56 protein-coding genes, 1 tRNA gene and 1 pseudogene are annotated in these 55292 nt (G+C 60.5%); 33 read left to right on the top strand and 25 right to left on the bottom strand.

Annotated features, from left to right (window positions below):
- Nucleotides 1-242: 242 nt before the first annotated feature.
- From ACFE70_RS05845 to ACFE70_RS05830, 4 genes are all read left to right on the top strand, one after another.
- A complete protein-coding gene (locus ACFE70_RS05845; protein WP_375416785.1) occupies nucleotides 243-1307 on the top strand; it encodes a DNA-methyltransferase in 1065 nt (354 codons plus the stop codon).
- A complete protein-coding gene (locus ACFE70_RS05840) occupies nucleotides 1308-2381 on the top strand; it encodes a hypothetical protein (protein ID WP_375416784.1) in 1074 nt (357 codons plus the stop codon).
- Between the two features lie 50 nt (nucleotides 2382-2431).
- Entirely contained in the window at nucleotides 2432-2851 is a 420-nt protein-coding gene (locus ACFE70_RS05835) for a hypothetical protein (protein WP_375416783.1), read from the top strand.
- A 176-nt stretch (nucleotides 2852-3027) separates the two neighbouring features.
- Nucleotides 3028-3522: a hypothetical protein gene (locus tag ACFE70_RS05830; protein ID WP_375416782.1), complete on the top strand. Its 495-nt coding sequence runs from the start codon at nucleotides 3028-3030 to the stop codon at nucleotides 3520-3522.
- Nucleotides 3523-3852: 330 nt separating this feature from the next.
- On the opposite strand, the gene ACFE70_RS05825 is transcribed toward ACFE70_RS05830, so the two are convergent.
- Complete coding sequence (locus tag ACFE70_RS05825) at nucleotides 3853-4347, bottom strand: M15 family metallopeptidase (protein ID WP_375416781.1); 495 nt, start codon at nucleotides 4345-4347, stop codon at nucleotides 3853-3855.
- On the bottom strand, nucleotides 4334-4624 hold the full coding sequence (locus tag ACFE70_RS05820) for a hypothetical protein (protein WP_375416780.1): 291 nt from the start codon (nucleotides 4622-4624) through the stop codon (nucleotides 4334-4336). The genes ACFE70_RS05825 and ACFE70_RS05820 overlap by 14 nt, the downstream gene beginning before the upstream one ends.
- Before the next feature lie 1295 nt (nucleotides 4625-5919).
- Between ACFE70_RS05820 and ACFE70_RS05815 the strand changes: the two genes are divergently transcribed.
- The 11 genes from ACFE70_RS05815 (at nucleotide 5920) to ACFE70_RS05765 (ending at nucleotide 13878) form a co-directional block, all read left to right on the top strand.
- Nucleotides 5920-6240 carry a hypothetical protein gene (locus ACFE70_RS05815; protein WP_375416779.1) on the top strand — a complete coding sequence of 107 codons (321 nt, stop codon included), beginning with the start codon at nucleotides 5920-5922 and terminating at the stop codon, nucleotides 6238-6240.
- On the top strand, nucleotides 6233-6622 hold the full coding sequence (locus ACFE70_RS05810) for a hypothetical protein (RefSeq protein WP_375416778.1): 390 nt from the start codon (nucleotides 6233-6235) through the stop codon (nucleotides 6620-6622). The genes ACFE70_RS05815 and ACFE70_RS05810 overlap by 8 nt, the downstream gene beginning before the upstream one ends.
- Before the next feature lie 48 nt (nucleotides 6623-6670).
- Nucleotides 6671-6877 (top strand): hypothetical protein, encoded by a 207-nt coding sequence (locus ACFE70_RS05805; RefSeq protein ID WP_375416777.1) that lies wholly within the window; start codon nucleotides 6671-6673, stop codon nucleotides 6875-6877.
- Between the two features lie 56 nt (nucleotides 6878-6933).
- Entirely contained in the window at nucleotides 6934-7248 is a 315-nt protein-coding gene (locus tag ACFE70_RS05800) for a hypothetical protein (RefSeq protein WP_375416776.1), read from the top strand.
- Between the two features lie 44 nt (nucleotides 7249-7292).
- On the top strand, nucleotides 7293-7487 hold the full coding sequence (locus tag ACFE70_RS05795; protein WP_375416775.1) for a hypothetical protein: 195 nt from the start codon (nucleotides 7293-7295) through the stop codon (nucleotides 7485-7487).
- Between the two features lie 67 nt (nucleotides 7488-7554).
- A complete protein-coding gene (locus tag ACFE70_RS05790) occupies nucleotides 7555-8274 on the top strand; it encodes a hypothetical protein (protein WP_375416774.1) in 720 nt (239 codons plus the stop codon).
- Nucleotides 8275-8374: 100 nt separating this feature from the next.
- A complete protein-coding gene (locus ACFE70_RS05785; RefSeq protein ID WP_375416773.1) occupies nucleotides 8375-9061 on the top strand; it encodes a PD-(D/E)XK nuclease-like domain-containing protein in 687 nt (228 codons plus the stop codon).
- A gap of 316 nt (nucleotides 9062-9377) precedes the next feature.
- Nucleotides 9378-10511 carry a DNA cytosine methyltransferase gene (locus tag ACFE70_RS05780; protein ID WP_375416772.1) on the top strand — a complete coding sequence of 378 codons (1134 nt, stop codon included), beginning with the start codon at nucleotides 9378-9380 and terminating at the stop codon, nucleotides 10509-10511.
- Nucleotides 10483-12594 carry a sensor histidine kinase gene (locus tag ACFE70_RS05775; protein ID WP_375416771.1) on the top strand — a complete coding sequence of 704 codons (2112 nt, stop codon included), beginning with the start codon at nucleotides 10483-10485 and terminating at the stop codon, nucleotides 12592-12594. Before ACFE70_RS05780 ends, ACFE70_RS05775 begins: the two co-directional genes overlap by 29 nt.
- 2 nt (nucleotides 12595-12596) lie before the next feature.
- Complete coding sequence (locus tag ACFE70_RS05770) at nucleotides 12597-13223, top strand: hypothetical protein (RefSeq protein ID WP_375416770.1); 627 nt, start codon at nucleotides 12597-12599, stop codon at nucleotides 13221-13223.
- A 4-nt stretch (nucleotides 13224-13227) separates the two neighbouring features.
- Nucleotides 13228-13878 (top strand): hypothetical protein, encoded by a 651-nt coding sequence (locus ACFE70_RS05765; protein WP_375416769.1) that lies wholly within the window; start codon nucleotides 13228-13230, stop codon nucleotides 13876-13878.
- Between the two features lie 186 nt (nucleotides 13879-14064).
- On the opposite strand, the gene ACFE70_RS05760 is transcribed toward ACFE70_RS05765, so the two are convergent.
- The 4 genes from ACFE70_RS05760 to ACFE70_RS05745 all read right to left on the bottom strand — a co-directional run bounded on the left by ACFE70_RS05760 (nucleotide 14065) and on the right by ACFE70_RS05745 (nucleotide 16743).
- Complete coding sequence (locus tag ACFE70_RS05760; protein ID WP_375416768.1) at nucleotides 14065-14502, bottom strand: very short patch repair endonuclease; 438 nt, start codon at nucleotides 14500-14502, stop codon at nucleotides 14065-14067.
- Nucleotides 14503-14835: 333 nt separating this feature from the next.
- Nucleotides 14836-15255 (bottom strand): hypothetical protein, encoded by a 420-nt coding sequence (locus tag ACFE70_RS05755; RefSeq protein ID WP_375416767.1) that lies wholly within the window; start codon nucleotides 15253-15255, stop codon nucleotides 14836-14838.
- Nucleotides 15256-15364: 109 nt separating this feature from the next.
- On the bottom strand, nucleotides 15365-16111 hold the full coding sequence (locus ACFE70_RS05750; RefSeq protein ID WP_375416766.1) for a hypothetical protein: 747 nt from the start codon (nucleotides 16109-16111) through the stop codon (nucleotides 15365-15367).
- Between the two features lie 68 nt (nucleotides 16112-16179).
- Nucleotides 16180-16743, bottom strand: a complete 564-nt coding sequence (locus tag ACFE70_RS05745; protein WP_375416765.1) for a thermonuclease family protein — start codon at nucleotides 16741-16743, stop codon at nucleotides 16180-16182.
- Between the two features lie 109 nt (nucleotides 16744-16852).
- On the opposite strand from ACFE70_RS05745, the gene ACFE70_RS05740 reads away from it, so the two are divergent.
- Nucleotides 16853-17047, top strand: a complete 195-nt coding sequence (locus tag ACFE70_RS05740) for a hypothetical protein (RefSeq protein WP_375416764.1) — start codon at nucleotides 16853-16855, stop codon at nucleotides 17045-17047.
- Between the two features lie 166 nt (nucleotides 17048-17213).
- Nucleotides 17214-17735, top strand: a complete 522-nt coding sequence (locus ACFE70_RS05735; protein ID WP_375416763.1) for a hypothetical protein — start codon at nucleotides 17214-17216, stop codon at nucleotides 17733-17735.
- Between the two features lie 13 nt (nucleotides 17736-17748).
- On the opposite strand, the gene ACFE70_RS05730 is transcribed toward ACFE70_RS05735, so the two are convergent.
- From ACFE70_RS05730 to ACFE70_RS05685, 10 genes are all read right to left on the bottom strand, one after another.
- Nucleotides 17749-19113, bottom strand: a complete 1365-nt coding sequence (locus tag ACFE70_RS05730; RefSeq protein WP_375416762.1) for a hypothetical protein — start codon at nucleotides 19111-19113, stop codon at nucleotides 17749-17751.
- 154 nt (nucleotides 19114-19267) lie between these two features.
- Nucleotides 19268-19341 (bottom strand) — tRNA-Asn (locus tag ACFE70_RS05725).
- A gap of 94 nt (nucleotides 19342-19435) precedes the next feature.
- Nucleotides 19436-19888 carry a hypothetical protein gene (locus tag ACFE70_RS05720; RefSeq protein ID WP_375416761.1) on the bottom strand — a complete coding sequence of 151 codons (453 nt, stop codon included), beginning with the start codon at nucleotides 19886-19888 and terminating at the stop codon, nucleotides 19436-19438.
- 41 nt (nucleotides 19889-19929) lie between these two features.
- Nucleotides 19930-20829: a 3-hydroxyacyl-CoA dehydrogenase NAD-binding domain-containing protein gene (locus tag ACFE70_RS05715; RefSeq protein WP_375416760.1), complete on the bottom strand. Its 900-nt coding sequence runs from the start codon at nucleotides 20827-20829 to the stop codon at nucleotides 19930-19932.
- A gap of 63 nt (nucleotides 20830-20892) precedes the next feature.
- Complete coding sequence (gene ftsY, locus ACFE70_RS05710) at nucleotides 20893-21864, bottom strand: signal recognition particle-docking protein FtsY (RefSeq protein ID WP_375416759.1); 972 nt, start codon at nucleotides 21862-21864, stop codon at nucleotides 20893-20895.
- 190 nt (nucleotides 21865-22054) lie between these two features.
- Nucleotides 22055-22216, bottom strand: coding sequence for a DUF4295 domain-containing protein (locus tag ACFE70_RS05705; protein WP_375416758.1), 162 nt, complete (start codon nucleotides 22214-22216; stop codon nucleotides 22055-22057).
- Nucleotides 22217-22266: 50 nt separating this feature from the next.
- Nucleotides 22267-22449, bottom strand: coding sequence for a 50S ribosomal protein L33 (gene rpmG, locus ACFE70_RS05700; protein WP_068227398.1), 183 nt, complete (start codon nucleotides 22447-22449; stop codon nucleotides 22267-22269).
- 206 nt (nucleotides 22450-22655) lie between these two features.
- Entirely contained in the window at nucleotides 22656-23000 is a 345-nt protein-coding gene (locus ACFE70_RS05695) for a hypothetical protein (RefSeq protein ID WP_375416757.1), read from the bottom strand.
- 310 nt (nucleotides 23001-23310) lie between these two features.
- Nucleotides 23311-24513 (bottom strand): S1C family serine protease, encoded by a 1203-nt coding sequence (locus ACFE70_RS05690; protein WP_375416756.1) that lies wholly within the window; start codon nucleotides 24511-24513, stop codon nucleotides 23311-23313.
- Between the two features lie 47 nt (nucleotides 24514-24560).
- A complete protein-coding gene (locus tag ACFE70_RS05685; protein ID WP_375416755.1) occupies nucleotides 24561-25187 on the bottom strand; it encodes an RNA polymerase sigma factor in 627 nt (208 codons plus the stop codon).
- Between the two features lie 136 nt (nucleotides 25188-25323).
- Between ACFE70_RS05685 and ACFE70_RS05680 the strand changes: the two genes are divergently transcribed.
- The 5 genes from ACFE70_RS05680 (at nucleotide 25324) to ACFE70_RS05660 (ending at nucleotide 30557) form a co-directional block, all read left to right on the top strand.
- Nucleotides 25324-25596 carry a hypothetical protein gene (locus ACFE70_RS05680; protein WP_375416754.1) on the top strand — a complete coding sequence of 91 codons (273 nt, stop codon included), beginning with the start codon at nucleotides 25324-25326 and terminating at the stop codon, nucleotides 25594-25596.
- A gap of 167 nt (nucleotides 25597-25763) precedes the next feature.
- Nucleotides 25764-27164 carry a sensor histidine kinase gene (locus ACFE70_RS05675; protein ID WP_375416753.1) on the top strand — a complete coding sequence of 467 codons (1401 nt, stop codon included), beginning with the start codon at nucleotides 25764-25766 and terminating at the stop codon, nucleotides 27162-27164.
- A gap of 181 nt (nucleotides 27165-27345) precedes the next feature.
- On the top strand, nucleotides 27346-29007 hold the full coding sequence (locus ACFE70_RS05670) for an FAD-dependent oxidoreductase (RefSeq protein WP_375416752.1): 1662 nt from the start codon (nucleotides 27346-27348) through the stop codon (nucleotides 29005-29007).
- Nucleotides 29008-29073: 66 nt separating this feature from the next.
- The gene (locus ACFE70_RS05665; RefSeq protein ID WP_375416751.1) at nucleotides 29074-29916 is read left to right on the top strand and encodes a metallophosphoesterase family protein; all 843 of its coding nucleotides are present in this window, start codon (nucleotides 29074-29076) and stop codon (nucleotides 29914-29916) included.
- The gene (locus ACFE70_RS05660; RefSeq protein ID WP_375416750.1) at nucleotides 29916-30557 is read left to right on the top strand and encodes a hypothetical protein; all 642 of its coding nucleotides are present in this window, start codon (nucleotides 29916-29918) and stop codon (nucleotides 30555-30557) included. Before ACFE70_RS05665 ends, ACFE70_RS05660 begins: the two co-directional genes overlap by 1 nt.
- Nucleotides 30558-30618: 61 nt before the next feature.
- Here ACFE70_RS05660 and ACFE70_RS05655 read toward each other — a convergent pair whose 3' ends face one another.
- On the bottom strand, nucleotides 30619-31983 hold the full coding sequence (locus ACFE70_RS05655) for a lysophospholipid acyltransferase family protein (RefSeq protein WP_375416749.1): 1365 nt from the start codon (nucleotides 31981-31983) through the stop codon (nucleotides 30619-30621).
- A 196-nt stretch (nucleotides 31984-32179) separates the two neighbouring features.
- On the opposite strand from ACFE70_RS05655, the gene ACFE70_RS05650 reads away from it, so the two are divergent.
- Nucleotides 32180-32998 (top strand): porin family protein, encoded by an 819-nt coding sequence (locus tag ACFE70_RS05650; protein ID WP_375416748.1) that lies wholly within the window; start codon nucleotides 32180-32182, stop codon nucleotides 32996-32998.
- A gap of 129 nt (nucleotides 32999-33127) precedes the next feature.
- On the opposite strand, the gene ACFE70_RS05645 is transcribed toward ACFE70_RS05650, so the two are convergent.
- Nucleotides 33128-33313: a hypothetical protein gene (locus ACFE70_RS05645; protein WP_375416747.1), complete on the bottom strand. Its 186-nt coding sequence runs from the start codon at nucleotides 33311-33313 to the stop codon at nucleotides 33128-33130.
- Nucleotides 33314-33466: 153 nt separating this feature from the next.
- Between ACFE70_RS05645 and fumC the strand changes: the two genes are divergently transcribed.
- The 3 genes from fumC (at nucleotide 33467) to ACFE70_RS05630 (ending at nucleotide 35793) form a co-directional block, all read left to right on the top strand.
- On the top strand, nucleotides 33467-34861 hold the full coding sequence (gene fumC / locus ACFE70_RS05640; RefSeq protein ID WP_375416746.1) for a class II fumarate hydratase: 1395 nt from the start codon (nucleotides 33467-33469) through the stop codon (nucleotides 34859-34861).
- A gap of 241 nt (nucleotides 34862-35102) precedes the next feature.
- Nucleotides 35103-35633: a hypothetical protein gene (locus tag ACFE70_RS05635; RefSeq protein WP_375416745.1), complete on the top strand. Its 531-nt coding sequence runs from the start codon at nucleotides 35103-35105 to the stop codon at nucleotides 35631-35633.
- Entirely contained in the window at nucleotides 35605-35793 is a 189-nt protein-coding gene (locus ACFE70_RS05630; protein WP_375416744.1) for a hypothetical protein, read from the top strand. Before ACFE70_RS05635 ends, ACFE70_RS05630 begins: the two co-directional genes overlap by 29 nt.
- An 85-nt stretch (nucleotides 35794-35878) precedes the next feature.
- Here the strand turns inward: ACFE70_RS05630 and ACFE70_RS05625 are convergent, their stop codons facing one another.
- Nucleotides 35879-36910: a hypothetical protein gene (locus tag ACFE70_RS05625; RefSeq protein ID WP_375416743.1), complete on the bottom strand. Its 1032-nt coding sequence runs from the start codon at nucleotides 36908-36910 to the stop codon at nucleotides 35879-35881.
- A 160-nt stretch (nucleotides 36911-37070) separates the two neighbouring features.
- Here ACFE70_RS05625 and ACFE70_RS05620 point away from each other — a divergent pair, with 160 nt between their 5' ends.
- Nucleotides 37071-38171, top strand: a complete 1101-nt coding sequence (locus ACFE70_RS05620; protein WP_375416742.1) for a sensor histidine kinase — start codon at nucleotides 37071-37073, stop codon at nucleotides 38169-38171.
- Nucleotides 38172-38443: 272 nt separating this feature from the next.
- Here ACFE70_RS05620 and ACFE70_RS05615 read toward each other — a convergent pair whose 3' ends face one another.
- A complete protein-coding gene (locus ACFE70_RS05615; protein WP_375416741.1) occupies nucleotides 38444-38734 on the bottom strand; it encodes a hypothetical protein in 291 nt (96 codons plus the stop codon).
- A gap of 199 nt (nucleotides 38735-38933) precedes the next feature.
- On the opposite strand from ACFE70_RS05615, the gene treF reads away from it, so the two are divergent.
- Entirely contained in the window at nucleotides 38934-40619 is a 1686-nt protein-coding gene (gene treF, locus ACFE70_RS05610; RefSeq protein ID WP_375416740.1) for an alpha,alpha-trehalase TreF, read from the top strand.
- 105 nt (nucleotides 40620-40724) lie between these two features.
- Here the strand turns inward: treF and ACFE70_RS05605 are convergent, their stop codons facing one another.
- The 3 genes from ACFE70_RS05605 to ACFE70_RS05595 form a co-directional block, all read right to left on the bottom strand.
- Nucleotides 40725-41957: a sensor histidine kinase gene (locus ACFE70_RS05605; RefSeq protein WP_375416739.1), complete on the bottom strand. Its 1233-nt coding sequence runs from the start codon at nucleotides 41955-41957 to the stop codon at nucleotides 40725-40727.
- A gap of 144 nt (nucleotides 41958-42101) precedes the next feature.
- Nucleotides 42102-42767: an SOS response-associated peptidase gene (locus ACFE70_RS05600; RefSeq protein ID WP_375416738.1), complete on the bottom strand. Its 666-nt coding sequence runs from the start codon at nucleotides 42765-42767 to the stop codon at nucleotides 42102-42104.
- Between the two features lie 175 nt (nucleotides 42768-42942).
- Entirely contained in the window at nucleotides 42943-43356 is a 414-nt protein-coding gene (locus ACFE70_RS05595) for a hypothetical protein (RefSeq protein WP_375416737.1), read from the bottom strand.
- A gap of 681 nt (nucleotides 43357-44037) precedes the next feature.
- On the opposite strand from ACFE70_RS05595, the gene ACFE70_RS05590 reads away from it, so the two are divergent.
- From ACFE70_RS05590 to ACFE70_RS05570, 5 genes are all read left to right on the top strand, one after another.
- Complete coding sequence (locus tag ACFE70_RS05590) at nucleotides 44038-47232, top strand: SusC/RagA family TonB-linked outer membrane protein (RefSeq protein WP_375416736.1); 3195 nt, start codon at nucleotides 44038-44040, stop codon at nucleotides 47230-47232.
- Nucleotides 47233-47256: 24 nt separating this feature from the next.
- Nucleotides 47257-48921: a RagB/SusD family nutrient uptake outer membrane protein gene (locus ACFE70_RS05585; protein WP_375416735.1), complete on the top strand. Its 1665-nt coding sequence runs from the start codon at nucleotides 47257-47259 to the stop codon at nucleotides 48919-48921.
- A gap of 114 nt (nucleotides 48922-49035) precedes the next feature.
- Nucleotides 49036-50175 carry a glycan-binding surface protein gene (locus ACFE70_RS05580; RefSeq protein ID WP_375416734.1) on the top strand — a complete coding sequence of 380 codons (1140 nt, stop codon included), beginning with the start codon at nucleotides 49036-49038 and terminating at the stop codon, nucleotides 50173-50175.
- 137 nt (nucleotides 50176-50312) lie between these two features.
- Nucleotides 50313-51548 carry a glycoside hydrolase family 27 protein gene (locus ACFE70_RS05575; RefSeq protein WP_375416733.1) on the top strand — a complete coding sequence of 412 codons (1236 nt, stop codon included), beginning with the start codon at nucleotides 50313-50315 and terminating at the stop codon, nucleotides 51546-51548.
- 114 nt (nucleotides 51549-51662) lie between these two features.
- On the top strand, nucleotides 51663-52487 hold the full coding sequence (locus tag ACFE70_RS05570; RefSeq protein WP_375416732.1) for a polysaccharide deacetylase family protein: 825 nt from the start codon (nucleotides 51663-51665) through the stop codon (nucleotides 52485-52487).
- A 323-nt stretch (nucleotides 52488-52810) separates the two neighbouring features.
- On the opposite strand, the gene ACFE70_RS05565 is transcribed toward ACFE70_RS05570, so the two are convergent.
- Entirely contained in the window at nucleotides 52811-54802 is a 1992-nt protein-coding gene (locus ACFE70_RS05565; protein ID WP_375416731.1) for a hypothetical protein, read from the bottom strand.
- 71 nt (nucleotides 54803-54873) lie between these two features.
- Nucleotides 54874-55292: pseudogene (locus tag ACFE70_RS05560) on the bottom strand (sugar MFS transporter); the annotation flags it as partial.

Raw genomic sequence — 55292 nt, 5'->3', positions numbered from 1 at the left:
CCTTGCTACCTTCCGTCACGCACCAGTAACGGTCGCCGCGAAGAACGGCCGATGGAAAAAAGTTAGCTAACCGGGTTGGCACCCCGGAGGAAGGCTGAACCCATTACTTATGCTCTCGCCGTCAGCGGCTACTTACCGCCTGCTACATCGTACGCCCTGACCGCGTTTCTCGTACTTTTGAATCACCAGCAGAACCGAGCCAACCTGCCATTTTTAGCAACGGGCAGACAACTAGCATCTAAGTGGAGAAACTAATCAGCACCGTGGCCGACAGCCCGCTACAATCCCTGCACATGGACGCCCTGTCAGGCTTGCGGACTCTGCCCGACAAGTCGGCCCAGGTCGCCCTCACTTCACCACCATTTTATTTGTTGCGCCGCTACGGCACGCCCACTACCTGGCCCGACGGCTGGGAGGGGGAACTAGGCCACGAAGCCCACCCCAACGATTTCGTCAAGCACCTGCTCAACGTCTTTGACGAAGCATACCGCGTGCTAAAAGACGATGGCTGCTTGTGGGTAAATCTGGCCGATACGTACAACAACCGTCAGGGTAAGAAAGGCACTACGAACGCTCCCAACGGCTCCGACGGCCGGTTTGCGGCCGGCGGCCGAGGCTACGCCGATTCGCTGCGCGCGCAGCCCGAGTTCTTCAAGCACAACGTGCCCAGCATCGGCCACAAGTCCGAAATGGGCGTGCCGTACCGCTTTCATCTAGCCATGACCGACCCTGATTTCCGGCGCTTCGTGGGCGCCGAGCCAGGGCCGCAGTGGATTTGCCGGCGCACCATCATTTGGGCCAAATCCCTGGTGCGGGTCGAAAGTCAGGAATCCGAAGGCAACGCCATGCCCGAACCCACGAAGGACCGCCCGTCGCGCAACTACGAGTTTCTATTCCTTTTCTCCAAGCGCCCTACCTACCGCTTCGACCGCACGGCCATCGACGTAGCGGCCCGTTCTAGCAGCCGCCAGGGCGATAAAACCAATCCCGGCTCGGTGTGGGAAACCCAATGCGAAATTCTTTCCGATAGCTCGGAAGACATGGACGGCCTGTGGCGCGTCAACTCCGAGGCATCGCCGTACCGGCACGTGGCCATGTGGCCGCGGGCGTTGGTGCGCCAGATGCTCCTACCCACTACCCGCCCCGGCGATACCATCGTAGACCCTTTCGCCGGCAGCGGCACCACCGGCGAAGTGGCTCACGAGTTGGGCCTGAACGCCATTTTGATTGAACCGTCGTCGGTTGCCCGCGAGGCCAGCAAAAGCCGCCTGAATTCCCTTAACGGCCAGCTTTTCACCCACTCCTAGATGTTGCCGTTGTTTCCCGAACAAAGCGGAGCTGAGTTTGCCCCCGCTACCGTTACCCGCGCTTTTGGTGAAGAAAACCGGGCCCGCCTGCTGAAAAAATACTTCGCCGAAGTCGGCCCCGTTACGGCGGCCACGGCGTGGGAGCATGTGTACCGGCTGCTGCTGTGGATTGACCGCACTACGGCGCTGGCTCACTGCTACGAATCCGACAAGTGCCAGCCCGGCCGACCCTGGTACGCCCGCTCGCTGGCCTTCCACGCCTGGGTGTCTAAGGCGCTTGCCGTGACGCCGGCCACGCTGGGCGAGCACATCGACTGGCTGTTTCGGGAAGCTGTGAAGGATTTGGCCAGCCAGGCATTCGCCGGCCGTTCGGCCGCCTATCTTCAGCAACGCAAGCCCTACGAAGGGCAGCACTTCCCCGAGCCCGGCGAGGACCCCGAGCTAGTCGCCATCATCAAGGAAATGCTCGCTGCTCATTTCCAGAGTGAGCCGACCGAAACCGAATACCGAACCCTGGCCAGTCGCATCTATGCGCACGTCACCCAGGAAAATAAGCGCAAGAATCTCGTCGGAGAGGGCTTTGAGGATGTGCTGGGAGCCGTGGTCCGGCAGTTGCACCCGCAGGGCCTCGATGTGCGCAACCGCCCCATGCTCCATTCGGTGCCCGGCTTCTACCCGCCCAAAGGCAACGATAAAATTCGCAAAGTGGACTTGGTTCTCATTAAAGAGAGCCTGCGGACCCTCGTAAGTGCCAAGTGGAGTGTCCGCGCCGACCGTGAGGAGCAATTCCACAGTGATTTTGAGACGTACAACGCGCTGGAATCCAAAGGTGAAAGCTTCAATTATACGCTCATCACCAACGAGTTTGACGCCGCCCGCTTAAAAGCAGCTTGCGAGCGCCGCCGCCAAAATGCCCCGCTCTTTACCCATGTGGTTCATATCAACCCCGCCGGAGTATTGGCCGCCTATGGCGACACCAGTAACGAATCCATCACGGCCGTGCGCGCTCACGTGGCGTCTGGTCGCCTGAAAAGTTTGCAGCAGTGGCTGGAGACCGTGGGCGCTGCCTCTTAAAAAATAGCTCGATGAATTATCGAGAATTGAACTAACGTAGTTGTTGAAATATGACGCTACTGCACGTCAGGGATATGAATGTTTATCAGATGTACCGTCATAACGACTTGCGATATGGCTTCTGGATAGTACGGGACTCATGGGGCAATACCTTAGCAAGAATAACGGAGATAGAAGGCGTTTCGGAAGGGAGTAAAATTAAAGGGCGTTACCCCTACTATGGGAACCCTAAAGTGTGGGCCGATTTCTACGACTTGCGCACCTTGCAGCTCGTCAACCAACGTTGCGAAGTAAGCTGCCCCGGTACGTATGCCTACCAAATGGTCCGTCTTTCACGTGAGTTGGCCCTTGCTTTGGGTTTTACTCCCGAAGAAGCTGGCTGCTTACAAGAGCCGGTGCCGAGCGTGGCGGCACCCGATGAGCAACCGATTCACTACCTTTTACCAAGCTGCTTCACCGAGTGGAGTTGAACGAGCTGTCAGTTGCGGAGGCACTGACCCAGCTGCGCCGGTTGCCGTCGCACGAAGATTTGCAGAAGTGGAGGACTAGCCAGATAATGTCCGGTGAGTCCTGCGAAGGCTGTGGGGGCGCCGATGAAGCACATGCCTTAGTGCCGCATCCTGCCCCAAGAACGCATCAAAGGAACATGGATGCCATTCGTAGTGCCGTTGAGCAGTTGCTTCAATCGACGATAGCCAATGACATCACGGAAGACGAAGCTCTGGCTGCTGCCCAAGGGGAGGAGCGGGCTGCTTGTCCCGTCTGCTTGAGCGTTGCCATCAGGGAGCGAAAAACCATGAGCCCCCGGTTTCTCTGCTCCAAGATTCATGGATTCGAGCAGCCTACGCAGGTAGTATATTATCCGCACGTCAGGTCAACGGATAAGAACCTAGCCGTGGATGCCGCCAAGGATTTTCTTGCAGCGCGCAATGTGCAGGTTCACGTCAAGCGCTGGTATGACGAGATGTCCCGGCAGGCGTTGCTTGAGACGCTGCGTCAATCCATAGCGTTTATAGAGGGAAAGCCTTATCGGCATCTCTGCGCCGATTGTCTATGGCAAGCCGCAGATGCGCCGCTCACTCAGGAAACCTTGGATTTGGTAATTGGATGGTGTTCGAGTGCTCAGCTGACGGCACGTTAAATACGAGACTTGATTCCAAAGGCAGCTTCTTATCACGTTTTAGTGTGGTAGAGCAGTCAAGCCACCGTGGCTTACGCGCACTGAATCCCGCTACGGCTTGTGGGCTGGGCGAGGGAAAAAACAAGGGCCAGCCCACCAGGTACTTGACCCGGCCGACTGGCCCCGTTGGCATTTGCAGTGCTGCCCGCTACGGCTTTTCTACCGGCGGCCGGCGCTTCTTATCGATAAAGTGGGTGATGACTGCAATAGCCGCCTGCGCGAGGATTTGCCAGATTTTCATGGGGTAGGGAATGAGTAAAGGTTTGAGGGAAAAGAAATGAGGCGGACGGCTCAGCTCGGCAGCTCGAAATGCGGCATGTCCAGAAACTTCTCGTCGTCGCTGCGTCCGTCCCCGTCCCAGTCGCCGCCCCAGCGCACGCGCTTGTCGGCGTACCTCATCAGCCGCGCAAACTTGCTCAGCAGCAGCCCCGACCACGATACCGAACCGTCTTCCAGCTGAAAGGCCACGTCAATAGCCGGCGTCGGCCGCCGGTTGTGGTTCGACTCGCCCCCGCGCTTGTAAGTCACGATGGCCCCCGGCGTGCTGCGCCCCTGCGCGTACAGTTCATCCTGCCGCTCCGGGCTCCGATAGCACTCCGTGATGATGGGTACCCCCAGCAGCCGCAGCACCGGGTCGCCCAGCCAGCGCCCCAGCGCCTGCGCGTAGGCCGAGGCCAGCGCTGGCACCGCCTGCCCCAGGCGCGTCGCCTGCACCTGTAGCTGCGCCGAGGTCAGCTGCGGCCCAAACCGCACCCGCTTCAGAGAATTTCTATCAACGACCAGCATCGGCTTCCGAGTTAGCAGGTGAACTCGCTACTGGTGTGCCGGCCGGCGCTACGACGACTGCCGAAACCGGCGCCTTGACCACCGTTTCCGGCTTTTGCAGCGCCTTTCTGACCGTCGCCCAGATGGTCACGATGGCCACGAGCGCCTGAATGACGAGGTGCCCGTACTGCTCGATTTTGTCGGGGTCCGGCGGCACCAGCTCGTTGCCGGCCACCTGCCCGAGGAAGGCAGTTGCGAAGATGTGGGCGAAGTGCCCTGCTTTTGTGCTGCTGAACATGGCGTTGCTTTTTGTTACAATGTTTGAAATTCTTCGGCAAACATACGTAGCAAATTGCAACACAGTTCGTTGTTAAGTCAAACACAGTTTGTACTATTCTGGGCGCTCCCTTCGGGCCGGGCTGTCCGCCACTCCGCTTCGCTTCGGCCCTGCGGGCAGCTCCCGCTGGTCGCTTGGCTCCCATCCCTAGCGCATCACGGCCCGCAGCTTAGTGATTCCGCCGACCCGAACCGCCTACGGTCGGGCCGCGCCGGAAAGGGGCGCCGCCCCTCCCTGCCGCACCGCCTCACGTCTCGGGCCGGCCCTGAAACGGCCCCGCCCTCGTGTCCCCCAAAACCAGCGTTACGAGCCGCTACGAACCGCCTACGGGCCAGGCCGCGCCTGAAAAAAGCGCCGCCCGTCCCTACCCCAGCCGATACGCCGGGGCCGTGCGTCGCTCCGGTCAGGATGCCACGCTGCGCTCCGTTCCTGCGCTCGTTCGCTCTCTGCGCTTGCAGGCATCCTTCCCTGCACGCCACACCGCCCCCGATACTGCCGCGGCTCCCGCTAATCGTCCCACGCCCGGCCCTGCCTTCCGTTGGTCGGCCAGGCCGGGCTACCCAGGCCGATACGCCGGGGCGGCGTGTCTGAAAAAGCCACGCCGCCCCCGATACGGCAGATTCAGCGGCTACTCACCACAGCAGCCACAGCGGGTTTCAGAGTCGTGCGGGCTTCGTTCGCCGGCCGAGCCGCCGCTCCCGCTGGTCGCTCTGGCTCGGCCTTCCGCCCCGGACCCGCCCCGGACGCCAGCCCCAGCTACGGAAGCCTCGCCCGCCACGAGGGCCGGCCGCTGCGGCGGCAGCTCCCGGCACCAGTCCCTACCCCCGTCGCGCCGGCCAGAACAAGGCGCCCTTCGGGCAGTGTCCATTGGGGAGGCCCCCAAACCCCCGTAGTGTGCTCCGCTTCGCTCTACACTGCCTCGGGTTCCGCAGCCTGAAAACGGCCGCTCCACCCTCATAAGGCCCGCTCCGCGGAGAGTGGCGGGCTGCGCGCCGCCGAAAAAGGCTTTTAAAGTGCCGTCAGGTCGGCCGCGCCCGGTTGGCGGCCAGGCCAGGGGGTAGGGCTGCTGGAAATTGCACTTTGCAGGTCCAGGCAGACTACAAAATTCCCTTCCAGACGCCTAACATTTGGTTGCATAATGTTTGATTTACAAACATATTGTTTGTATCTTTGGGTAGCAAGTCGGGAAAGGCCCGGCTGCCCGCCCTACCCGGAGGCCTACGGCGCGGGGCATCCCACGGCTAACCCATACAGCCATGCAACCCAATCAGCTTTTGCAGCTTGCTGCTGCCGCCTGGAAAGGCCCCGCCTTCTGCTCGTTCGCGGGCATCTACGTTTCGCAGTCTGCCGCCACCTACGATAAGGGCGGCAGCAGCTGGTACATCAGCCTGCGGCTGGCCCAGGCGCCCGCCAACGGCACCCAGCAGGAGTTTAAAGGCTCCGCTCCCTGCCCGTTTCATGCGCTGCGCGAGGCGTTCCGCGCCCTGCGCGCCGCCTACCCCGGCTATGCGTTCGGGGCCGTGTGGGCGGTGATGAAGGCCGAAGACGAGTTTGCGGGCGTCCCGGCTCATGCCTAGCGCCGCTCCTGTCGCAGCCGTGCCCGCGCCGGGCGCGGCTGCCTGCCGGCTGGCGGCCCTTCGCGCCGGTATTGCCCGCCTGGAGGCCCTGTTTCCGGTCCGGCCCCCGGCAGCCCCCCGGCCCGCGCCGTGCACGGCGGGCGCCGTGGCCGCCACCGCCGCGCTGGCCCGCGCTCAGTCCGCCCTATTTGAGGCCCGCGCCGCCAGGTATGCGCTGCGCGATGAGCCCGGCCCCCGGCCCGGCCGCTTCGCCCGGCTTCGCGCCGCCATCATCCGCTGCCGCGAGGCCCAGGCTGCCTACGCCGCGGCTGCCGCCGCTTACCACGCCAGCCCGGCCGGCGCCGCCTTGCAGGACATCCGCGCCCGCTACCCCCTCTTCTAGCCACTAGGCCCGCGCCGCCCCGGCGCGAGCCATCAAGCCCCGCCATTCATGGATTACGAACCAACCGAGGCCGAGCTGAACGGCCTGAGCGGCGACGAAACCGCCGCCGACCAGGCCGCCGCTGCCTGGTACGAGCAGCAGGAGGCCGCCCGCGCCGAGTGGGAGCGCCAGGCCCACTACCACCACGAGCAGGAGCAAGCCGTGTGGGAAGAAGGCGAATACGAGCAGATGATTGCCGAGGTCGAAGGCTACTAACCAATTCACTCACCAGGGGCCGCCCGCGCTGGGCGGTCCTCTTATCCCGCCTACCCATGCCTGAAACCGCCACCACCTACCAGCCGCACCTGCTCGACCCGCACAGCGCCGACCCGCAGCCGGTCAGCCCCAAAAACGGCCGCAGCTTCAAGCTGGCCGAGCTGTACGCTTTGCTCGATTGCCAGCGCGTGGACGTGGTACGCCTGAGCAAGGAGCTGATTCTGATAATCGACGACGAGGGCAAGTTCCGCAGCCCCTGCTACCTCAATCTGCTGGCTACCTACCTCTGGCACAAGCATGTGCCCGAAGCCCGCGGCGTCGATTGCATCGCCGGCCGCGCCGTGCTCTGCCACGACAACCAATTCAAATAGCCACCAGGGGCCGGCGCTGGCCGGCCCCGCATTTCCTACCCCCCATGAGCAAAAGACCCGCGCCCGTCTGCCGCATCATTCAGCGCCCCGTCCCCGGCAGCCCCCTGGGGCCGGGCACCTACCTGACCCTGATGCAACGCCCCGGCGACCCTTACGCCGAACTGCTGCTCGGCGACCGCCGCGAAGGCCTGCGCGCCGCCATCGGTGCCGCCGAGCGCCGCAGCCGCGGCCTCAACTAACCCATACCGGCGACGGGGCCGGCCGCTAACACGCCCCGCTTTTTCATTTCCCAATTCCCTACCCCCCATGTCAGCCCAAGTAAAAGCCCAGCCGAAAAAAGGCGCCACCCAGCTTGGCGCCGCCACCCAGGCCGCCCCTGCTCCCACCGCCGCCCTGACCGTAGCCGGGCCGGCCTACCTCATCGACAAGCTGGACGAGGCCACCGGCGAGCTGGCCCAGGTGCCGCGCTTCCGCTACCTGCCCGGCCACCCGCGCCAAATTCGCTTCGACGCCAAAGCCGGAAAGTTCAACATCGGCGGCACCACGGAGCTTGGCAGCTCCCTATCCTTTATTCCGCTGGCCTGGCGCGTGTTCCAGGACGACATTCTGAACATGGGCCGCAAGCTCTGGGCCGAGCTGTTCTATGCCGACGAGAAGGGCGCGGTCTGCGCCGTACTCTTTCACGGCTACAGCGTCGAAAACCTGTATCGGCTTATTGAGCCGCTATTCTACGACGACCTCACGCTGGCCGACGTGCTGGTGAAGGTCACGGCCGAGAAGAAGCAGACCACGAAGGAGGGCAAGACCGCCACCTACTACATCGCGCAGTTCAGCTACGAGGCTGCCGACCCGGCCGAGGTTGCCGCCCGCCGCGACTTCGCCCGTGATTTCCCTATCTGGCGCGCCGAAACCCACACCGGCAAAGCCGATATGCGCATTCAGCACGCCTACGCCGTGCCTGCCGCGCCGGAGCAGTCCGAGCCGGCGCCGGCCGCCGGGACGCTGGCGCTGCCCGTCGCTGCCTGACGGCCGCCGGCCGCCCGTCCCGCTCCGGGGCGGGCGGCCCTTGCGGCCCGCCCCGCTTTGCCCGTCAATTCCCTACCCCCCGTCCCAACTCCAAGCCCCCATGTTTCACGACCTTACTTCCTACCCTGGCCTGACCCAGGAGCAGCACCGCGCCCTACCCCACGTCTCCAACACCGACCTCTCGGACCTCAAAGCCCAGGTGCTCGGCCAGCTGCGCCGGCCTAACCCGCAGGCCCTGGCCTTCGGCTCCCACTTCCACGCCGCTACTCTGGAGCCCGCCACCTACGCCCGCACCGACGAGCGCGGCATCAAGTGGGCCGACTTGGAAATGCTGGCCCGCCAGGTGCGCCGTCAACGCTACTGCCGCGACCTGCTTTACCGCGGCGCCGCCGAGCTGACCCACACGGCCACGCACACCGCCACCGGCGTGCAGGTCAAAATCCGCCCCGACCTGCTGGTGAGAAGCCCCGCCGGCCGTCGCACCACCCTGATTGACTTCAAAACCACCAGTTGCCCCGACCTGCCGCACTTCCTGGCCAGCGCTGAGCAGTACGACTACGACCGCCAAGCCGCCCTCTACCTTGACACGCTGGGCGCCACCCGCTTCCTTATCATCGGCGTGCAGAAGAAAGACCCGCACCAGCTATGGGTAGTCGATGCCACAGCTGCCCCCGGCTTCATTGAGCAGGGCCGCAAGAAGTACGCGGCGCTGCTGCGCCGCCACGCCAAATGCGCGACATCTTCATTTTTGTCTGCTACACAAGCTATACCCGCTGATAAAACGTAGTTTGCTGTGACTTGATTTTGTACAATAAAAATCCCTGTTTGCTTTCCGGTTGAGGCCAATAGCGCAGTAACGCTGGTTCACTTATATTTGCCCAGTGCAACTAGCGTCCCTGTGCCCAGATTAAGCCTATGCGTGAAGCTGCTCAACTTCAGCGAAGCTCCAACTCAAGTAATCGACTTGCCCACTGGCCCTAGCAACGATGATTTTTCAATTCTGAAACCCTACCGCTTGGATTAAATTAAGTTGGTAGTTTGTACAAGAAAAGTATTCGTTACTAGCTTTTGTGCAGTGGTGCATGGGGACCTTACATTAAATCATGAATCAATCCGACGCCGTTCTGCTCGCAAAAATCACTAAAGCAAAGCAGCCTGTAGCGGTTGACGTCTTCTGTGGAGTAGGGGGGCTGACTTATGGATTGCAAACTGCTGGACTGCGGGTAGTGGCCGGCATTGACTTTGACGAGAGCTGCAGATTCGCTTACGAGGAGAACAATAGAGCCAGATTTCTTCACCAAGACATCACCAAGGTTTCAGCCGCTGAAGTAGCTGCTCTTTACCCCCCTGATGCCTTAAGAATTTTGGTCGGCTGTGCACCTTGTCAACCTTTCTCACGAGTGCCAGGTGAGCGAGTGGATAAAGACGAAAAATGGAAGCTTCTTTACTCGTTCGGCGACCTGATTGAGAAGGTTGCCCCCGAAGTAGTTTCTATGGAAAACGTAACCCTACTAGCCGGGTACGAGAAAGGAAAAGTTCTTAATGATTTTATTTGTAAGTTGGAAGGACTAGGTTACTATGTATCCAAGTTCGTAGTCAACGCCGCTAACTACGGCGTGCCCCAGCGCAGGTACCGTTTGATTCTCTTTGCCTCAAAATTTGGCAAGATTAGGCTGGTTACCAAAACTCACGTCGGTAGTCAACTGCCCAGTGTCGCCGATGCTATAAAAGGCTTGCCTGCCCTCGAAGCGGGGCAGGCGGACGCGACCGACCCACTGCACCGCGCCCGCAGCCTAAGTTCAATTAACATGCGGCGCATCCAAGCTACCCCCGAGGGCGGCGATTGGACCGCCTGGCCCGAGGAGCTTGCGGCTGACCTCACATGCCGCAAAAGTATTGTGGGCAAAAGCTTCACCAGCGCCTACGGACGCATGAGCTGGAAAGAGCCGGCCCCAACGCTCACTACGCACTGCACAGGTTTGAGTAACGGGCGTTATGGTCACCCGGAGCAACACCGCGCCATCTCCCTGCGCGAGGCCGCGCTGCTGCAATCTTTTCCGAGCGACTACCATTTCATTAAGAAGGACGAGCAGGGAATAATCTCTACACTCGCCCGCCACATCGGTAACGCGGTTCCGCCCAAACTCGGAGAGGCTATAGCTCACAGTATCTTGCAGCACCTGGCCAACCCCACCACAGCAAACAACAATGGCCGGCAAGTTAAAATGGCGTTTTGACGCAAGTACCTTCAAGCTGCTTGGCCGCGGCCTCATCACTGACCGCATAACAGCCATTTACGAGCTGGTCAAGAATTGCTACGATGCCAACGCCACCATAGTGGAAGTTGAGTTTTCCCATGCCCAAAAGCGTGGCCCCCGCAGCAGAATCATCATCCGTGATAATGGCGTGGGTATGAGCTTATCCGATATTCGGGATAAATGGCTCGTGGTCGGCACCTCTAGTAAACGTAAGAGCGCCTTCTCACCGGCCCCATTTAACCGCCGCTACATCGGAGAAAAAGGCGTGGGTCGTTTCGCCACTGACAAGCTTGGAGAACACCTGCGTATCAAAACCCGACGCCAGGGTGACGACAAGACCCTCTCAGTGACAATCAACTGGGGAGACTACGAAAAGAAAGCCATTGGAGACGAGCAGTTAGTGCTATTCACCGAGTTGGAAAACGAATACGCTTTTCTGGAGCGAGACAAAACATTCAAAAAAGGCCACGGTACCGAGCTAACCATCACCATGTTACACGAGGCATGGGACCGTGATATGCTGCTTCGGCTCGACAACCAGCTTGGGCGTATTCTGCCCCCGGTTCCTGACCCGACTCTCGACTTCAACATCTTTCTCAACGCCCCTGAACTTGATTATCCAGAACAACCCGTCAAAGCTAAGCCTATAGAGAAGTTAGCTACCGTACATGCTGCTGTACCTTACGACAAAAAACGTAAGAAGCAAGGTGTGCTGCGCTTTGATAAGAACACTGAGGAGTTTGACATTGAGTACGTTGATACAAAGGAGTTCGGGCCAGTAACAATAGACCTTTACTTTTTTGATGTTGAGGCTCAAAAGCAATTTAAAAGCACTTATAAAAACACTGAAAATTACGTCGAGGGCTTCAAAATCTACCGTGATGGCGTGATCTGTACGCCGTTTGCAGAGTATGAAACAGTGCTTGACAAACGCCGCGATATACTGGGCGTAGACAAACGTCGCTACGGTGCTGCCTTCGATAAACTTAACACACGTGAGTTTATCGGAATTGTAAACATTACTAAGGACGGTAACCCGGAAATAACCGATGCAACCAACCGTCAAGACTTTGTAGACAACCAGGAATACAGGCTGTTTAAAGAGTTTCTAATTGACCAATTAGACGAATTTGGGCAATACCGACTAGCCAAGCGTGAGGACCGGAAAGAGCGCGTGCAAAATAACCTTCGGCGTGCCACCGCGGATGTTAAAGACATTAGCCGGACACTGAGTCAGATTGTACGGCAACGGCCTGAGTTGAAGATGGTGTTAGGTCCGACCATCGAGAAGGCCAAGCAGGTCACAGATAAGGTAAATGAAGGCGTAAAGGTTACTCAGGAATCAGAACGGGAATATCAGCGCCGAGAGGCGTTGTACCTAAGCCTTATGTCCATGCAGGATTTCGCAAGCGAATTGGCTCACGGAATCCGTTTCGCTATCGCTCCTATTAAACACGCGGCTGAATATATTATAGAGTTTTACCCAAATCCCGCTTACGAAAAAAAAGTGCTGCATTATGCTCATTTGATTTATAAGCAGACAGAAAAAGTAAGCTCTTTAGTAAATTTCATGCTCAGTTACGCCCAAGCGGACTTGCAAGACAGCGAGTTCTTCGTTGAAGAAATGCTTGATAGCGTACTAGGCGGTCCTTATTCATTAACATTTGAGCGTGAAGGCGTCAAAACCGAATTGAGTATAAGGGATAATATCCAGCTCACAGGCAAGCGAAAATTTCTAGAGGACGTGATTTCTAATCTTGTCTCGAACTCCATCAAAGCGCTTAAAAAAGAGGCGGATAAGAAGATTATATGCGAGAGTTACGCCGAAGCAGATAAACTCCACATTATTTTTTCGGACAATGGCTCCGGCGTTGACCCTAAAATTGCTGATAAGATGTTCGAGATGTTTAAGACTACGACGGCTGAGGAAGGCGGCGCAGGACTTGGCCTTTTCATCGCTAAATCACGCATGACTGCTTTGAGCGGAACAATTGAGTTAGTTCCAAGCGTGTTTGCTCCTAAAGGGGCTAGCTTTCGATTGTCACTACCTCTCAAAAAATAGTTATGACTGCTGTTAACAAACCATACATCGTAATCATTGACGATGATGTTCACAAGGGCGACTACCCATTAATTGATTTTCTCGAGGGGGCTTATGGAGAAGAGCGAGTCAAAGTATTCGAAGAGCCGAGCGAAGGTATTGAGTTTATCAAATCTCACCTGGCTGAGCGCATAATTGTTTTGCTCGACATTATGTTTGACGGCAAGGCAGTCGGCTTCGGCGTGTTCGAGCAGATAACCGAGGAGAGCGTACTAGTATGCGTCATTGTGATGACCGGTAGCCTTGAATACACTGAGCGCACTGATTTAAAAAAGCTGATTAATGGACACGCATGGTACTTAGTTACCCGTGATGAACCAGCTAAGGAGATTTTGAAAGTGGTCAAGAAAGCGGAAGACCATTTGTCTATGCGAGTGGACGGCGCTTTGGAAGAGTGGATACTTCGACAGAAGCCTGAAGACCTACAGAAACAATTTATAAAAACCCGTGGCGGCAAGTCTTATACCCTACTTGACATATTGCGAGCCATTCGTACTGGCGATGACCCAATAGGTCAAGAAATGGTTAATGATACCCTTTCACTGGCAATTACGATGCTCGTTGAGGACGAATCTAGAATCGGAGATTGAGCCTATGTTTAATATTATCGTCGTCGCCGACGACCATGACAACATCATAGGGAGCAATTGCCAACGCTCTTATAGCTACCTGAGTAGCCAAATTGATGTTACATCTTATAATATGCATTTGTTAACCGGCGAAGCGTGCCAAGCAGCAAATGTGCAAGAAGCAATTTCCTCATTTCAAAAGCAGAAATTCATACTTGTGGCCTATTCGCATGGGCAGAGCCACGCTTTGGTGTCAACGTATGCTACAGACGGTTATGTAACACTAGGAATGGCTCCTCATTTCAAAACCAGCTTGGTCTACACAAATAGCTGTTTAACAGGACTTGAGTTAATGCGCGCATTGGTATCGAATGACTGTCATGGCTATGTGGGGTACACAGGTCTGGTTCGGTTGCCAGCGCGAGAAGAAGACGAGATGGTTTTTATTACTTGCGAAAATAAAGGGCTAATAAACTTTTTAACTACAGACGATACTCTAACCCAGTCTATAGAAGTGATGAAAAAGTTTTATGCTGAGAAGGTGAAAGAATTTGCTCGAAAGAAGATGTACGTCACTGCTGGTCGTTTACAACGAAATTTGAATCACTTAGTGCACTACGATTACAACGCAATTAAACGAGGTGATTTCATCACCGATTTGCAAGCAACATCGTAACCCACAGTCGCCACCGCTTAGGCACCGGCTTTCTCCATGCATGGCCTGCTACTTTAGACCCGGTTACCAGTCGGTCGGTTGCAAGGCTCATCTTCGCGCTCATCACGTCGGCAATCAGTAGCCATCCAGCAGGGAAGTCAATAGTAGCAGAAGAGGCCTAAATACACGGATTGGTTTTGGATGCAGTTACTCCCAGCTATGGGGCATCTCATCAACCAACAGCTTAGACGTCAGCCAGGCAAGAGTAGCGCCGCGAGCCGCTTGCTTCAACTCGCACTCCCAAACCACTATTACCCGCCAGCCCAGCTCCTGTAGAGATTTTTGGGCCTCTACGTCGCGGCTTACGTTACGCTGAAGCTTGGCCGTCCAATAAGTCGTGTTATGGGCCGGCGTGATGTTTTTGCCACAGTTGTGTTGATGCCAAAAGCAGCCGTGCACGAAGATTACAGCACCGTATTTTGGTAGCACCAAATCTGGCTTGCCTGGAAGGTCAGCTCGGTAAAGCCGGTATCTGAAGCCTTGTCCATGAAGATACTGCCGGACCAGCATTTCCGGTTTAGTGTCTTTACTGCGAACCTTGGACATTATGGCGCGACGTGCGCTTGGAGCGAGCTTACGAGTCACAAGACTGTTGTAGTATTAGTTTCGCCGCGTGAGGTACCTAGAAACCTCTCCGCACATGAAGGCCATAGATAATACATCGGTCTTAAGGTATCAAACGCATTACGAAAGAGGCAAGATTCCAATACCCCCAAAGGTCTAAACAGCGCGTTACCGTTCTGGCTTACCAGCGTAGAAGACCAGACATTTTTGAGACAACTTCGTGCCAACACAAAAAAGCCCGCTGCAACATGCCAGCGGGCTTTCCAAGCTTCGTGAAATTCAGGTTAAAACGATACTCGCTAACTGGCTCATTGAGGACAGGAGCTGCCAACCTGCCGTCCCTGTTGGTATTTCTTACAGAAGCGCCTTTTCAGGTGCTACAATCCTTGCTGCCTGCGTGGGCGGAATGATTGGCGTACCCGCCACCAACTCCCCGAAAAGCGGGTTGCCAGGCAGTTCCTGCCCGCCGTTGCCATCCGGTACCTGATTGAACAGAACCACTTCCTCGCCGGGCGCGCTTTGCGCTAGGCGGTCCTCTAATACTTCCTGGCCGCTATTGGCGTGCAGGGATTGGGTGAGCAGGGTGTAGGTGCTCACGTCCACATTGTAGAGCTGATTCAGCGCGTTTATCTGCGTGGCCGCGTCCTCGGCCGCGCCGATGGCATCCGAGAGCAGCTGGGTGTAGCGCCGGGCTTTGCGGTCGGCTGCGGCCCGCAGGCGGATGGCGCGCTTCATGCGCCGCTTGAATTGGGCCTGGTAAGGGGTGAGTGCCATTGTGTTGGGGGAGGGGGAGTAAGGATGAAAAAAGAGCGGCCGGCCGCTGCTGGCCGGCCGCCTCAGGTTCCGCTTCCCAATCGGGAAGGGGGGTAGGGAATGGGCCGGCTTAAGCCACGTACTCAATCGCCAGCGGGTTCGTGCTGTTGTTGTTGAGGGCGTAGAACTTGCCGTTAAGCTGCTGGTAGAAGTTGATGCCCACCACGCCCACGACCAGCGCCGCAGCCGACGGAGCCGCCGGGAACGTGGCGACTACCGACTGGTTGAGCAGCGCCGCGCTGCTGATGGGCAGAATGCCCAGCGGGGCCGCCACCTCGGCGTTGGTGAAGGTCAGCGCTTCCATGTCCAGCGACGAGGCAGCAAACACCACCTCGAAGTGCGTGGCGCCCTGCGGCGCGGCGATGTCGCTGCCCGGCCGCAGCGCCGGAATGCGCATCGTCACGCTGGCTTCTTCGCCCGTCACCTCGTAGGGGAAGTACATGGTCTGGCCGATGCCGGCCGCAGCGTTGAAGTTGAAGCCCAGCAGCGGCGCCGAGTTGCCGGCGTCGAACACCCGCTGCCCCCGGTCGTTCGTCTCGTCGAGGCCGATAACCTCGCGCATCACCTTGGTGAGCCGCGCGGCCAGCTGGCTGTCGCTGGCCGAGGCGATGGCCACGCGCAGCGAGTCGCGCAGCAGCTTGCTGTACTTGGCGGCCAGGCCAAACTCCGCCGCGTTTTCGCGGGTACGCGCCCGGCTCGGGGCGTTGGCAAAAGCCGCTTTGTCGCTGGCGGGCTTCTGCGAGATGTTGCCGTTTTTGCTGAACACCAGGCCGCCTACGGTGCCCTGAATGCCGATAATACCTGTCTGACGTGCCATGTTGGTAAGTTGTTGTTAGAAGTGAGAAAATCGTTTTGTCGCTGGCTGCTTGCGCTTATGCGGCCTTGCTACCAGGTGCAGCCCACCCCGTAGCGCCGCTTGTTTTTGTAGTTAAGCTTGCGCCACTGGCCCGGCGTGAGCACGCCTACCCCCCCGCATTTCCACAAGCCCCGCCGGGCGGCCACCGCCGCGGCCTGCTGCGCGGCGCGTCCCGCCACCCGGTGCCTGGGGTCGACGGCCCACGCCCAGCCGCGCACTACCAGCAGCGAATCCAGCGCCAGGGCCGGCTTGCCGCCGCCGACCGGCAGCCGCACCGTACCCAGCGTCCGCCCGTACAGGTCTGTTCCCCGCCGGGTAAGCAACACCTGCCGCCCCCGTCCCAGCAGCCGCGCCACCGAGTCGGCCGCCTGATATCCGAACGGCTGGTCCGGCTCCGGCGCATCCACGCCCAGCAGCCGCACCCGGTACACCACGCCCCCGGCCAGCACATCGTAGGTGTCACCGTCCACGACCCGCGCCACGCGGCCCGTCTCTTCCTTCGGCGCCGGGCTTTCAACCGCCGGGCTTTTCACCGCCGAGGCGTACAGGCCCAGAACGGCCCCTTCGCCTAGCGCGAAACCAGTTGCAACCATTAGCAACCACCCCTTGACATACAGTGCGTTAGCTTTCATGTCCCGAACCTACAGCCGGCTTTCAGCCGTTGTATATTCGCCCGTCCAACTTGCCCCAAGTCGCCCTCAGATGCCCCAGGTTTGCCTATATCCCAAAGACGTTGCCCAGCTCACCGGCACCGGCTACGACGCCGGCAAGCGCCTGCTTCAGCGCATCCGCACCCAGCTGCGCAAGCCCGCCCGCGCCTACGTTTCAGTAGCCGAGTTCTGCCAGTATACAAGCCTGCCCGAGGCCGAAGTGGCCGCCGCGCTTAACCGAGGTTGAAGGCACCCCGAAGGCAGTCTGCACTCAGTGTACTGCTAAGTGGTGTGACGGCGGCGCAAGTGCCAGCGCTACGCGAGATATTCCGTTACTTTCGCTTAGCTCCGGTTTGTCAGTTCAGTCATACCCTACCTCACACGTCGCTTTGTCTAAAAATCTTATTCGATTCATGTCTTATCCCCAAACTGAGCCACCGGCTCCATTTGTGGAGAAGATAGTTTCAGTGTTCCGTCAGCATTTAGACGCCATCGGTACAATCGAACTGAAGAAAGGACTATCCAGTGACGCCGTACTTGCTCTTCTGCGCAATGATTTACTGCTTTTGGGCTTCGTTGCTGAGGCAGGCAAACGTGCTGCAGAAAAAATTGCGCGTCCTGTGTTTTTCGGTGAAAACGGTGTGCCCAGCCTGCGATATGAAATTGATGCGTTTCACAGCGAATGGCGGTGCGGCTTGGAAATTGAAGCTGGTCGGGCATGGATGGGCAATGCCGTTTATCGCGACCTGATTCAAGCATTAGTGATGGTCGAGGTAGACACACTTGTACTGGCGGTACCTAACACTTACCGCTATGTCACTAAAGAAAAGAATGTTATAAGTAAGGATTACGAAAATACAGTCTCGATTGCGAATGCGCTTTATGGTCACTCCCGGATGCGCCTGCCTTATAATCTAGTAGTCATTGGCTATTAGTAAGCCATACATACTACAGCGCTGGCTCCCCGTCGTACCACTCACCCAGTATCTTCTGCCACGCATCGAGCACGGCCGGCGCCAGCAGCCGCGCCTTATCCTTGGCGTAGCGGTCCGTCACGTCCTCGTCGGCGTGCCCCAGCACGAGCTTAGCCAGCGCCTTGTTGCCGTTGCTGACCTGCTTGAGCAGCGTGCCGGCCGTGTGCCGCGCCGTGTGGGTGCTGATGACTTGCCAGATGGGCCGCCAGTTGTGCACCACCTTGCCGCCCGTAATCAGCCGGTCGTCCCACTCCCGCGTCAGGCCTGCGCCCTGTGCGATTTCCTTAATCCAGTCGCCGCGCTGCTGCCAGTTGCGGGCCGGAAACTGCCAGCCCCACCGGTCGCCGATTTTCAGGGCGATGGGGGGTAGGGGCACGGCCGCATCGTTGCCCGTCTTGCCCTGCGCGTGAACCAGGGCCGGCACTTGGCTGCCGTCTTCCAGCGTGAGCGTAACCCGCTCGCGCTTGTCGAACTTCTCCAGGTCCTCGTACCGCCGCCCACTGAACAGCTGGAACAGCCAACGGTCCCGCTCTTCAGCCAAGTGCTCGCCCGTCGGTCGCCAGCGAATCAGCTTGCGCACTTCCTCAATCTCCAAATCCAGCTGCGGCGCATTCTTGGCCGAGTATTGCAGCCACGCCATATCCGCCGGCAGCCCCAGTTGCTCCAGGCACTTGCGAATACCGCCGAAGTGCACCTTCACCGTCGCGTCCGATTTCTGCAAATCCAGCAGGTGCTGCTGATACTCTTTCGCCACCTTCTGCGTCACTTGGTCGGGCCGCAGCTCCGGCCGCCAGGTCTCCATCATCGTAGCCAGCTGGTCGTACTTGCGCAGCGAGTCCTTGGCCAGGTTGCGGTTTTCCGCTTTCCACTCATCCAGCACCTGCCGGAACGTGCGGCTCACCACCGGCGCGGCCACCGGCACCGGCCTGGCATCGGCCGGAAACAGCTCCCCGGCCAGCGCCGCCTTGGTCACCTTCTCAAACGGGGCCCTGTCGAAAAGCCGGTTGAACGTGTCAGTTACGTCCTTCTCCAACGCCCCGAGCCGGGCGTTGATGTTCGTGGCCGTGTCCGGGTGCGTTGGTACGCCGGCTTCCTCTTCCTTCGGCGTCAGGCGCCGCCCGCTCAGAGCCCGCTGACTTTTGAGGTCCCACATGGCTTCTACCTCGCCACTCTTGCCCAGCCGCTCCGGCAGCACAATCTCGCCGCTGTCAACCTGCAACTCCTCGCCGTGCCACCGCGCAGTGAGGCGGACCGGGCAGCACCCGTCCCGATTCTTCGCCGTCAGTCGCAAGTAAAATCGCACGCTGATGGCGCGCTTGAAGGCAGAGGGGCGTATCATTGGCTCAGGCTATGTCCCGGTTCGTGTCCCGGTCTATGTCCCGGTTCATAGCCAAAGATAACCGATGATGGCCGCAGTGCCAAACGCAAAAGTGCCCTGAAATGAGTAAAAACGAAGAATGCCCGCCGGTCAGGGCGGGCATTCTCGGTAGTAGCGCTCCCTCCTGGGCTCGAACCAGGGACCCTCTGATTAACAGTCAGATGCTCTAACCGGCTGAGCTAAGGAAGCAATTTCGTCCGAAACCGGCGTTTTCGGACTGCAAACTTACGAAAACTGCGGAAGCACCACAAGCTTTCGATGGAGATTTTTCAGCTGAAAGACATTAATTGGTGATGTTGAGCTGATTACCGCTTAGGCTAGTGCTGTATTGCAGCAAGGCCCGGGGCGCCGGGCCGCCCGTTACCTGCCCTTGCAGGCTGAACTGAGAGCCGCAGCACGAGTCGCGCAGAAACGGTGCCGGGCTCGTGTCGAAGCCCACGCGGGCGCATTCATCGGTGGGGCGGTAGGGGCAGTTACGCTCGAAGGCCAGGTAGGACGAGGCATTCTGGCGCACTATCAGCACTCCCCTCACCCCGCCGGTGCCGGCTGGCCCTCGCGCGGGCAGCGCTACCACGCCGTTGTCGAAGCGCAGAGCGCGGTACTGCTGGTTGGTGAGGTCAAGGGCCAGATTGACTGGCGCATACGGGATGCGCGGCTGGGCGCTATTATCGGAGTTGCAGCCGCTGAAGGCAGTGAGCAGTGAGCAGTGAGCAGTGAGTAGTAGGTGGCGACGCATAAAATACTTAACAGAATTGCTCATTGATAATTGCTCACTGTTCACTGATAATTGTAAAATCCGCGGCCTGATTTGCGGCCGTGATGGCCGGCGTCTACTTTTTGCTGCTGCACCCGGCTCGGCCGAAACTTGGCCTCCTGATGGAATGACTCGAACATGGCCGAAGTGACGGCGAAGTTGGTGTCCACGCCAATCAAATCCATGAGCCGGAACGGGCCCATTCGGAAGCCGCTGGCTTCGAGCAGCTCATCGACGACGGCGAAATCCGCGACCTGCTCCTCCACGATTTTCAGGCTCTCGACGTAGAAGTGCCGCGCCACGCGGTTGACAATGAATCCGGGCGCGTCGGCGGCGCGCACGGGGGTTTTGCCCAGCTTGCGGGCCAGCGCTTCCACGGCGTCGGCGACGGCGGGGGCCGTGGCGGCGCCGCTGATGACCTCGACCAGCGCCATGAGGGGCGCGGGGTTGAAAAAGTGCATCCCCACGACTCGCTCCGGATACGGCACCGGCGCCGCCAGCCGCGTGATGGGCAGCGAGGAAGTGTTAGAAGCCAGGATGGTAGTCGAACTGTTTAGCTCAGCTAAGTCCTTAAACAGCTGATGCTTTACGTTGAGCCGCTCGACTACGGCCTCCACAATCAGGTCGGCTTGCACGTCGGCCAATGCCGAGGTGCAGGTGAGCCGCGCCAGCGCCTGCTCGCGGGCTTCGGCGCTCAGCTTGTTCTTTTCCACCAGCTTGCCCAGGCCGGCCGCAATGGCTTGCTCGGCCCTGGCCAGCGCGGCCGGATTGAGGTCGAAGAGCAGGGTAGGAAAGCCGTACTGGATGCCCAGTTGCGCGATGCCCTGCCCCATCGTGCCGGCCCCGACGACGGCCAGCGTCTGGATGCGAAACGGCGAGGCTGGGGGTTCGGCGCCGGAGGAGGGGGTAGGGAAATCGCTCATGAGCTGGAGATGATAAAGCGGTTTTAAACCCGGCGTAGCTCCAACGCAACGGACCCTACTTGTTTACTTTTTAAACAACGAGTTCACGAACGTTTTGCGGTCAAAGAGCTGCAAATCAGTCATTTTCTCGCCCACGCCAATGTAGCGCACCGGGATGCTGAACTGGTCGGAGATGCCAATCACCACGCCGCCCTTGGCCGTGCCGTCGAGCTTGGTGATAGCCAGCGCCGAGACTTCCGTGGCCCGCGTAAACTCCTTGGCCTGCAAAAACGCATTCTGCCCCGTGCTGCCATCGAGCACCAGCAGGACCTCGTGCGGGGCGTCGGGCAGCACTTTTTGCATTACGCGCTTGATTTTGCTCAGCTCGTTCATCAGGTTCACCTTGTTGTGCAGGCGGCCGGCGGTGTCGATAATGACCACGTCGGCACCCATTTCCACGCCCTTGCGCACGGCGTCGTAGGCCACGGCGGCCGGGTCGGTGTTCATGCCGTGGCTGATGACGGGCACGCCCACGCGCCCGCCCCACACGATGAGCTGGTCCACGGCCGCGGCCCGGAATGTGTCGGCCGCGCCCAGCACCACCTTCTTGCCGGCCGCGTGAAAGCGGTGCGCGAGCTTGCCGATGGTCGTCGTTTTTCCTACCCCATTCACGCCCACCACCATAATTACAAACGGCTGACCAGGGCTGTCGGGCCGCTCCAGGATGGCGGCCGAGCCGGCGTTGTTATCTTCCAACAAATCAACGATTTCCTCGCGCAGGATGCGGTCCAGCTCGCCCGTGGTCACGTACTTATCGCGCGCTACGCGCTTCTCGATGCGGTCAATGACCTTGACCGTCGTGTCGATGCCCACGTCGGCGTGCACGAGCAGGCCCTCCAGGTCGTCGAGCACGGCCTCATCGACGGTGCTTTTGCCCGCCACGGCCTTGCTGAGCTGCCCGAAAAAGCTGGCTTTGGTTTTTTCCAGGCCCGCATCGAGCGAGGCTTGCTGCTCCTGGCTTTCCTTGTCTTTCTTGAAAAAATCGAAGAGACCCATGCGAAATTCGTCATCATTTATCTGGCGTCCGCTTGCGAAGGACCTTATCACGCCCGCGCCGCCCTGATTGATACCTCTGACGAAAGCAGCCGTGATAAGATGCCTCCTTCGTCAGCATGACAAACACCCAACACGAAAAAAGTCCCACGAAGGTGGGACTTTTTCACTGCCAAACGGCCAGCCAGGTGTTTTACTTCACGCCATCGCGGATATACTCCTGCACCTTATCGACGGGCACCATCTCCTCGCGGAAGGTGTAGGCGCCGGTCTTCTCCGAGCGCACCGTGCGAATCACCTTCGCCCAGTCTTTGCCGCCGGCCACTTTCAGGGTTGCTACTACTTTCTTAGCCATAACTCAGGAGCTGAAAAGCTGATTAACTATTAATGAGAAGCTTACAGAGCTTACTTAATCTCTTTATGAACCGTCATCTTGCGCATGATGGGGTTGAACTTCTTCAGCTCGATGCGCTCAGGCGTGTTCTTGCGGTTCTTGGTCGTGATGTAGCGCGAGGTGCCCGGCAGCCCCGAATTCTTATGCTCGGTGCATTCCATGATAACCTGCACCCGGTTTCCTTTCTTGGCCATCGCTGGGGAGAGTTTATTTTTGATTTAAGGACTGCAAAGGTACGGCGCCTTTCGGAAATGGCAATGGCTGAGGCGACTATAATTGCGGCATTGACTTTTTGCCGGGTGTGCAGGCGTCCCCCAAAGCGCCCTACCCCCTTCCAAAGTGGCTTTCCGAAGAAAGCCACTTTGGAAGGGGGTAGGGAATTATGCCGTGAGCGCAGCGACTAGTCGTTGTCCGGGCTTTGGCCTTTGGGCTGGTCCTGCTTGCTTTGGCTCAGGCGCGGACGCGGCGTGCGGGGCGTCACGTCCTGGCCCTGCCCTTCTTCGTGCTCATCGTTCTGGGCCCGGTTAATCAGCACCACGGCTACTGTGGCGATGCCGGCAATGCCGAGAATAAGCTGCGTAGAAGTAAAGCGCTGGGCCGCCTTGCGCAACAGGGTGCCGCCGTGCTTGAGCAGGTCGTCCATGTGCTCGTGGCGGCCCTGTAGCACGTGGTAGGCACTCTCGAAGGTGCGGGCAAGGTCTTCGGGCATAATCTTTTCCAGATGCTGTTCGATTTGGGCTTCCATCAGGTGCGTTGATTAGGTAGTTAGGAAACGAATGATAAGCGAAACGGCCGTTGCTGGCCGCGCAAGTCCTCTACGGAATAGTGGTCCGGCGGGCTGCCTTTTTTCAGAAATGACCGGGGAAATGCGCCGGCCCGCACCTGGCCCGTACCCGGTGCCAGCCCAGCGGCGAGCAGCCACCGCCCAAGGTAGCCAGCACGGTGGAAGTGGTTTGAGGAACCCGCCAAACGTCAAACCGCCCCGGCGGAGTGCTCCGGCAGGGCGGTTTCAAGTTGAGCTTAGTCAGCTAATTCAGCGAAAGCCTGGTTGCGACTTATTCATAGACCTTCACCACGAATACAAAATCCTGGAGCTTGCGCAGCTGCCGGGGGCGCGAGATGCCGGCCAGCTGACCGGTGCGGGGCAGGCGGTAAGCTGGCGCCGCGGGCTGCGCCGCCGCCAGTGAATCGACCAGCCGCACCAGATACGACGACTTGGTGGCGAAGGCGGCGCTCTGCACGTCGGCCTGCCGCCCGCTGATGATGCCAATCAGGTTGCCGCGCTCATCGAGCAGCGGGCCGCCCGAGTTGCCGGGGTTTACCGGAATGCTGATTTGGTAGAACGCCGGGTCGCCCTCGAAGCCGGAGCGCGCGCTCAGGGCGCCCTCGCCGTACACCACGTCCTCGCGGGGGTAGCCCAGCGTGTACACCCGCTCGCCCAGGTCAGTTTCCGTGGCCTTGACGGCGTAGGGCAGGCGCCCGAAGCCGCCGAAGCCGGCTTCGGTGATGCGCAGAATGGCCAAGTCGTGCTTGCGGTCGGCGTACACGGCCTCGGCGTGGTAGCGGTGCTTGTCGTGGCCTTCCACCACCAGCGAGTCGGCGCCCTGAATCACGTGGTAGCTCGTCACCAGGTAGCCGTCGGCCGTCAGGGCGACGCCCGTGCCGCTGAACTTGCTCTGGTCGCGGGCATCGCGGGCGTCGCGCGGCGCGTCGGGGGCGGGCAGCAGGTCGAGCTGGCTGAGGTTGCGGTTGATGGCGCGCTGGTTTTTCTTGAGCCTATCAACTTCCAGCTTCAGCGTCGTGTAGCCGTAAAGCGAAGACTTTTGCTGATAAGCTTTCCACCATTGCAGGCCCAGCAAGGTGCTGAACACGGCCAGTACGGCCACCGAAGCGGCCACGCCAATGGTGGCGCGGTGCCCGTTCCAGAAGTCGCGCAGCCGGCGCTCGACGCGCGAGATGTGGAGCTTGGGCGCGGCGGCGGGGGTAGGGAACAGGGCCGCCGGGTTGCTGTCGGCCGTCATCAGGGTGGGTGCCTCGGGACTCAGCATGGCGGCGTGCAGCTCGCGCAGCTGCTGGCGGGTGCGGCGGCGCCCGGCGTAGGCGGCCAGCGTGCCGGTCAGCTCCCGAAACTCGGCGTAGCGCTGGGCCAGGGCCGGCTCCTGGGTTAGCCGCACGCGCAGACTGGCACGGGCGTCGGGCGCCAGCTCGCCCCGGTCCAGGGCCTCAAAGAGGGCGTAGTAGTCGGCTTCGGTTTGCATCAGGGATGGGGGTAGGCAGGGTAAGGAGGGCAGGAAAAAGGCAAACGCTACTCTTCTTTATAAACGGCAAAAAACAGCTTCTTTAATCTTACTAAGCACTTGTATTTCTGATTTTTGGCGTTGTCGGCGTTGGTGTAGCCAAACTCGGCCGTCAGGTCCAGCATGGATTTGTCGAGCAGATAAAAACCTTCCAGCAAGGAGCGGCAGGGCTCGCCGAGCTGGGCCAGCGTCTGCTCCATGAGCGCGAAGCGGCCCTCGCGCTCTTCGGCCTCGCGCAGGTCGTCGGCGGCGCCGGCGGGCAGCGCCGCCAGGCTGCTGCCGTGCTCCTCGTCATCGAGCAGGCGCACGCCGAAGCGGCTTTTGCTGGTCAGGCGCTTGAGCCACAGGCGCCGGCAAACGGCGTAGAGGTAGGTTTTAATCTGGCAGCTCAGCTCCAGGGAGCCTTCGCGCACCTTTTCATAAAACACCATTACGCCCTCCTGGTACACGTCCTGGGCGTCGTCTTCCGAGCCGCTGTTTTGCAGCACAAAATGCGACACCATCGGCCAGTGCAGCCGGTAGAGCTGAGCCAGGGCCCGCTCATCGCCCGCCCGGATGGCGGCAATCAGCGCCGCATCGGCCGCCGGAAGGGCGGCCGGCGCGGCAGTGAGCGGTGAGGAAGTGCCCTGACTCATGCGCTTGGGATAGAGTTTGATACCAAAAGAGAATAGAAGTAACCCGTGAATTTCTTTGCCCGTACCGGGTTACGTTCCGGCCAAGCCGGCATAAAAGGCAGTTTCAATCTTAACAACAATCCAAACCTACACCAGAATGAAAAATCTACTGAAAGTATCCGCCCTGCTGCTAGCTCTGAGCCTGACTTCCTGCGAGTCGAAGACTTCGCAAAGCGCCTCCACGACCGAAACCTCGTCGTCGGCTGCCGGCACCCCCGAAACTACCGCTCCCGCCACCGGCAGCGCCATGACCGCCGACTCGTCGCAGACCGGCGCCCCCATCTCCGGCACCGAAACCACGCCTTCGGCGGGCAGCACCACCACCACCACGACCGAGGAGAGCAGCAGCACCTCGACCCAAAACAAGTAAGGAATTAACGCCGGCAATAGCCGGCCGCTGTGTCAGCTTGAAAGCCCAGGCCTTTTTAAAAGGACTGGGCTTTTTTGTGGCCCACCGGGCAGCCGCTGGCGCCGGGGTGGCCGGCAGCGAAATGGCCAGCGGAGAAACTTCTCTGCTTCCCCACGGTTAAGCTGGCTATGCCTACGCCCGCCGTTCTCACCGCTCCTGATTTAGAAGCTGTTACCGTCTTCGCGGGCTTGCCGACGGCGGCGCACGCCTGGCTGCTGGCCCAGGGCGAGGGCCACCACTACGAGGCGGGCGAAACCATCAGCGAGCCCGGCAGCCCGGCCGAGTTCCTGATGGCTGTCATCAAGGGCGGAATGCAGTTTTATGGGCTGCGCAACGGGCAGCGCGAGCCGGTGTTCCGGGTCGAGCAAGGCGGCGTAAGCGGCGTGCTGCCCTACTCCCGGCTGCGGATAATTAAGGGACAGAGCGTAGCCGTGGGCGACGTTACGCTGTATCGGCTGCACCGCGACCGGTTTCCGGCCCTGGAGCAGGCCAGCCCCGAGCTGGTGCAGCGGCTGGTAGCCGTCATGAGCGACCGCGCCCGCGAGGAGGTGCGCAACCAGGAGCGCGACGACAAGCTGCGGGCGCTGGGCAAGCTCTCGGCCGGGCTGGCCCACGAGCTGAACAACCCCGCCGCCGCCATTGCCCGCGCCGCCCAAACCCTGGCCGTGCGCACCGCCGCCCGCCCCCGGCTGCTACTCGATTTACTGAAGGCCGCCCCCGACCCCGCCGCCCTTACCGCCCTCACCACCCTGGTGGTGCCCGCGCCGGACAAGGGGGGTAGGGTTTCGGCCCTGGACAATGCCGACCGGGAAGACGAGCTGGCCGACTGGCTCGAAAGCCAGGGCAGCCCGGACGGCTACCGGCTGGCCGCCGGCCTGCTGGCGGCGGGCCTGGGTCCGGCGCAGCTGGCGCCGGTGCTGGAATCCCTACCCCCCACCGCCCGGCCTGCCGCGCTGGCCTGGCTGGAAAGTCAGCTGGTGTCGGCCCAGCTTATCGACGACTTGCTGGAAGCCGGGCAGCGCATCAGCAAGCTGGTGCAGGACGTGAAAACCTACTCCCACATGGACCGCGACGCCGGCCTCGACCTGCTCGGCGTGGCCCCCGGCCTCGACTCGACCCTGAACATGCTCGGCCACGTGCTGCGTCAGAAAAACGTGCGCCTCACCCGCGACTACGCGGCCGATTTGCCCCAGATTCGGGGCCAGGTCAGCAGCCTCAACCAGGTATGGACTAATCTGATTGACAACGCGTTGGATGCGCTGCCGGCGCAGGGTGGCGAGCTGACCTTGCGCACCGCCGTCGAGGATGACTTCGTGCGGGTATTTATCATTGACAACGGGCCCGGCATCCCGGCTGACGTGCTGCCCCACATCTTCGAGCCGTTTTACACCACCAAGCCGCCCGGCGAGGGCTCGGGCATGGGCCTGGAAATCGCGCAGCGCATCATCCGGCAGCACGGCGGGCGGCTGGAAGTGCGCTTGGAACCGGGGCGCACCGAGTTTTGCGCTTGGCTGCCGGTCGCGGCGTAGCAGGGGGGTAGGGAATTTGAACGTCATGCAGAGCGCAGCGAAGCATCTCGCTCGCTGACTAATTCAGATGTAAGAACAACAATTGAGTTACTGCCGCCTGCGAGATGCTTCGCTCCATTTCGTTGCGCTCTGCATGACGTTCAAGTTCGATTACTTTAAATAACCGTATCTGCCCTGACCAATGGTGACCAAAAAACCGATTATTCTCTGCATTGACGACGACGCGCAGGTGCTCGGCGCCATCGACCGCGACTTGCGGCAGGAGTTCCGGCCGGCGTACCGCATCCTGAAAGCGGCTTCCGGCGACGAGGCGCTGGAGTTGATTAAAGAGTTGAAAGCCAGAGCCGAGCCGCTGGCCTTGATTCTGGCCGACCAGCGGATGCCGGGCCTGGAGGGCGTCGAGCTGCTGGCCCGCGCGCGGGAGCTGTTTCCGCAGGCCAAGCGCGTACTGCTCACGGCCTACGCCGACACCGAGGCCGCCATCCGGGCCATCAACTCCGCCCGGCTCGACCACTACCTGATGAAGCCCTGGGACCCGCCCGAGCAGCTGCTCTACCCGACCCTGCACGACTTGCTCAACGCCTGGCAGGCTGAGTACCGCCCCAAATACGATGGGCTGCGGCTCATTGGCTTTCAGTGGTCGCCGCTCTCGCACGAGCTGAAAGACTTCCTGGCCGGCTACATGATTGGCTTTCAGTGGCTGGATTTTGAAACCAATGAGGAAGCCAAAATTTTGCTCGGCACCACTGATTATCAGGCCGATGACCTACCGGTGGTCGTGTTTCCGGATGGCACGGCGCTGGCCAGGCCGGCGCGCGCAGCCATCGCGGCCCGGCTGGGCCTCAACGTGCAGGCGCAGCACGAGGGCATTTACGATGTGACGATAATCGGGGCGGGCCCATCGGGCTTGGCCGCGGCGGTATACGGCGCTTCGGAAGGGCTGAAAACGCTCATCATCGAGCGGCAGACACCCGGTGGGCAGGCGGGCTCGTCGTCCCGGATTGAGAACTACCTGGGCTTCCCGACGGGCCTGAGCGGTGCCGAGCTGGCCCACCGCGCCTGGGCGCAGGCCGTGCGCCTGGGCGCCGAGTTTCTGGCCCCGCAGGAAGTGCGCCAGCTGTGCGTGCAGGACGGCTACAAGGTGCTCAGCCTCACCGATGGCTCAGAAATCAAGACCAAAGCCGTGGTGCTGGCTACCGGCGTGAGCTACCGCATCCTGGGCGTGCCGGGCGAGGAGCGGCTCAGCGGCGCCGGCGTCTATTACGGCGCGGCCCGCACCGAGGCGCGCTCCTGCGACCAGCAGGATGTGTACATTGTAGGGGGTGGCAACTCGGCTGGGCAGGCGGCCATGTACCTGTCGGGCTACGCCAATAAAGTGCACATCCTGATTCGGGGCGAGAGCCTGGCCGCCAGCATGTCGGCGTATCTGATTCAGCAGATTGGCGAGACGGCCAACATCGAAATTCTGCCCCGCTCGCAGGTGCTGGAGGTGCGCGGCAAAGACCACTTGGAGGAAGTCGTGATTCGCCACGACGGCACCGAGCAGGTGCGGCCGGCGCGGGCCATGTTCGTCTTTATCGGCGCCAAGCCCAGCACCGAATGGGTGCGCGACCAGGTGCTCTGCGATGCGAAAGGCTACATCCTCACGGGCCGCGACCTGGTGCAGGACCCGCGCTATAAAAACGCCTGGAAGCGCGAGCGCGAGCCCTACCTGCTCGAAACCTGCGTGGCCGGCGTTTTCGCGGCCGGCGACAGCCGCACCGGGGCTATGGCGCGGGTGGCGTCGGCCGTGGGCGAAGGCTCGATGGCCATCAAGTTCGTGCACCAGTACCTGGATGAGTAGGCCGGCGCGCCGGCTTTCGGCGCCCGGAGGGGGGTAGGCGGGTGCGTCTCACATAATTTTACTCAAATGAATCGTACTCCTTTTTCCTGGGCGCGGCGGGTGGGCGGGGCCGGGCTGCTGGGGCTGCTGGCCGGCGGCTGCGAGCTGCTGGAGTTCAGCCCCAGCGATACCCGCGGGCCCGCGAAATACGCCGACCTGACCGCCAAAAATCTGACGAAGCTAGCCGCCCAGCCCCTGCCGGCCGGCGACACGCTGCGCTTCGTGTTCACCGGCGACTCCCAGCGCTTCTATGACCACGCTGAGGCGCTGGTAGCGAGCGTGAACCAGCAGCCCGGCGTCGCGCTGGTGGTGGTGGCCGGCGATATTTCCGACTTCGGCCTGGACCGGGAGATGCACTGGGTGGCTGCGCGACTCAACAAGCTGCGCGTACCCTACCTCACCGTTATCGGCAACCACGACCAGGTGGGCAACGGCCGCGCCGCCTACCAGCACGTGTTCGGCCCGCTGAACTATTCATTCGTGTACGGCGACACCAAGTTCATCTTCGTCGATACCAACAGCCGCGAGCACAACTTCAACGGTCGTGTCCCGGATGTGGGCTGGCTGCAAGCGCAACTAGCTGACTTGCAAGGCGCCAGGCGCCAAATCGTGATGTCGCACGTGCCGCCCCAGGACACGGATTTCGACCCCAGGCTGACCGCCGCCTACGCCGGCGCGCTGGCCACGGCGCCCAAGCTGGCCTTTGAGCTGAACGGCCACCGCCATAGCTTCAGCATCGGCGAGCCTTTCAAGGACGGCGTGACGTACATCAACTCATCGGCCTTTGAGAAAAACCGGTACGTGGTGCTCACTGTGTGGAACGACGCCACCGACCAGCCGCAGTTTCGCCTCAAACACGTGAGCTTCTGATGCCGCGAATCTGGTTTTTACTCTCATGGCTGCTAGGGCTGAGCGCAGCCGGGCCGGCGCTGGCGCAGACCACGGACCCCGCTACCGGCGCCCCGGCCGCTGCGCGGCCGGCCGTGCCCTGGTATCGTCCGCGCCACCTGCTGGCCCAAACCGGCAGCGGCCTGGGCCTGCTGGCGGTGGGCGCCGGCTACGCCTTTGCCCGCGACCAGGTGGAAACCGACGTGCTGCTCGGCTTCGTGCCCCGCCGCTACGCGGGCTCCAGCCTGCTTATTCCCTCGCTCAAGCTGCTCTACTCGCCTTTCAAAGTAGAGCTAAGCGAATCGGTGCAGCTGCGCCCGCTCACGGCGGGCCTGTACGTGAGTCACACCTACGGCATCATCAACGACGACCGGAGAAAATATTCCAAGGGCTACTACTGGTTTTCGGCCGATACCCGCGTGGGGCCGCTGCTGGGTGGCCGCCTGAGCTACCAGCGCCTACCAGCTACGCTCAGCGGGCGGCGTGGGCGGCAGTTCTCGGCTTATTATGAGCTGGGTTCCAATGACCTGTATGTCATAAGCTACTATACCGGCGGCAACGCTAACTCGCTGCGTCTAAAGGACATTCTCACGCTGGGCATTGGGGTAAAGGCGGATTTGTAGACGAATTCGCTGGCTTTTCCTACCCCCCTCTGCTTTTATAACCCGCTTGTCCGCGGCCACCTCACGCCGCCGCGCGCGCCACATACGCCGCGCGCGCTTCGGCCAACCCTTGCAGCACGGCGGCGCGGGCTTGCAGCAGGGCCTGCCCCACCGCCGGCGCCCGCCGAAACAGCCGCGCCGCCCGCAGCCGGCGCCGGCGGGCGGCCAGCGCCTGCCAGTAGTTCAGCGCGTAGAAGCCGGCCACGGGCATGAGCAGGCCGATGAGGGTGGTCAGGCGCCAATCGTGGGTGATAAAGTGCTGAATTATGAACAGTTCCAGCGCGTAGCCCAGGCTGAAAGTAAAAATGCCGGTGACGAGCATAATTGGCGCCACGAACTCCAAATCCTGGGTCGCGCGCCGCGCAATCATCGATGGCAGCATGTAGGGCAGGTAGTTGGTAATCAGCCCAAAAACCCATACCGGAAAGCCGAACACCAGGTTAAGCAAACCCGTCAGCGAGCCGCGGCGCTCATCATCAAGGGCGGCATCATCGAGGCCATACTTATTCAGTTCGGCGAGATAGGCGGGCAGGCGCTGGCGCAGGTCGGCCAGGCGGCCGGGGTCGTGCAGCTCAAACCAGGCGACGGCCGAAAACAGGGTCCGCGAAAGCTGGAAGTTGTCGTAGAGCGTTGTGGGGTCATCGTCGGGGTTGAGGTGGTCGCCGAAGGTGCGCTCGACCTGGGCCACGAGCGCGTCTTCGGCCGCGTCGCGGCTGATGACGAGGCGGCGCGCCAGGCGCAACTCAATCTCGGCCGTGAGCTGGTCGGCGGCGGCTTCGGGGTCGTGGGCGTAAGCAGCGGCATAGGCGGCCACGCGGATGGGCGGGGCCACGTTCAGCAGCACGTCGGAGCGGAAGCGCGTAGGGTCGAAGTAGTTGAGGCCCACGCACTGCACGCGCAAGCCGAGCTGAAAATTATGCCGCGCCTCGGTGCCGAGGGCAATGCGGGCGGCGCCGGTTTTCAGGGGCCGCAGCTTGCGCTCGGAGATGCTGCTGCCCTCCGGGAAAATCAGCAGCGCCCCGCCCCGGCCCAGGTGGTCGTAGCTTTTGCCGAAGCTCTTTTCGTTTTGGGCGGCTACTTCGGCCGGCGTGGCGGCCCGGCCGCCGACCTGCGCATCCTGGCGCCGAAAGATAGGGATGCAGTTGGCCGACAGGAAGATGGCGCGGGCCACGGGGTTCTTAAAAAACGTGCTCTTGGCCAGAAACGCCACCGACTGCCGCCGGTGCGCCGCAATCAGCAGCGGGTCCATGAGCGTGTTGGGATGGTTGGCGCAGAACAGGACTGGCCCCGCCGCCCGCAGCCGCTCGGGGTGGCGGATTTCAATCTGCCGGAAAAACACCCGCAGCGAAAGCTGCACCACCGGCTTGACAACCTTATAGAAGAGCATGGGCGAAAGTAACGCCGCGCTTCATTGAGCGGGCAGAGGGGGGTAGGGATTCTACCAGCAGGCCGCCCCGCGGAGACCGGGCCCGACTCTGGAGTATGATTAAGCGCAGATTTTTTGGCACGGTTTTGAAATAATACCGGTCAGCGTCCTGGCTGTTGGCCGGGCCAAACCTCTCACCTCCCTATCCTTTCTGGTCATGAAAAATCAGCGCCTTCTAGGCCGCCTGGCCGCGGCTTGCCTTTTGGTTTCTTCGCTCTCGACGGCCGCCACGGCCCAAACCCGCCGCGACTCGTACGGCACGCCCCGCGTCGGGACGCCTTCCCGCCAGGGCCGCGTGCTGACAGCGCCGCGCCAGGCGGCCAGCTCCCAGCAGCCGGGCAGCTACTCGTCGTCTTCCTCGTCGGCAGGGGTGCGCTTCGGCGTGCGGGCTGGCCTCAACGTGGCCGACGTATCGGGTGACGCCGTGCAGAGCTTTGTGAACGTGGCCGGCTACGCCCCGGAGGGCGCCATCAGCCGGGAGATGCGGCCCGGTTTTCACGCCGGCATCTATGCCACACTGCCGCTGGGCGCGGGCTTCGCCATCGAGCCGGGCGTGAGCTACTCCGAGAAAGGCACCGTGCTGCGCGGCACCGTACCGGTCGAGGCGCTGGAATTCCTCAACACCCAGCTCAAGGGCACCGCCCGCCTGGCCTACGTCGATGTGCCGGTGCTGGCCAAGGTGTTCGTGACGCCTAATTTCTACTTGTTTGCCGGTCCGCAGGCGTCGTTTTTGGTCAGCGGCAAGGGCCGCGTCGAGGCCGGCGCGCTGGGCTTCAACGCCTATCAGCAGGACTTCGACATCAAAAATCAGCTGCGCAGCGTCGATTTTGCCGCCGTCGGCGGCCTCGGTGTGCAGCTCAACAATGGCCTGGGCCTGAGCGCCGGCTACGACTACGGCCTGACTTCGCTCGATGCCGGCAACCGCTTCGACGCCCAAAACCGCGTCATCAAAGCCAGCCTGAACTTCTCGTTCTAGCGGCGCCCCGCATTCCCTACCCCCCCGCGGCGGCGCAGGCCCCGGCAGCGCGGCTCACCTGATTCAGCAAAAAGGCCCCGGAGCACTGCTTCGGGGCCTTTTTGGTAAGAAGAAGAAGGTAGGGAAACGCTAGCCGCTGTAGCCGCCGCCGCTTTCGGCTTCGGTGGCGCTGCCGCCGGGGCCGGTGGCTTCTTCAATCGGGGCTTCGGGCTCGGCGTCGATGTGCACCTGGCTGTAGTCGGGGATGCCGTTGCCTTGGGTCGGGACGGGCGGCTCGGTCTGGGGGTCGGGGGTAGGGTCGGGTTCAGGATTCATATCAGGATAAGAAAAAGAAAAGGAAACTGGCTGCTGGTGTACGTGGCGCCGCCGGCAATGGCTGCCTGGGGTGGGCCGGGCAGCGTACTTTTGCTGGGCCGCCGGCTCACCAAACCCTCCCGATTTCCTCCTTCCCAGCCCCAAGACCTCCTTATGACTTTCCGGCCCGAAAAAGATACGATGGGCACCGTACAGGTGCCCGCCGACGCCTACTGGGGCGCCCAAACCCAGCGCAGCATCGAGAACTTTCCCATTGCTCAGGACATCAACCGGATGCCCAAGGAAATTATCCGCGCCTTCGCCGTGCTTAAGAAAGCCGCCGCCCTCACCAACCGCGACGCCGGCGTGCTGCCCGCCGACAAGGCCGAGCTGATTGGCCGCGTGGCGGATGAAATCCTGGCCGGGCAGCTGATGGACCAGTTTCCGCTGGTAGTCTGGCAAACTGGCTCCGGCACGCAGTCGAACATGAACGTCAACGAGGTTATTGCCTACCGGGGCCACGTGCTGCAAGGCGGCCAGCTCACGGACGAGAAAAAGGCCCTCGCGCCGAATGACGACGTGAACAAGAGCCAAAGCAGCAACGACACTTTCCCCACGGCCATGCACATCGCGGCCTACCAGATGCTGGTCGAAACCACCATTCCCGGCCTCGAAAAGCTGCGCGACACGCTTAAATCAAAATCAGAGCAGTTTAAGGATATCGTAAAAATCGGGCGCACCCACCTCATGGACGCCACGCCGCTCACCGTGGGCCAGGAGTTTTCGGGCTACGTCTCGCAGCTCACCCACGGCCTGCGCGCCATCCATAATTCCCTACCCCACCTCTCGGAGCTGGCCCTGGGCGGCACGGCCGTCGGCACGGGCATCAACACGCCGCCCGGCTACTCGGAAAACGTTGCCAGGCACATTGCCGAGCTGACCGGTCTGCCCTTCATCACGGCCGAAAACAAGTTCGAGGCTTTGGCCGCGCATGACGCCATCGTCGAAGCCCACGGCGCTCTTAAAACCGTGGCCGCCAGCCTGATGAAGATTGCCAACGACATCCGCCTGCTGGCTTCGGGCCCGCGCGCGGGCATCGGCGAGCTGCACATTCCCGATAATGAGCCCGGCTCCAGCATTATGCCCGGCAAAGTGAACCCCACGCAGGCCGAGGCCATGACGATGGTGGCGGCCCAGGTGATGGGCAACGACGTGGCCATCAACATCGGCGGCATGAGCGGCCACTTCGAGCTGAACGTGTTCAAGCCGCTCATGATTTACAACTTCCTGCACTCGGCCCGCCTCATCGGCGACGTGTGCGTGAGCTTCAATGACAAGTGCGCCGTGGGCATCGAGCCGATTTTGCCCAACATCAAAAAGCACGTCGACAGCAGCCTGATGCTGGTCACGGCCCTCAACCCCTACATTGGCTACTACAAGGCTGCCGAAATTGCCCAAACCGCGCACCGGAACAACTCTACGCTCAAGGAAACGGCCGTAATGCTGGGCTACGTGACGGCCGAGGAGTATGACGAGTGGATGAAGCCCGAGGAGATGGTGGGACGGTAGCGAGGGGGTAGGGATTGAAAGAATGTCATGCTGAGCATGTGGCGCCTCAAGCCAGGGACGCGGCGGAGTCGAAGCATTTTGGCTGGAAAAATAATCAGCGGTAAACAACGACGGAGTTAGTCAGCGGTAGAGATGCTTCACTGCGTTCAGCATGACGGTCTCGCATTTGGATTACTACCCCAGCCAAGATGCTTCAACTTCGCTGCGCTCAGCACGACGCTCGTTCAATCCCTGCTGCCCCTTGTTCAACACCGTCTTGCCTTACCGCTTCGTGCAGCGCAACCGCAACCGTTCGGCGGGGCGGGAAAGCTGGCTGCTCGAGGACATCTACAAGTTTTTCGTGCACTCGCACGACTCGCGCCGCAAGTACCTGGTCGAGGTGCACGCCTATCCCGGCCACTTGTACACGGTTGATTTCTACGCCAAAGTGCACGACGTGAACCGCTACCGCCTGCAAACGAACCAGCAGGCGGCCGGCAAGCTCGGCAGCACGGTGCTGGCCATCATGGCCGGCATTCTGCGTCAGGACCCGGCCGCCTGCTTTGGCTTCATCGCCGCCGCGCTGCTCACCGAAACCAGCGACGCGAACACCAAGCGCTTCAGGCTCTACACCCGGATGCTGGAACAAAAGATTAACCCCCGGCGTCATGGCGTCGTAACCAGACCACTTACGAGCAGTATATTCGTCTTCCCGTTGCAGCTAATGCAGCAGTCGGCGGCGGCCGATAACATCATCACGCGCTATGAAAGTATCTTCCGCGAAACGTTCTAAAAAGAAGCCGCATCCCCGCCAAGCCATTCGGGATGCTCGCAAGGCGGCCCGGCCTGTTTTTGCGCCCGGTGAGGCCGAATTGTATTTAGTAACTGAAGACGGCCGCGAATACTACCGCCTCAACCACGTCAGCATTCCCGGCTACACCTACGCCTTTTAGCTCATTGAGCTTTTAGAGTCAACTAAAAAAGCCCCCTGGCTGCGAAGCAAGGGGGCTTTTGGTTTGAGAGCACCTCCGAAATAGCTTACTGATACTGAATGTACAGCGGCTTCGGATTAAGCTGGGCCAGTATCTCGGGCGGCGTCATGATGTGATGTGGAGCCGGCCGCGCATCGTACTCGTAGAAGAGCTTGAAGCCGGTGAACTGCACGGGCTGCTTCTCGACGTAGGCCTTGTAGGAGTCCTTTTTCAGCGTGGGGTCGCCCCAGCCGTCCATGTGCATCACGATTTGCACCCGCGGGTCGAGCTTGATGTTTTTATAGTTCGTAATCATGCCCTGCGTGAAGCGGTGCACGGTGAGCACCTTGGGCGGCAGCTTGTTCTCGCTCACGATGCGGGCCAGATACTGCACCGCGTAGTTGACGTCCTTGGCGTCGTAAGTGCCGATTTTCTTGCCGGGGCGCACGCCCTTGGTTTCCATCGCGAACTCGGGGTCGATGCCCAGGTGCACGATGGGGTCTTTGAGGTAGGGCTCCAGCTTGGGCAGCTCGGCGCGCAGGTTGCTCAGGCCCACTTGCACGTCCATAAACAGGATGCAGTTGTGCTCTTTGGCCCAGGAGATGACCTCCTCAATCGTAGCCTTGGAGTTCATAAGGCGGTATTTGCCGTCTTTGCCGGCCGCGCCCTGCGCCGTGATGGTCACGTTGTGCAGGGCCGGCTGGATGGGCAGGCCGGGCTCGGCGGCCTGCCACTCGGCCAATACCTTCTCGAACTTGCGGAACATCTGCTCCTTGGGCTCGCGGCCCAGGATGCCCATGCCCTTCGAGCGAATGTTGCCATAAAACGCCACAATGCGGTGGCCCGGCAAAATGGCGCCCGGCAGCTGCCCGCTCTTGCGCACGATGGAGTCGGCCCGGAGCGAGTCGCGCCGCAGGGCCAGCAGCTTGCGCCTGACGGTATCGAGGGGGGTAGGGGCGGGGGCCGTGGTGGCGGGGGCGCCGGCCGCGGCGGCTTCGGAGTCGGCGGGGCGGGTCTGACAGGCGGGCAGCAGGGCCAGGGAAGCCAGCAGGCTGGCCGCGCAGACGGCGCGGCCGGGCAATAAAGTAGAAAAAAGCACTGAGTAGAAACGGGTTGAGGAGACCGGAATAGAAGCGCAAGTTAGGTCTTTTCGGGTGGCGGGTGGGCGGCACGGCGCGAATTTCCTACCCCCCCGGCGGGCACTAAAGGCCGACAAGCTCCCCCTTGGTGGGGCAGGCTTTTTGGCGGATATTTGACCAATGTTTTCCCTGCCCGCTTTTCTGCATGGCCTCGTTGAGGCCAGTCCGCAGGTGTTTTTCGCCTACGACCCGGCCGCCCGGCAGCTGCTGTACCTGAGCGCCGCCGCGGGCCCGGTGCTCGGCTTGCCTCTCAGCCCGGCCGGGGCCACGGCGCAAGTGCCGGCCCTGCTCGCCCGCCTGCACCCCGACGACCAGGCTTACCTGGCCGACTGCTGGTCCGGCTGGCTCGCCGGCGACCTGGCGCCCAGCCGCCTCGAGCTGCGCCTGACGCGGGCCGGTGGCCCGGACCAGTGGCTGGCCCTGACGCCCTACTACCCCCCCGCCGACCCGGCCACGGGCGCGCCGGCCTGGCTCGGCGGCACCCTCGAAGACATCAGCACCGCGAAGGAGTACACTCAGAATGCTGACCGCTTCAACGCCAAGAAAAACGCCACCCTGGAGATTCTCTCCCACGATTTAGCCGCTCCCTTCGCGCTGCTTCAGCAACTGGCCGACTACGTGGCCGACGAGGTGGGGCCCGCCGCCGACCCGACCCTGGTCCGGCAGCTGGCCGTGATGCGCACCACCTGCCAGGACGGCGTGAGCCTGATTCGGGATTTCGTAGACGACGAGTTTTTGCAGTCCTCGTACGTGGCCCTCAAGCGGGAGCGTCAGGACTTGGTCGCCATGTTGCGCACGGTGCTGGAAAACTACCAGCTCGACCAGCAGCTCATTGCCAAGCGCTTCACGCTCGCGCCTTCGGCGCCGGCCCTCTACGCCACCTTTGATTACAACAAGTTTCAGCAGGTAGTTAACAACCTGATTTCTAACGCCATCAAGTTCACGCCCGACGAAGGTCACATCGAAATAGCCGTGGCCGGGCAGCCCGACCACCTTTTGCTCAGCGTGGCCGACGATGGCATCGGCATTCCGGCCGAGCACCTGCCCGAGCTATTTGAGCGCTTCACGCCTGTGCGGCGGCCGGGGCTGCGGGGCGAAAAAACGACCGGCCTGGGCTTGTCCATCGTCAAAACCATTATTGAGCTGCACCAGGGCCGTATTTGGGTCGAGAGCGAGGAAGGGCGCGGCACGACCTTCTTCGTCGAATTGCCGCGGGAGTAGGAGGCCGCGGTTGCCGGCCCGCCCCTGACTGGCCCGGCACCCGCCCGAATCAGTCACCAAAGACCCTGACGTGGTGAGCCCCAAGGGGCGGACTATTCGTAGCGAGGGGGGGTAGGAGAACGGCAAAGCCCCAGCGGAGTGCCCCAACCAGCCGCGCCATTTGCGCAGCTGAGTAGGGGCACCCCGCCGGGGCTTTGCTTACAGGAGAGGGGGTAGGGATTCTACCGATAGGTCGCCCCGCGGGGGCTCATTGCTCGCTGTTAATTGGAGCCCTACGCCTCGCCGCCAGCCAGCCAGATGCGGGTGCCCGGCGGCAGGTCGGCGAGGTCGTCGAGCTGCACGAGCAGGCCGGAAAAAGTGATGCCGTAGCGGTCGACTTCCTCCACGGTGGCCACGGCCTGAGTAGAGTGGCCGGCCGGGAAGCCAAGATTCACGACCAGGGCCGTGTGAAGTGGAAAAGGCAAGCGGCCCGGCGTGGCTGGCAGGGCCAGCACGCCCAACCCCGGCAGGTGGTGGCTGAGGCCGGTGATAAGCAAAAGCAGCGAATTATTAGAAGAGGGCATAAAATAAGTAGTATAATGCACGCTAACTGCAAAAAAACGAGGTCATTTTGCAGTTAAAACACATGCTGACGTGAGAACAGTTTCTCAAGGCTGATACGTACCCATTTTGCAGAGCACAACCCTAAATTTTCTTAAGGCAAAGACACTTAAGTCAGTATCCTGCCCTCCTAACGCTCGTCCGGCCCCTATTTGTTTTGTCATGCTGAAAAAATTACGCCGCTGCTCGCTGCTGCTAGTGCTTGTGGGCGGGCCATCAGCCACCTTCGCCCAATCGGAGTTGGCCGCGCCCGCCGCGCCCACGCCGGCGCCACCGGTGGCTGCCGCGAGGGCGGCGGGCGCCCCGGCCCGGCCGGCTTCGCCGCGGCGGCTGTTTCCGGGTTTGTTCGAGGCCGTGCAGCTGGGCCGCATTTTCCCCGACAACAAAACCTTTGTTGATGCCGCGCCCCGGCAGCGGCCGGCCGTCATCCTGGCGGCCTGGCGCCGCGAAAAAAGCCAGCCAGGGTTTCAGCTGAAAGCATTCGTGGAGCAGCACTTCGACGTGCCTGCCAACAGCACCGCCGCGTTCGAGAGCGACCTCAAGGCCGGCCTGCGCGCCCACCTCGATACGCTCTGGACGGTGCTGGCCCGCCCGGCCGCAGTGCCTGCCCCCGACCCGGCCGCCGACTCGCTGGCCGCTTACCGCTCGCTGCTGCCCTTGCCCAAGCCCTACATCGTGCCCGGCGGGCGCTTTCGGGAGATGTATTATTGGGACACCTATTTCACGATGCTGGGCCTGGCTGAAGCCGGCCAGACGCAGCTGCTGCACGAGCTGACCGACAACTTTGCTTACCTGATTAATCGTTACGGCTTCGTGCCCAATGGCACCCGCACGTATTACCTGACCCGCTCGCAGCCGCCTTTCTTCGCCAACATGGTGCAGGTGCTCGCCCAGACCCAGGGCAACGGCGCGCTGCTGCGCCACCGCCCCGCCCTGCTGCGCGAATACCGCTACTGGATGCAGGGCGCCGAGCAGCTCCGGCCCGGCACCGCCGCCCGCCGCGTGGTGAAGCTGCCCACCGGCGCCGTGCTCAACCGCTACTGGGACGACAGCGACCAGCCCCGCGAAGAATCCTACGCCGAGGATGTGGCCGCCGCCAAAAAGAGCCAGCAGCCGGCGGCGCAGCTCTACCGCCACATGCGGGCCGCCGCTGCTTCGGGCTGGGACTTCAGCAGCCGTTGGTTCGGGATGAGGGGGGTAGGCAGTGGGTTGGCCAGCATCCAGACCACTGACCTCGTGCCCGTGGACCTGAACTGCCTGCTTTATAACCTCGAACTTACCCTGGCCGAAGCCAGCCGCGTGGCCGGCGAGCCCGCCCAGGCCCGCCTCTACACGGCTAAGGCCAGCCGGCGCCGGGCCGCCCTGCTGGCGCTGAGCTGGGATACCAAGGCCGGCTGGTTTCAGGATTATAACTGGCGTCTGCGCCAGCGCTCCGCGGTGCGCACGCTGGCGGGCGTGTTTCCGCTGACCTTCGGCCTGGCGTCAGCGGCGCAGGCGAGCCGGGTAGGCAATGTGCTGAAAACCAGCTTTCTCAAGTCCGGCGGCCTCATCACCACCCTGAGCGCCACCGGCCAACAGTGGGACGCGCCCAATGCCTGGGCGCCGCTCGAATACCTGGCCATCGAGGGCCTCAACCGCTACAAGCAGCGCCCGCTGGCCGACACCATTGCCCGCCGCTGGATTAGGCTCAACAGCCGCGTGTTTGCCCAAACCGGCAAGCTGCTGGAGAAGTACGACGTAGTGAACCTGAACAAGCCCGCCGGCGGCGGCGAGTACCCGCTGCAAGACGGCTTCGGCTGGACCAACGGCGTGCTGCTGCGGCTGCTGAACCGCTACCAGACGCAGTAGTTTCGCATTTCCTACCCCCCGCCACTCCTCCCAAGCGCCGCGATGGGCCTGCTCCCATCTAATGGTGCTTTACAACAGCCAAAAGGAACGAATGAGGCCCTGCTTTCAGCGGAAGTCAATAAAGAAGGTGGTGCCCTCGTGCTCTTTGCTTTCAAGCCAGATATGGCCGTGGTGCAACTCCACGATTTGCTTGGTGATGAACAGGCCGAGTCCGGTGGTGGTGTCGCCGTAGAGGCCCGCGCGCGTGGCCGCACTGAACTTGTCGAAGACGTGGGGCTGCAAGTCGGCGGGGATGCCCAAACCCGTGTCTTGCACCAGCAGGCGCACCTGCCCGTCGTGCTCCTGCAAGCGCACGTGAATCTGGCCCCCGGCCGGCGTAAACTTGAGCGCGTTGCTGAGCAGGTTGTCCAGGATACGGCCAAACTTATCGGCGTGAATAGCCGCGTAGACGGCCGTCGGCGGCTGGTCCAGCGCCAAGTCAATGCCTTTGGCTTGCGCCGCGACCTTGAATACTTTCAGCCGCTCGGCCAGAAAGGCCCCCAGGTCGGTGTGGTTCTTTTCCAGGCGGGTTGATTCCAGCTGTCCGAGGTAAAGCACGTCCCGGAGCAGGGTGTTGGCGTCGGCGCAAGCCTCGTCAATCAGCGCCAGAAATGCGTGTACCTCCTGCGCGGCCGCCGCGGGTTCAATACGCTGCACGGCCGCGTCGCGGCGCAGCAAGTCCACTAGCAGCTCGATGTTGTTGACCGGGCTTTGCAGGTCGTGGGCCACCAGGTAGAGTAAGTTCTCTTGCGCGGCGAAAAGGCGCTGGTGGGAGAGCGCAAGCTCCTTGCGCTCGCTGATGTCTTCTAGGGTGGTGTAGCCCAACTCGCCGTCCTCATCCTGAAACAGCACGGACGTGACCTGGCACCAAAAGGAGGCGCCGCTTTGGCGGATAAGGCAGGTTTCTAAGGTGAAATAGGGCGTCCGGTGGGCCCACAGGCTTTCCTGCAAGCGGGCCCAATCGGCGCGGTAGTCGGGGTGGGTAAACTCTAGGATGCGCCGCCCCACCAGCTCGTCGGTGCGGGTGAAGCCCAGCATGGCTATCACGGCCGGGTTGGCCTGCCGGATAATCAGGTCGGCGTCGATGATTTTTTGGCCCAGCGGCGATTGGTCGAACACGGTGCGAAAACGCACCTGGCTTTGCTCGTACTTGTCGGCCGTGGCCTGCTGCGCCGCATTGGCAGCCTGGTCGGCGCGCAACTGCTGAATTTCCGCCCGAAGGGCCTGGTTTTCGGCTTCGGGTGACGACGGGGGGGTAGGGACCATGATGGGACTGCCGCGACGGAAAAGGTCTGGCACGTGGTACGTGCCGCTCTAATAAAAGACGACAAACCCGAAAAGTACTCCGAGCCACAGGCAGCGAGTAAAGCAAAAATGCGTGTTTGGGGACTTGACCAGCCATTGCCCCGCAGCGAAAAATCCGCCCGGACGCCCATTGGCGGGCTACGCCGCCGCCAGCACCTCCGCGTCGTTATTAGCCGGCGAGTTCACCCGCGTGGTCACGGCATACTCGCGCATGAGCCGGGCATCGTAGGGCACGAGCAGTTGCTGATGGTCGGCGGGCTTGCTGTCATCCGAGAGCCAGGCCAGCTCGGCTTCGCGGCTGGGCAGGATGACGGGCATCCGGTTGTGCAGCCGGGCCATCAGCTCATTGGGCTCGGTGGTGATGATGGTGAACGTCGGGTGCAGCTCGCCGGTGCCGCGGTCGAGCCACTCGTCCCAGAGGCCGGCGAAGGCGAAGGGCTGCTCCTCCTTCAGCAAGATGCGGTGCGGAATCTTGCCCCGCTCGGTGGCCTGCCACTCGTAGAAGCTGTCGGCCAGCACCAGGCAGCGCTTACGGGCCAGCAGCTGCCGGAAGCTGGGCTTCTCGGCCAGCGTCTCGGCGCGGGCATTGATGGGCTTGGGGCCGGTGGTGGGGTCCTTGCTCCAGCCCGGCACCAGGCCCCAGCGCACGAGCTGAATCTGGCCGGGCGCGGCGTTGGTGATGATGGGCAGGGCCTGCGAAGGCGCCGCGTTGTAGGTCGTCGGGACGGGGGCGCCCTTGGGCTGGGCCCCGAAGCGCTGCTCGGCGGAGGGCGCGGGAGTAACGAAGGTGTAGCGGCCACACATAGGGGTAGGGAAATTAGATGGAAAACAAACAGAACGTCATGCTGAGCGAAGTGAAGCATCTCGCAGGAGGAAGTAATCAATGGTGAGCAACGATTGATTTACTGCTTCAGGCGAGATGCTTCGCTTACGCTCAGCATGACGTTCTGTTTACTTCTACTTCGCTTACCCCTACCCCCTACTGCACCGCATACAGCTGCTCATAGTATTCCCGGGCCATGCGCCCGCTCTCAAACGTGGGCTCCACGTCTTTCAGGGCCGTTTTGGCTACTCTCAGAAAGTCCTGGGGCCGGTTGTAGTACAGGGGAAGAATCGTGTTTTCGAGCACGTCGAGCAGGGCCGTGGCTTCGGCATCGTCCCTCACGTGCTCCGGCAGCTCGACGGGTGAGTGGGGGATGAGGAAACCGTTTTCGCCCGGGCGGGTGAACTCGGGAATCCAGCCGTCGGCGATGCTCAGGTTGACGCAGGCGTTCATGGCCGCGGTCATGCCGCTGGTGCCGGAGGCCTCGCGCGGGAAGCGCGGCGTGTTGAGCCAGAGGTCGGAGCCCTTCTTCAGGGCCGCCGACAAGCCCAGCTCGTAGCCGGTCAGCACCGCGCAGTTTTGCTTGGCTCAGTCGCTACCACCGACTAGGCACTCGCGATGTGGAAACGATGCCCCAAAGTAGCCGCGCCTGGATTTTCGTGGCCTATTCTGTCCAGTTTTACTCGACCACCTCAGTTCACCAATTAGACGGTATTGTGCACTTACGAGCACGTTAAGAGTTGTCGCTTCGGCGAGTTTGAGACCGATAGAGGTCAGGTAATAGATTTATCCTTCTATTAGGTTACCACCGGGGGAAATCTCTGTCAACTAGAAGTAGGCATGATCCACGAGTTTTTCTTGACCAGCAAAGCCAGTAGGATTTTGTAAGCTGGCATTGAAGGGGAATTTCAACCCTTAAACACAGCTTGCTGACATTTCTCAACCGCGAAGACAAATTTTTATTGAAAAAATTTTGCTAAAACCTTTTAGTAAACTAACTTTCGGCCGCAATCGTTGCCGGGTCCTGCAAAGTCATACTTGCTTCCCATTATATTTACTGTATGATAACTTCATTTTGCTAAAACCTTTTAGTTTGATGCGATGTCTCCGCAAACGATTACGACCACACCAGTTAACAGGCTTTGAGTTATACTGCTTCCTACTCACTGCAGTTCATCCCTTGCTCTTCCTGACACCAAACCTATTCCCTAGTACTCGCAGCTTCAATTCTCACCCCTTTCACTCAACTGTATGAAGAAGATTTTATCCTTAGTCTTTCTGCTAGCCCTACTTATGGGGCCGGCGCAACTGTTTGCTCAGGTCGCCCTCAAGGGCGTCGTGACCGACGCAGTTAATAACGAAGGTATGCCCGGCGTGAACGTGGTGGTCAAAGGCACTACCATTGGTACCGTAACCAGTGTCGACGGCACCTATTCACTTTCGGTTCCCAACGATGATGTCACATTGGTCTTCTCCTTCGTAGGCTTCCAAGCTCAGGAGATTTCTGCTAAAGGCAAGTCCGACATTAGTATTAGCTTAAGAGCGGATAGAAAAGCACTTGACGAGGTCGTGGTAGTGGGCTACGGTACGCAAAAGAGGAGCGACGTAACCGGCGCCATCTCCTCGGTCAGAACCGACGACCTGCTCAAAACCATTCCTACCAGCATCAACCAGGGCCTGCAAGGCCAGGTGGCCGGGGTAGTAGTAAACCGCAGCGATGGGGCACCCGGCGCGGGTATCAGCCTCACCGTTCGTGGCGCCAACTCCTTTACGGGTAGCGAGCCGCTATATGTAATCGACGGTATTCCGTTCCTCACGCCAGCGTCAGCGACTAGTGACAACCAACACCAGCAGACTAATGCCCTGTCCTATATCAATCCGCAGGACATTGAGTCGATGGAGATTCTGAAGGATGCCTCCGCTACGGCTATCTACGGCTCGCGCGGTTCCAACGGGGTGGTGATGATTACGACCAAGAAAGGTCGAGCCGGCGAAGACCGCATCGAGTTTATTGCCAATACCAGTCTCTCGGAAGTTTCAAAGCGTGTGAAAGTTCTGGATGCTTATCAGTACGCACTGTTCCAGAATGAGGCTGCTCAAAATGCTATTACCTATAACGGTTTTGACCCAACGGTAAATTTGCCTTTTCCTGGCATCCGGGGCTTCGACACACTGCTGGGAGACTCTGTGTACCTGCCCGGACCGCAGGATTACCTGAATGGCTTGCCAAACGGTACTGCTTACCAGGCTGGGTTCAAAGGAACTGACTGGCAGGATCAAATCTTCCGCCGGGCGCTTACTAAGGATTATACCCTTCGCGTGTCGGGTGGTAATGATAAGGGCAACTATTCGCTATCCGGCAATATGTTGGATCAGCAAGGTATTATCTACAATTCTGGCTTTAAGCGCTACGGTCTGCAAGCCAACATTTCCCGCAAAATTCACAAGTGGATTGAGATTGGCAGCAGCAACAACATTACGTTCAGCAACTACAACCTGAGCCGCTCCAACAACGCCGGCAACGAGGCCAGCATCGTTAGCTCCGCGCTGAGCTTCCCCGCTACCTACCCGGTTTCGGACCCCAATAACCTAGCCCGTGAAAATAATATTTCCTGGTTTTCAGCCGCCAACCCCTACATCTATACCCGCACGGCGAAAGATCAGACGAGCACCACCAGCATCTTCTCCTCGTCGTATGCCCAGGTGCGCTTCACGGATTACCTCAGCTTCCGCCAGAACCTCGGCGTAAACTACAACGTGGGCACCCGCGAAGTATATTACAACCGGCAGCTGCAAGAGGGGCGGGCACCCCGCGCCAACAACGGCTTTGCCTCCGTGTCGGATGATACCTGGCGCGGTATTACCCTCGAGTCGCTCCTGAACTTCAACCGCACGTTTGGCCAGGACCATAACATCAATGCCGTGGTTGGTGCTACCCGTGAAACGGGCTATTATTTTAACCATAGTTTGGCAGTCGAGAACTTCCCGGATGACATATTGGGAAATAATAACCTGGCTGCCGGCTCAGATAAGAAAACGCTGGCCAGCGGTAAAGGCGAGAACTCCCTGGTGTCCTTCCTCGGTCGAGTAAACTACAGCTACAAAGGTCGTTACTTAGCTACTGCCACCTTCCGTCGGGATGGGTCGAGCCGGTTTGCGGCAGCGAACAAATGGGGTAACTTCGCCTCTTTTGCCCTTGCCTGGAATGCCTCAGAGGAGGTCTTCGTGCAAAACCTGAATGTATTCAGCAACTTGAAGTTCCGCGTCGGCTTCGGGCAGACGGGTAATCAAGGCATTGATAATAACAGAACGCTAGCGCTCCTGGGGTATTCTCCTTATCCTAATTCCGGCGCTTTGCAGCCAGGCTACGCCGATTTCACCTGGCGTGGGCCAGCTAACCCAAACCTGAAGTGGGAAACGACCGACCAATTCAATGCGGGCGTTGACATGGGCTTCATGCAAAACCGGTTTAACCTCACGGTCGATGTTTATAGAAAGAAGACTTTCGACTTGTTGCAAAATCTTGGCACTGGCCCAAGCACTGGCTTTGCAAGTCAACTGGCCAACTTTGGAACGGTAGAGAACAAGGGTCTGGAGGTTTCTGCCACTGGCGCACTCTTATCTACCCCCCGCTTCAAGTGGGATGTAAATGCTAACATCTCGTTCAACCGCAACCAGATTCTAGACCTACCAGCTGACCAGTTTGCTCCGCGTCTCTACTATAATGTGGAAGGTGTATTCTTACAGCGGAACGGTCAGCCTATCGGCGCTGTTTATGGACTCGTGGAAGATGGCTTCTATGATAACCTGGCGGAAGTAGTCGCTGACCCACAGTATGCTAATCAGCCTGAAACAGTGCAGCGGACGATGATTGGAGAAATTAAGTACAAGAATTTCGACAATGACCCGACCGTCATTGGTAATAACGACCGTCGAATCATCGGTAACACCAATCCGGATTACAACTTCGGGGTAACCAACAACTTCACTTTTGGCAACTTCAACCTGAGTGTTTTCCTACAAGGGGTGCAGGGTAACGACATTGTGAACACCAACCTGTATCAGATTAAGCAGAATCAGGTCGGCAACATCCCACAGTTTGTCTATGATGGCCGTTGGACTCCTGAGAATGCCGCTAATGCTACCTGGCCTAAATCGCTGGCCACCGACTCACGCCTGCGGCCTATCTCGGACCGCCTCATTGAAGATGGCTCCTACGTGCGCCTGAAGAACATTAACGTTGGCTACCTTTTCAAGAAGCCGGTTAATTTCATCGAATCAGTGAATGTCTATGCCAGCGTTAGCAACGTGTTCACCTGGACCAATTACAGCTGGTATGACCCGGACGTGAATGCTTTCGGTAGCGATGCCTCCCGCCGTGGAGTTGATATGAATTCCTACCCCAACAGCCGCACGTTCACCATTGGGGTTCGCGCCGGATTCTAATTCTTAACAGGGTTGACTCATTTTATGAAAAAGCTTAAGATTTTCACGCTGCTTCTTGCTGGTTCGCTGGCCACAACGGCCTGTAAGGATTTTCTTACGGAGACTCCACTGGATGCCGTCTCTCCAGGCCAGGTTTCAAACATTGATTCTTACGTCAACGGGGCTCTTAACACGCTGGTAGCGGACCCGATGTTCCGCTGGGGCCCGTTCCCGAATAACTGGGACTACGACGCTGATGACACCACGGGACCTAGCTGGGCCTTTGGCAGCATCGGCAACGGCAACTTCGCCAACAACGGGGACCTTGATTATTCCTGGACTGGTCCCTACATCCTGATTCACCGCTGCAACTTTGCCATCTCGCGGATACAAGCGTTGACTGCCGATGAGGCTGCGAAGAAAGATGCGCTCGGTCAACTGTATTTCCTGCGTGGATGGGCTTATTTTCTACTGGTAAGAGCTTACGGCGAAGTACCAATTTTCACCACAGCCATTACGGAAGGTGAGAATCCTCAGCAACCGCGCAAACCAGTGCAGGAGGTATACGCTCGCATTATCGAAGACCTGAAGTCAGCGGAAAGCAACCTCGGACCGTACCAGTCGGGCAAAATCACCAAAGGCGTGGCCAGCGGGATGCTGGCCAAGGTTTACGTGACTATGGCCTCCGGCGCTTTGTCTAGTGGTCAGGTGACTGTAAGGGGGGGTAGGGCAGTGGAGCTGGTAGCCGGCGAGAAACAGCTTGTTAATCCCCAGGCAATCAATGTTAATAAAACACAGGTAGCCGGCCTGACAGGCGTAAACTCAGCTGAGTACTTCAAGTTGGCGGCGGATAAGGCCCAGGAAGTAATGAGCAGCGGGGAATATCAGCTTTTCCCCAGCTACGCCGATGTATGGACGGTGGCTAATCAGAACAGGGGAGAACATATGTGGTCGTTGCAGACCATCTCCAACGATGGCACCTACGGCAATGAGATTTCGCGTTTCCGCATTGGGCGCATCCAGTCTAACGGCGAGATTGAAGGTGGCTGGATTGGGGTTTCCGACCATTGGTACAGCAATTTTGAGCCAACCGACCAGCGTATCACGGAGGGCGTACTGCATCGCTGGAAGATGTATCAGGGCGTTCACTATTACCCGATACGCGATAGCGCGGTAGTGAATGGCCACGACACTACTGAGGTCGCTCAGGCCAAGCGTGAGAAGTACGGCTATATGCCTAGCGACATCTCGGGCTTGGATTCTGACCACATCGCCCGCTTGCGGAAGTTTGAAGCAGTTACTGACCGCTCTTTCGGGCGGGCTAACTTCAACTTTCCCTTGTTGCGCTACCCGGATGTGCTGCTGATTTATGCTGAAGCTGCCAATGAGGTGAATGGTGGGCCGACAGCTGAAGCCCTGGAGGCAGTAAACAAGCTTCGTCGGCGCAATAGCGCCAGTGAGGTTAGGGCATTAAACCAGCAGGAGTTCCGCTCCTTTGTGCTGGAAGAGCGTCGCCGTGAGTTGGCTCTGGAAGGTGACCGCCGCTGGGACCTGCTGCGCTGGGGAATCTACCTGCCCGTAATGAACGCAATCGGCGTTGATGAAAACAACGTGACCAAGACCCGTTCGGAGAAGCACCTGCTGTTCCCTATCCCAACTGGTGAAATCAACTCCAACAAAGCGTTAGGCAATCAAAATCCTGGCTGGTAGTTCTTAGCGTGGCTGCTGAAACTTAGTGTTATCTACTTTGGGTTGAAAAGTCTGAAGCAGGTAGCACTAAGCAGCAAACGTCTCACACTCTCACATTTACAGTAAAATTCTACGATGAACATACCTACTCAGTCCACCAAGATTTGGGCTTCGGCTTTACTACTGGGTGCTATTGCCTTTTCCTCCTGCGAAAAGGAATCAGATGATGTGTGCGGTGGCACTCCCTCTATTAGCGGAGTGACGATGCCTACCAAGCGAGACGCGGCTGCGACCACTGGCAACCTGACTGATTGGGTTATTATTCAGGGCAGCAACTTCTGCAACGTAAAGCAGGTGCTTTTTAATGATATTGAGGCTGACCTGACTGACGCTTACATCACCCAGAACGAAATCACCCTGCGTGTTCCGCGGGCAGTGCCCAAGGAGGTCACAAACAAGATATCAGTTGTAACGGATGGTGGAAGCGCGGATAGCCCCTATACAGTTGTTGTTCCTTCGCTCAGTTTGTCCTCGCTAACAAACGAGTACGCGGTTGAGGGAGAGCAGGCTGTTTTAGTAGGTAAGTTCTTTGACTTGTATGGCGTGACGCCGCAAACCGGCAAGGTGATGCTGGGCGAAACGGCCGTCGCCATTACCCGGAGCACGGCTGACTCGGTATTCTTTGTAGTGCCGGCCGGGGTTGCGGCAAACAGCGAGGTCAAAGTAGTTGATGCCAACGGCGTGACCACGACTATGCCGGGAGGGCGCTTCAGAGACGGCCGCAACATCATTTTCAGCTACGACACCAACGGCAGCGTGTGGGGGGGAACTGACTTCATCACCAACGCGGCTAGTCCGGGAGCTATCAGCGGGTCTTACGTGCGGGTAAATAAAGTTGTCGATGCGTGGGCCTGGACAGAACTCAGCGCCAACAACAACATTGTTATCCCGGCCGATGCACTTGTCAACCCCGGCAACTACGCCTTGAAGTTTGAGATTAACACGCTCAAGATATTCAACAACAATAAGCTGCTGATTGCGATTGATGGAGACCCAGGCGGAAATCCTCCGCTCAACACCTACGTGTGGGATGCAACTGCTGCTTCCTTCACTACCAAGGGCAAGTGGGTCACGAGAAGCATCGACCTGAACCAGTTTATCACCAAGCCCATACCGGAGAAAGCCATGCACGAGGTCAGGGTAGTGCTATTCGGAGGCGCGATACTGGACGCGGATATTTCGTTTGACAACTTCCGAATTGTTCCCAAAAATTAACCGATAGAGCCGTGAGGCATCGGGTGCAAAAGAGGGGGTAGGAAAATGCGTTCTTATTCAAGGAGGAGCAGTAGCTTGATAGGTCAAGCCACTGCTCCTTTTCTTTTCACTGCCGCTACTAATTCATTCTGCCAGGTATGAAAAAACTGCTTTTACTGCTGCTCGGCTTGAGCGCCGTCGGCCCGGCCCTGAGCCAGGGCAACAACTACGTTCAGAACTACCAGAAATACGAGGGGCTGGCCCTGACGCCGCCGATGGGCTGGAACAGCTGGAACAAGTTTGCCTGCAACGTCGATGAGAACCTTATCCGGCAGGTGGCCGATGCGATGGTAAGTTCCGGCATGCGCGACGCCGGCTACACGTACATCAACATCGACGATTGCTGGCACGGCGACCGCGACGCGCAGGGCTTTATTCACCCCGACCCCAAGCGCTTCCCCTCCGGCATGAAGGCGTTGGCCGACTACGTGCACAGCAAAGGCCTCAAGTTTGGGGTGTATTCCGATGCCGGCTCCCAAACCTGCGGCGGCCGGCCCGGCAGTCGGGGCTTCGAGTTTCAGGACGCCCAGATGTACGCCAGCTGGGGCGTCGACTACCTCAAGTACGACTGGTGCAACACCGAAGGCCTCAAGGCCGAAGGCGCCTACAAAACCATGACGGCGGCGTTGCGCAAAGCCGGTCGGCCCGTCGTGCTCAGCATCTGCGAATGGGGCACCGACAAGCCCTGGAGCTGGGGCCCGGCCGTGGGGCACTTGTGGCGCACCACCGGCGATATTTACAACTGCTTCGACTGCATCGAGGACCACGGTACCTGGAAGTCGTTCGGGGTGATGGCCATTCTGGATAAGCAGGATGGCCTGCGCCAGTATGCCGGTCCCGGCCACTGGAACGACCCGGACATGCTGGAGGTTGGCAACGGCATGGTAGCTAACGAGGACCGGGCGCACTTCACGATGTGGGCCATGCTGGCGGCGCCGCTCATCACGGGCAACGATGTCCGTGCGATGAAAAAGGAAACCGTCGAGATTCTGACCAACAAAGAAGCGGTGGCCATCAACCAGGACAAATTGGGAGTTCAAGGATTCCGCTACGCCGCGAAGGACAGTGTGGAGACCTGGCTCAAGCCGCTTGCTGACGGCCGCTGGGCCGTCACGTTCCTCAACCGCAGCAAGCGGCCCCAGGCCGTGAGCTTCGACTGGAAAGCCACGCCGGTAGTGGATGAGCTGTCGAAAACGGCACTTGACGCCGCCAAAAACACCTACCGCGTCCGCAACGTGTGGGCCCGAAAGGACGCGGGCAACACCCGGAAAGCCTTCAAAGCCACGGTGCCCACCCACGATGTGGTGCTGCTGACATTGGCGCCGGGCAAATGAGCTTCTGCGCTGGGCGGAGCTGGCCGCGGCATGAGGCGCACAGCGCGGGGCTTTAACAATCCATTCCCTACTCCCCCCTCCCGCGTTGAGCCGCTGATTACTCTCTCGAATCCCGTGGACCAACTCTCCCTCCTGCGCCTTACCGCTGCCCTGCTGCTCACCAGTTGCGCCGCCAGCCGGGCCCAGACCACCATGCCCTGGAATAACAAGCAGTGCGCCGTGGTGCTCACCTACGACGACGCCATCGACGCCGACCTCGACGCGGCCATCCCGGCCCTTGACTCGCTTCAGCTGCGCGGCACCTTCTACCTCATTGGCTCTTCCGCCGTCGTGGCCCGCCGCCTGCCCGAGTGGCGCCGGGCCGCTCAGCGCGGCCACGAGCTGGGCAACCACGCCCTCATGCACCCCTGCGACGGCAGCCTGCCCGGCCGCGGCTTCGTCACGCCCGACAACGACCTGAGTAAGTACACCCTGAGCCGGGCCGTGAGCGAAGTGCGCGCCACCAACACGCTGCTCACGGCCATCGACGGCCGCACCGCCCGCACCTTCGCCTACCCCTGCGGCGACCGCCAGCTCGGCGGCGTCAACTTCTACGACCAGCTGCAAGCTGATTTCGTTGGGGCTCGGGGCGTCACCGCCGGCCTGCAAACCCCCGCGCAGGTCGACCTCACCAACATCAACGCCTACTCGATTAACAGCCAGCCCGCCACCTACCTGATTGATTTAGTCAAGCAGGCCCAGCAGACCCACACCCTGCTCGTGTTTCTCTTCCACGGCGTAGGCGGCGGCCACAGCCTCAACGTCGACCTCGCCGCCCACCGCCAGCTGCTGCGCTACCTCAAAGCCCACGAGCAGGAAATCTGGGTTGCCCCGATGGTCGAAGTAGCCGAAAAAATCAGGTCCCGGCAGCAGGCCGCCTCAGCCGAAAAGCCCCGCTGATTTCCGGGCGCCTACCCCCCTGCTGCCGGTGCGGACACGAAGTGGAGCGTTTCCCCGCCGCTGTTCGCTGCCACTAGTGAAGCCGGCCAGCAAAAAAGGCTGCCTCTGACTTAGAAGCTGTTTGAGTAAGCTTTTGGCTGGCCTAAATGAGGTAGAGACGCACTATTTTACGTCTCGTCGTTGAACGATTCGCACGCGAGGAGACGCAAGATATTGCGTCTCTACTACCTGTAAAACCGTCCAGCAAAAAGGCCGCCTCTGACTTAGAGGCGGCCTTTTTGCTGGGCTGGGGCGGAGCCAGTTGTAGAAGATGCCTGGCCTGATTACTGAAGCTCTTGGCTCACCAGCGTGGTATAGCTGCGGGCATCGAGGGTGAAGCGCGCCTGGCCGGTGCGGGACACCTTCACGGCCCGGCCTTTTTGCACGGCCCGCCGGCTGTCGGTGGTGTAGGTGTAGAGCTTCTTGAGGTTGGCGGGCAAGCCGGTTAGCGTGACCTGGCGGGCGGCGGCGTTATTGACCAGGTGAAAGGCGTACTGGCCTTGCGCGGCGTTGCCCAGGGCGGCGCAGGCCAGGTTGGGCCGGTCGGCGGTGATGGGCAGGGCGGCGAGCCCGGCTGGGGTGGCGGCCAGCTGCTTGAGGTTCCAAAACCGCTGGGTGGGGTGCAGCGGGGCATTGTTGCCGAAGATGCCGCCTCCGGCCAGCGGTGAATAGTCGGACGTAAGCTGCCACTGCAAGATGCTGGCGGGCTGGCAGATATTGAGCAGGCGAGTATAGAGGTTGATTTCGGCCAGGGCGTAAGTTTCCTCCTCAAACACGGCCGGGTAGCTCCAGGCGGCGGCGTCGATGCTGCCTTCGCCCACGAGCAGGGGCAGCTGCAATTGGGTGGCCGCGTCGGCCCACTTTTGCAGGGTTTCGGTTTCCCAGCCCCGCCACGAGTGGAACGACACCGCGCCGAGGTAGGGGCGCACGGCTGGGTCCCGCATGGCCGGGTAGATAAACTCGTAAGTCGTCGCGTCGGAGTTGTCGCCCAGCAGCAGCTTGGTTTTCAGTCCGCGGGTAGCGAAGTAGGCGCCGAGGTTCTTGATCAGGTCGGCGTGCTCGGGGCCGGTTTGGCGCACGTTGATGCCCAGGTCCGATTCATTAAAGGAAAACATGGCCGCTTCCACGCCATACTGCTCTTTTAAATACACCAGGTAGTCGGCAATAGACTTGTAGCTGGCCGGCAGGGTGGCGGGGTTGAGCGGATTGCCCCAGATGCCGTCCGGCCCCGGCCCGTTGCCGGAGGCGGGCGGGCCCACGATGGCCCAGGCCGGCGCCGACCACGCCGTCACGATAACCGGCATCCCCAGCCGGCTCAGGCGCTGCGCCATTTCCATCGACTCTTTCACGTGGGGCGCCAGTCGGCCCTGCTGGGCCGCCGCGGTCGGGTCGGTGGCAAGGTCGGGCTGCCAGAGTTGCCAGGGCATCTCGACCCGGCCCCAGGCCACGCGCAGGTTTTTCAGAGAGTAGTCAATCACCTGGGGGTCGCCCGAAGAATTCTGAAGCCGGAAGTTGCCCCCGAGGCCATCGAACGGGCGGCCCGGCTGCGCGGCGTTCACCGTCAGCTGAATAGGCCGGCGGTCGATGTCGCCGGTGGCGCGCAGGCCGTAAGTTTTTTCGGCCGTCTGGCCCTTGCGCAGGCTGCCCTCCTGAAGAGGCAGGTACAGCTGAAAGGTTTTAGCGTTTGCCGCCGCCGACTTCAGTACCACGGTGGCCGGCTCCGGCAGGCTGACTTCTACCTGGCGGGTAGGGCTGACGACCCGCAGCCGGCTGGCCAGCGCTGAAACGTCCGCCGCCTGATTGCCCAGCGGCTGGGTGCTCAGCAGCTTGCCCGCCGCATCCAGAAACTCAACCCTGCCCGCCGCGAAGGCCTCGCCAGGCAGCGCCAGGGCGAAATAGCTGCCTTGCAGCTGCCGGTTCGCCAGGGCTTGCAGTGCCACCGTCACGCGAGCCTGGCCGGCCTGGGTGTCTTCCACCGTTTCCGTAAAAGCCACGCTGTCGACCAGCGTAGTGACCAGTTGCCGGGCGCCCTGGCGGGTGTACTTGGGCTTCTGCCGCTCCTTGCCGGTAGCACTCACCCGGCCCCAGTTGGGGGCTACCGTGCGCAGGCTGGTTTCAAACTCCAGCAGTTGCCCCTGCACCCGGATGCCTTCCACGTTGCCCCACGGCGCCAGCTGGGTTTGCGCGTAGGCCGGAGCCTGACTGGCGCCGGTCAGCAGCCCGGTGGCGGCCAGCAGCTGCCAAAGCTGCCGGCGCCACTCGTATGATTTTGTCATGGGGGTAGGGAATTAGTAGTGAGGACAGCGAAAGCCTTTAGCCAGCCTTACCAGTCAAAGTAACTCTGTGCCTACGCCGCGGCTGCGGTGTGGCGGCTGCCGCGCAGGCCGTACCACATGATGTAGAGGTAGCAGAGCACCGGGAGCAGCAGCGCCAGCCGCAGCCCGCTGTGGTCGGCCACGACGCCGAAAAGCAGGGGCACGAGCGCGCCGCCTACCACGGCCGTGCAGAGCAGGCCGGAGCCTTCTTCGGTGTGGCGGCCCAGCCCGGCCAGGGCCAGCGGGAAAATCACGGGCCACATGATGGAGTTCATCAGGCCCACGGCCAGCAGGCTCCACATGGCCAGCTCGCCCGTGGTGTTAATGGAAATAAGCACCAGCACGACCGCCCCCACCGCGTTAAAGGCCAGCAGCTTGGCCGGCGAAAACCTGGTGAGCAGGTAAGCTCCCGCGAAGCGGCCAATCATGGCGGCCGTCCAGTAGAGCGTCA

Origin of the sequence: uncultured Hymenobacter sp. (assembly GCF_964243305.1) — a bacterium.
Taxonomy (GTDB): domain Bacteria; phylum Bacteroidota; class Bacteroidia; order Cytophagales; family Hymenobacteraceae; genus Hymenobacter.
This window is presented reverse-complemented; position numbering and strand designations above follow the sequence as displayed.

Excerpts from the sequence above, each read along its gene's own strand:
- ACFE70_RS05840 (WP_375416784.1), top strand. The coding sequence starts at position 1,308 with ATGTTGCCGTTGTTTCCCGAACAAAGCGGAGCTGAGTTTGCCCCCGCT.
- ACFE70_RS05835 (WP_375416783.1), top strand. The coding sequence starts at position 2,432 with ATGACGCTACTGCACGTCAGGGATATGAATGTTTATCAGATGTACCGT.
- ACFE70_RS05830 (WP_375416782.1), top strand. The coding sequence starts at position 3,028 with ATGGATGCCATTCGTAGTGCCGTTGAGCAGTTGCTTCAATCGACGATA.
- ACFE70_RS05825 (WP_375416781.1), bottom strand. The coding sequence starts at position 4,347 with ATGCTGGTCGTTGATAGAAATTCTCTGAAGCGGGTGCGGTTTGGGCCG.
- ACFE70_RS05820 (WP_375416780.1), bottom strand. The coding sequence starts at position 4,624 with ATGTTCAGCAGCACAAAAGCAGGGCACTTCGCCCACATCTTCGCAACT.
- ACFE70_RS05815 (WP_375416779.1), top strand. The coding sequence starts at position 5,920 with ATGCAACCCAATCAGCTTTTGCAGCTTGCTGCTGCCGCCTGGAAAGGC.
- ACFE70_RS05810 (WP_375416778.1), top strand. The coding sequence starts at position 6,233 with ATGCCTAGCGCCGCTCCTGTCGCAGCCGTGCCCGCGCCGGGCGCGGCT.
- ACFE70_RS05805 (WP_375416777.1), top strand. The coding sequence starts at position 6,671 with ATGGATTACGAACCAACCGAGGCCGAGCTGAACGGCCTGAGCGGCGAC.
- ACFE70_RS05800 (WP_375416776.1), top strand. The coding sequence starts at position 6,934 with ATGCCTGAAACCGCCACCACCTACCAGCCGCACCTGCTCGACCCGCAC.
- ACFE70_RS05795 (WP_375416775.1), top strand. The coding sequence starts at position 7,293 with ATGAGCAAAAGACCCGCGCCCGTCTGCCGCATCATTCAGCGCCCCGTC.
- ACFE70_RS05790 (WP_375416774.1), top strand. The coding sequence starts at position 7,555 with ATGTCAGCCCAAGTAAAAGCCCAGCCGAAAAAAGGCGCCACCCAGCTT.
- ACFE70_RS05785 (WP_375416773.1), top strand. The coding sequence starts at position 8,375 with ATGTTTCACGACCTTACTTCCTACCCTGGCCTGACCCAGGAGCAGCAC.
- ACFE70_RS05780 (WP_375416772.1), top strand. The coding sequence starts at position 9,378 with ATGAATCAATCCGACGCCGTTCTGCTCGCAAAAATCACTAAAGCAAAG.
- ACFE70_RS05775 (WP_375416771.1), top strand. The coding sequence starts at position 10,483 with ATGGCCGGCAAGTTAAAATGGCGTTTTGACGCAAGTACCTTCAAGCTG.
- ACFE70_RS05770 (WP_375416770.1), top strand. The coding sequence starts at position 12,597 with ATGACTGCTGTTAACAAACCATACATCGTAATCATTGACGATGATGTT.
- ACFE70_RS05765 (WP_375416769.1), top strand. The coding sequence starts at position 13,228 with ATGTTTAATATTATCGTCGTCGCCGACGACCATGACAACATCATAGGG.
- ACFE70_RS05755 (WP_375416767.1), bottom strand. The coding sequence starts at position 15,255 with ATGGCACTCACCCCTTACCAGGCCCAATTCAAGCGGCGCATGAAGCGC.
- ACFE70_RS05750 (WP_375416766.1), bottom strand. The coding sequence starts at position 16,111 with ATGGCACGTCAGACAGGTATTATCGGCATTCAGGGCACCGTAGGCGGC.
- ACFE70_RS05745 (WP_375416765.1), bottom strand. The coding sequence starts at position 16,743 with ATGGTTGCAACTGGTTTCGCGCTAGGCGAAGGGGCCGTTCTGGGCCTG.
- ACFE70_RS05740 (WP_375416764.1), top strand. The coding sequence starts at position 16,853 with ATGCCCCAGGTTTGCCTATATCCCAAAGACGTTGCCCAGCTCACCGGC.
- ACFE70_RS05735 (WP_375416763.1), top strand. The coding sequence starts at position 17,214 with ATGTCTTATCCCCAAACTGAGCCACCGGCTCCATTTGTGGAGAAGATA.
- ACFE70_RS05730 (WP_375416762.1), bottom strand. The coding sequence starts at position 19,113 with ATGATACGCCCCTCTGCCTTCAAGCGCGCCATCAGCGTGCGATTTTAC.
- ACFE70_RS05720 (WP_375416761.1), bottom strand. The coding sequence starts at position 19,888 with ATGCGTCGCCACCTACTACTCACTGCTCACTGCTCACTGCTCACTGCC.
- ACFE70_RS05715 (WP_375416760.1), bottom strand. The coding sequence starts at position 20,829 with ATGAGCGATTTCCCTACCCCCTCCTCCGGCGCCGAACCCCCAGCCTCG.
- ftsY (WP_375416759.1), bottom strand. The coding sequence starts at position 21,864 with ATGGGTCTCTTCGATTTTTTCAAGAAAGACAAGGAAAGCCAGGAGCAG.
- ACFE70_RS05705 (WP_375416758.1), bottom strand. The coding sequence starts at position 22,216 with ATGGCTAAGAAAGTAGTAGCAACCCTGAAAGTGGCCGGCGGCAAAGAC.
- rpmG (WP_068227398.1), bottom strand. The coding sequence starts at position 22,449 with ATGGCCAAGAAAGGAAACCGGGTGCAGGTTATCATGGAATGCACCGAG.
- ACFE70_RS05695 (WP_375416757.1), bottom strand. The coding sequence starts at position 23,000 with ATGGAAGCCCAAATCGAACAGCATCTGGAAAAGATTATGCCCGAAGAC.
- ACFE70_RS05690 (WP_375416756.1), bottom strand. The coding sequence starts at position 24,513 with ATGCAAACCGAAGCCGACTACTACGCCCTCTTTGAGGCCCTGGACCGG.
- ACFE70_RS05685 (WP_375416755.1), bottom strand. The coding sequence starts at position 25,187 with ATGAGTCAGGGCACTTCCTCACCGCTCACTGCCGCGCCGGCCGCCCTT.
- ACFE70_RS05680 (WP_375416754.1), top strand. The coding sequence starts at position 25,324 with ATGAAAAATCTACTGAAAGTATCCGCCCTGCTGCTAGCTCTGAGCCTG.
- ACFE70_RS05675 (WP_375416753.1), top strand. The coding sequence starts at position 25,764 with ATGCCTACGCCCGCCGTTCTCACCGCTCCTGATTTAGAAGCTGTTACC.
- ACFE70_RS05670 (WP_375416752.1), top strand. The coding sequence starts at position 27,346 with ATGGTGACCAAAAAACCGATTATTCTCTGCATTGACGACGACGCGCAG.
- ACFE70_RS05665 (WP_375416751.1), top strand. The coding sequence starts at position 29,074 with ATGAATCGTACTCCTTTTTCCTGGGCGCGGCGGGTGGGCGGGGCCGGG.
- ACFE70_RS05660 (WP_375416750.1), top strand. The coding sequence starts at position 29,916 with ATGCCGCGAATCTGGTTTTTACTCTCATGGCTGCTAGGGCTGAGCGCA.
- ACFE70_RS05655 (WP_375416749.1), bottom strand. The coding sequence starts at position 31,983 with ATGCTCTTCTATAAGGTTGTCAAGCCGGTGGTGCAGCTTTCGCTGCGG.
- ACFE70_RS05650 (WP_375416748.1), top strand. The coding sequence starts at position 32,180 with ATGAAAAATCAGCGCCTTCTAGGCCGCCTGGCCGCGGCTTGCCTTTTG.
- ACFE70_RS05645 (WP_375416747.1), bottom strand. The coding sequence starts at position 33,313 with ATGAATCCTGAACCCGACCCTACCCCCGACCCCCAGACCGAGCCGCCC.
- fumC (WP_375416746.1), top strand. The coding sequence starts at position 33,467 with ATGACTTTCCGGCCCGAAAAAGATACGATGGGCACCGTACAGGTGCCC.
- ACFE70_RS05630 (WP_375416744.1), top strand. The coding sequence starts at position 35,605 with ATGAAAGTATCTTCCGCGAAACGTTCTAAAAAGAAGCCGCATCCCCGC.
- ACFE70_RS05620 (WP_375416742.1), top strand. The coding sequence starts at position 37,071 with ATGTTTTCCCTGCCCGCTTTTCTGCATGGCCTCGTTGAGGCCAGTCCG.
- ACFE70_RS05615 (WP_375416741.1), bottom strand. The coding sequence starts at position 38,734 with ATGCCCTCTTCTAATAATTCGCTGCTTTTGCTTATCACCGGCCTCAGC.
- treF (WP_375416740.1), top strand. The coding sequence starts at position 38,934 with ATGCTGAAAAAATTACGCCGCTGCTCGCTGCTGCTAGTGCTTGTGGGC.
- ACFE70_RS05600 (WP_375416738.1), bottom strand. The coding sequence starts at position 42,767 with ATGTGTGGCCGCTACACCTTCGTTACTCCCGCGCCCTCCGCCGAGCAG.
- ACFE70_RS05590 (WP_375416736.1), top strand. The coding sequence starts at position 44,038 with ATGAAGAAGATTTTATCCTTAGTCTTTCTGCTAGCCCTACTTATGGGG.
- ACFE70_RS05585 (WP_375416735.1), top strand. The coding sequence starts at position 47,257 with ATGAAAAAGCTTAAGATTTTCACGCTGCTTCTTGCTGGTTCGCTGGCC.
- ACFE70_RS05580 (WP_375416734.1), top strand. The coding sequence starts at position 49,036 with ATGAACATACCTACTCAGTCCACCAAGATTTGGGCTTCGGCTTTACTA.
- ACFE70_RS05575 (WP_375416733.1), top strand. The coding sequence starts at position 50,313 with ATGAAAAAACTGCTTTTACTGCTGCTCGGCTTGAGCGCCGTCGGCCCG.
- ACFE70_RS05565 (WP_375416731.1), bottom strand. The coding sequence starts at position 54,802 with ATGACAAAATCATACGAGTGGCGCCGGCAGCTTTGGCAGCTGCTGGCC.